Annotated in this window: 52 protein-coding genes, 1 tRNA gene, 1 other RNA gene, 1 pseudogene and 2 CRISPR repeat arrays (2 of these 57 only partly in view); of the genes and pseudogenes, 30 read left to right on the top strand and 25 right to left on the bottom strand. The window is 65.4% G+C overall.

Annotated features, from left to right (window positions below; translation table 11 throughout):
• The 3 genes from HH308_RS11760 to HH308_RS11750 form a co-directional block, all read right to left on the bottom strand.
• Positions 1-781: the 5' portion of a lipase family protein gene (locus HH308_RS11760; protein ID WP_170194392.1), read on the bottom strand. Its footprint begins 644 nt before the window's first position; 781 of the gene's 1,425 nt are visible here — the first part of the coding sequence; it begins with the start codon at positions 779-781; its stop codon lies beyond the left edge, outside the window.
• A gap of 121 nt (positions 782-902) precedes the next feature.
• Entirely contained in the window at positions 903-2,126 is a 1,224-nt protein-coding gene (locus tag HH308_RS11755; RefSeq protein WP_170194391.1) for an acyl-CoA dehydrogenase family protein, read from the bottom strand.
• A 30-nt stretch (positions 2,127-2,156) separates the two neighbouring features.
• Positions 2,157-3,527, bottom strand: coding sequence for an acyl-CoA dehydrogenase family protein (locus HH308_RS11750; protein ID WP_170194390.1), 1,371 nt, complete (start codon positions 3,525-3,527; stop codon positions 2,157-2,159).
• A 143-nt stretch (positions 3,528-3,670) separates the two neighbouring features.
• On the opposite strand from HH308_RS11750, the gene HH308_RS11745 reads away from it, so the two are divergent.
• Positions 3,671-4,138 (top strand): DUF2752 domain-containing protein, encoded by a 468-nt coding sequence (locus HH308_RS11745; protein WP_312870552.1) that lies wholly within the window; start codon positions 3,671-3,673, stop codon positions 4,136-4,138.
• Here HH308_RS11745 and HH308_RS11740 read toward each other — a convergent pair.
• Positions 4,131-4,847: a DUF6319 family protein gene (locus HH308_RS11740; protein ID WP_170194389.1), complete on the bottom strand. Its 717-nt coding sequence runs from the start codon at positions 4,845-4,847 to the stop codon at positions 4,131-4,133. The genes HH308_RS11745 and HH308_RS11740 overlap by 8 nt on opposite strands.
• 87 nt (positions 4,848-4,934) lie before the next feature.
• Complete coding sequence (locus HH308_RS11735; RefSeq protein ID WP_170194388.1) at positions 4,935-5,552, bottom strand: TM7S3/TM198-like domain-containing protein; 618 nt, start codon at positions 5,550-5,552, stop codon at positions 4,935-4,937.
• A 43-nt stretch (positions 5,553-5,595) separates the two neighbouring features.
• On the opposite strand from HH308_RS11735, the gene HH308_RS11730 reads away from it, so the two are divergent.
• Both HH308_RS11730 and HH308_RS11725 read left to right on the top strand, forming a co-directional pair.
• On the top strand, positions 5,596-6,255 hold the full coding sequence (locus tag HH308_RS11730; RefSeq protein WP_170194387.1) for an MBL fold metallo-hydrolase: 660 nt from the start codon (positions 5,596-5,598) through the stop codon (positions 6,253-6,255).
• Positions 6,256-6,332: 77 nt separating this feature from the next.
• Positions 6,333-7,373 carry a mechanosensitive ion channel family protein gene (locus HH308_RS11725; RefSeq protein WP_170194386.1) on the top strand — a complete coding sequence of 347 codons (1,041 nt, stop codon included), beginning with the start codon at positions 6,333-6,335 and terminating at the stop codon, positions 7,371-7,373.
• Position 7,374: 1 nt separating this feature from the next.
• Here the strand turns inward: HH308_RS11725 and hisN are convergent, their stop codons facing one another.
• Positions 7,375-8,178 (bottom strand): histidinol-phosphatase, encoded by an 804-nt coding sequence (gene hisN / locus HH308_RS11720; RefSeq protein WP_246284542.1) that lies wholly within the window; start codon positions 8,176-8,178, stop codon positions 7,375-7,377.
• A 19-nt stretch (positions 8,179-8,197) separates the two neighbouring features.
• Here hisN and HH308_RS11715 point away from each other — a divergent pair, with 19 nt between their 5' ends.
• The 10 genes from HH308_RS11715 (at position 8,198) to HH308_RS11670 (ending at position 15,751) form a co-directional block, all read left to right on the top strand.
• Positions 8,198-8,563: a hypothetical protein gene (locus HH308_RS11715; RefSeq protein WP_170194384.1), complete on the top strand. Its 366-nt coding sequence runs from the start codon at positions 8,198-8,200 to the stop codon at positions 8,561-8,563.
• A gap of 29 nt (positions 8,564-8,592) precedes the next feature.
• Positions 8,593-9,708 carry a peptide chain release factor 2 gene (gene prfB, locus HH308_RS11710; RefSeq protein ID WP_170194383.1) on the top strand — a complete coding sequence of 372 codons (1,116 nt, stop codon included), beginning with the start codon at positions 8,593-8,595 and terminating at the stop codon, positions 9,706-9,708.
• Positions 9,695-10,660 carry a mechanosensitive ion channel family protein gene (locus HH308_RS11705; RefSeq protein ID WP_170194382.1) on the top strand — a complete coding sequence of 322 codons (966 nt, stop codon included), beginning with the start codon at positions 9,695-9,697 and terminating at the stop codon, positions 10,658-10,660. The genes prfB and HH308_RS11705 overlap by 14 nt, the downstream gene beginning before the upstream one ends.
• Positions 10,661-10,675: 15 nt before the next feature.
• On the top strand, positions 10,676-11,158 hold the full coding sequence (locus HH308_RS11700; protein ID WP_170194381.1) for an Rv3103c transmembrane domain-containing protein: 483 nt from the start codon (positions 10,676-10,678) through the stop codon (positions 11,156-11,158).
• Between the two features lie 61 nt (positions 11,159-11,219).
• A complete protein-coding gene (ftsE, locus tag HH308_RS11695) occupies positions 11,220-11,906 on the top strand; it encodes a cell division ATP-binding protein FtsE (RefSeq protein WP_170194380.1) in 687 nt (228 codons plus the stop codon).
• Between the two features lie 128 nt (positions 11,907-12,034).
• Positions 12,035-12,928 (top strand): permease-like cell division protein FtsX, encoded by an 894-nt coding sequence (gene ftsX / locus HH308_RS11690; RefSeq protein WP_170194379.1) that lies wholly within the window; start codon positions 12,035-12,037, stop codon positions 12,926-12,928.
• A gap of 61 nt (positions 12,929-12,989) precedes the next feature.
• A complete protein-coding gene (gene smpB, locus HH308_RS11685; protein ID WP_170194378.1) occupies positions 12,990-13,463 on the top strand; it encodes an SsrA-binding protein SmpB in 474 nt (157 codons plus the stop codon).
• Positions 13,464-13,511: 48 nt separating this feature from the next.
• Positions 13,512-14,702: a glycoside hydrolase family 27 protein gene (locus HH308_RS11680; RefSeq protein WP_211188411.1), complete on the top strand. Its 1,191-nt coding sequence runs from the start codon at positions 13,512-13,514 to the stop codon at positions 14,700-14,702.
• An 84-nt stretch (positions 14,703-14,786) separates the two neighbouring features.
• Positions 14,787-15,159: a transfer-messenger RNA gene (gene ssrA / locus HH308_RS11675) on the top strand.
• 112 nt (positions 15,160-15,271) lie between these two features.
• Positions 15,272-15,751, top strand: a complete 480-nt coding sequence (locus tag HH308_RS11670) for a hypothetical protein (RefSeq protein WP_170194376.1) — start codon at positions 15,272-15,274, stop codon at positions 15,749-15,751.
• Positions 15,752-15,817: 66 nt separating this feature from the next.
• On the opposite strand, the gene HH308_RS11665 is transcribed toward HH308_RS11670, so the two are convergent.
• A complete protein-coding gene (locus HH308_RS11665) occupies positions 15,818-16,081 on the bottom strand; it encodes a DUF3761 domain-containing protein (protein WP_170194375.1) in 264 nt (87 codons plus the stop codon).
• Positions 16,082-16,824: 743 nt separating this feature from the next.
• The gene (locus HH308_RS11660; protein WP_170194374.1) at positions 16,825-17,244 is read right to left on the bottom strand and encodes a hypothetical protein; all 420 of its coding nucleotides are present in this window, start codon (positions 17,242-17,244) and stop codon (positions 16,825-16,827) included.
• Positions 17,245-17,514: 270 nt separating this feature from the next.
• Between HH308_RS11660 and HH308_RS11655 the strand changes: the two genes are divergently transcribed.
• Positions 17,515-18,072 (top strand): pyridoxamine 5'-phosphate oxidase family protein, encoded by a 558-nt coding sequence (locus HH308_RS11655; protein WP_170194373.1) that lies wholly within the window; start codon positions 17,515-17,517, stop codon positions 18,070-18,072.
• A gap of 92 nt (positions 18,073-18,164) precedes the next feature.
• Here HH308_RS11655 and HH308_RS11650 read toward each other — a convergent pair whose 3' ends face one another.
• Entirely contained in the window at positions 18,165-19,700 is a 1,536-nt protein-coding gene (locus HH308_RS11650) for an MFS transporter (protein ID WP_170194372.1), read from the bottom strand.
• Between the two features lie 98 nt (positions 19,701-19,798).
• Between HH308_RS11650 and HH308_RS11645 the strand changes: the two genes are divergently transcribed.
• On the top strand, positions 19,799-20,356 hold the full coding sequence (locus tag HH308_RS11645; RefSeq protein WP_170194371.1) for a TetR family transcriptional regulator: 558 nt from the start codon (positions 19,799-19,801) through the stop codon (positions 20,354-20,356).
• Between the two features lie 38 nt (positions 20,357-20,394).
• Here the strand turns inward: HH308_RS11645 and HH308_RS11640 are convergent, their stop codons facing one another.
• Positions 20,395-20,988, bottom strand: coding sequence for an alpha/beta hydrolase (locus HH308_RS11640; protein ID WP_170194370.1), 594 nt, complete (start codon positions 20,986-20,988; stop codon positions 20,395-20,397).
• A gap of 97 nt (positions 20,989-21,085) precedes the next feature.
• Between HH308_RS11640 and pgm the strand changes: the two genes are divergently transcribed.
• From pgm to HH308_RS11625, 3 genes are read left to right on the top strand one after another with little or no spacing between them, the layout of a single operon-like run.
• Positions 21,086-22,732, top strand: a complete 1,647-nt coding sequence (gene pgm, locus HH308_RS11635) for a phosphoglucomutase (alpha-D-glucose-1,6-bisphosphate-dependent) (RefSeq protein WP_170194369.1) — start codon at positions 21,086-21,088, stop codon at positions 22,730-22,732.
• A gap of 43 nt (positions 22,733-22,775) precedes the next feature.
• Complete coding sequence (locus HH308_RS11630; protein WP_376767215.1) at positions 22,776-23,285, top strand: MauE/DoxX family redox-associated membrane protein; 510 nt, start codon at positions 22,776-22,778, stop codon at positions 23,283-23,285.
• Positions 23,282-24,022: a DsbA family protein gene (locus HH308_RS11625; RefSeq protein ID WP_170194367.1), complete on the top strand. Its 741-nt coding sequence runs from the start codon at positions 23,282-23,284 to the stop codon at positions 24,020-24,022. The genes HH308_RS11630 and HH308_RS11625 overlap by 4 nt, the downstream gene beginning before the upstream one ends.
• Before the next feature lie 205 nt (positions 24,023-24,227).
• Here HH308_RS11625 and HH308_RS11620 read toward each other — a convergent pair whose 3' ends face one another.
• Positions 24,228-25,349, bottom strand: a complete 1,122-nt coding sequence (locus tag HH308_RS11620; protein ID WP_312870549.1) for a CapA family protein — start codon at positions 25,347-25,349, stop codon at positions 24,228-24,230.
• A 149-nt stretch (positions 25,350-25,498) separates the two neighbouring features.
• On the opposite strand from HH308_RS11620, the gene HH308_RS11615 reads away from it, so the two are divergent.
• A tRNA-Ala gene (locus HH308_RS11615) sits at positions 25,499-25,571 on the top strand.
• Between the two features lie 91 nt (positions 25,572-25,662).
• On the opposite strand, the gene HH308_RS29770 is transcribed toward HH308_RS11615, so the two are convergent.
• The 3 genes and pseudogenes from HH308_RS29770 to HH308_RS11600 form a co-directional block, all read right to left on the bottom strand.
• Positions 25,663-25,926 carry a site-specific integrase gene (locus HH308_RS29770; protein ID WP_246284539.1) on the bottom strand — a complete coding sequence of 88 codons (264 nt, stop codon included), beginning with the start codon at positions 25,924-25,926 and terminating at the stop codon, positions 25,663-25,665.
• Between the two features lie 167 nt (positions 25,927-26,093).
• Positions 26,094-26,420: pseudogene (locus tag HH308_RS30700) on the bottom strand (tyrosine-type recombinase/integrase); the annotation flags it as partial.
• 184 nt (positions 26,421-26,604) lie between these two features.
• Positions 26,605-27,582: a hypothetical protein gene (locus HH308_RS11600; RefSeq protein ID WP_170194363.1), complete on the bottom strand. Its 978-nt coding sequence runs from the start codon at positions 27,580-27,582 to the stop codon at positions 26,605-26,607.
• A gap of 1,791 nt (positions 27,583-29,373) precedes the next feature.
• On the opposite strand from HH308_RS11600, the gene HH308_RS11595 reads away from it, so the two are divergent.
• From HH308_RS11595 to HH308_RS11585, 3 genes are all read left to right on the top strand, one after another.
• Positions 29,374-29,595, top strand: coding sequence for a hypothetical protein (locus tag HH308_RS11595; RefSeq protein ID WP_211188409.1), 222 nt, complete (start codon positions 29,374-29,376; stop codon positions 29,593-29,595).
• A 114-nt stretch (positions 29,596-29,709) separates the two neighbouring features.
• Entirely contained in the window at positions 29,710-30,270 is a 561-nt protein-coding gene (locus HH308_RS30695) for an SIR2 family NAD-dependent protein deacylase (RefSeq protein ID WP_376767214.1), read from the top strand.
• Between the two features lie 504 nt (positions 30,271-30,774).
• Positions 30,775-31,506: a DUF6994 family protein gene (locus HH308_RS11585; RefSeq protein WP_170194360.1), complete on the top strand. Its 732-nt coding sequence runs from the start codon at positions 30,775-30,777 to the stop codon at positions 31,504-31,506.
• Between the two features lie 246 nt (positions 31,507-31,752).
• Here the strand turns inward: HH308_RS11585 and HH308_RS11580 are convergent, their stop codons facing one another.
• Both HH308_RS11580 and HH308_RS11575 read right to left on the bottom strand, forming a co-directional pair.
• On the bottom strand, positions 31,753-32,181 hold the full coding sequence (locus HH308_RS11580) for a type II toxin-antitoxin system VapC family toxin (protein ID WP_170194359.1): 429 nt from the start codon (positions 32,179-32,181) through the stop codon (positions 31,753-31,755).
• Positions 32,178-32,378 carry a hypothetical protein gene (locus tag HH308_RS11575; RefSeq protein WP_170194358.1) on the bottom strand — a complete coding sequence of 67 codons (201 nt, stop codon included), beginning with the start codon at positions 32,376-32,378 and terminating at the stop codon, positions 32,178-32,180. Before HH308_RS11575 ends, HH308_RS11580 begins: the two co-directional genes overlap by 4 nt.
• Positions 32,379-32,732: 354 nt before the next feature.
• Here HH308_RS11575 and HH308_RS11570 point away from each other — a divergent pair, with 354 nt between their 5' ends.
• A complete protein-coding gene (locus tag HH308_RS11570) occupies positions 32,733-33,362 on the top strand; it encodes a lipocalin family protein (protein WP_170194357.1) in 630 nt (209 codons plus the stop codon).
• Between the two features lie 183 nt (positions 33,363-33,545).
• Here the strand turns inward: HH308_RS11570 and cas3g are convergent, their stop codons facing one another.
• From cas3g to HH308_RS11550, 5 genes are all read right to left on the bottom strand, one after another.
• On the bottom strand, positions 33,546-37,271 hold the full coding sequence (gene cas3g, locus HH308_RS30690; protein ID WP_446684916.1) for a type I-G CRISPR-associated helicase/endonuclease Cas3g: 3,726 nt from the start codon (positions 37,269-37,271) through the stop codon (positions 33,546-33,548).
• On the bottom strand, positions 37,268-38,608 hold the full coding sequence (csb2, locus tag HH308_RS11565) for a type I-G CRISPR-associated protein Csb2 (protein WP_170194356.1): 1,341 nt from the start codon (positions 38,606-38,608) through the stop codon (positions 37,268-37,270). The genes cas3g and csb2 overlap by 4 nt, the downstream gene beginning before the upstream one ends.
• Positions 38,605-39,804 carry a type I-G CRISPR-associated RAMP protein Csb1/Cas7g gene (gene cas7g, locus HH308_RS11560; protein ID WP_170194355.1) on the bottom strand — a complete coding sequence of 400 codons (1,200 nt, stop codon included), beginning with the start codon at positions 39,802-39,804 and terminating at the stop codon, positions 38,605-38,607. Before cas7g ends, csb2 begins: the two co-directional genes overlap by 4 nt.
• Positions 39,805-39,905: 101 nt before the next feature.
• Positions 39,906-40,508 carry a type I-E CRISPR-associated protein Cas6/Cse3/CasE gene (locus HH308_RS11555; RefSeq protein ID WP_281362962.1) on the bottom strand — a complete coding sequence of 201 codons (603 nt, stop codon included), beginning with the start codon at positions 40,506-40,508 and terminating at the stop codon, positions 39,906-39,908.
• Positions 40,509-42,059: 1,551 nt separating this feature from the next.
• The gene (locus HH308_RS11550) at positions 42,060-42,551 is read right to left on the bottom strand and encodes an MmpS family transport accessory protein (RefSeq protein WP_170194353.1); all 492 of its coding nucleotides are present in this window, start codon (positions 42,549-42,551) and stop codon (positions 42,060-42,062) included.
• 413 nt (positions 42,552-42,964) lie between these two features.
• Positions 42,965-43,663: a CRISPR direct-repeat array (repeat unit 25 nt; unit sequence GGATCATCCCCGCTCGCGCGGGGCG).
• Positions 43,664-43,756: 93 nt separating this feature from the next.
• Positions 43,757-44,397: direct repeats of the CRISPR family, unit length 25 nt; unit sequence GGATCATCCCCGCTCGCGCGGGGCG.
• Positions 44,398-44,967: 570 nt separating this feature from the next.
• Here HH308_RS11550 and HH308_RS11545 point away from each other — a divergent pair.
• From HH308_RS11545 to HH308_RS11530, 4 genes are read left to right on the top strand one after another with little or no spacing between them, the layout of a single operon-like run.
• Positions 44,968-46,566, top strand: a complete 1,599-nt coding sequence (locus tag HH308_RS11545; protein WP_211188408.1) for a TIGR02677 family protein — start codon at positions 44,968-44,970, stop codon at positions 46,564-46,566.
• A complete protein-coding gene (locus HH308_RS11540; protein ID WP_211188407.1) occupies positions 46,563-47,798 on the top strand; it encodes a TIGR02678 family protein in 1,236 nt (411 codons plus the stop codon). The genes HH308_RS11545 and HH308_RS11540 overlap by 4 nt, the downstream gene beginning before the upstream one ends.
• Positions 47,795-51,898, top strand: coding sequence for a TIGR02680 family protein (locus HH308_RS11535; RefSeq protein ID WP_170194352.1), 4,104 nt, complete (start codon positions 47,795-47,797; stop codon positions 51,896-51,898). The genes HH308_RS11540 and HH308_RS11535 overlap by 4 nt, the downstream gene beginning before the upstream one ends.
• Before the next feature lie 8 nt (positions 51,899-51,906).
• On the top strand, positions 51,907-53,208 hold the full coding sequence (locus HH308_RS11530) for a TIGR02679 family protein (RefSeq protein ID WP_170194351.1): 1,302 nt from the start codon (positions 51,907-51,909) through the stop codon (positions 53,206-53,208).
• A 56-nt stretch (positions 53,209-53,264) separates the two neighbouring features.
• Here HH308_RS11530 and HH308_RS11525 read toward each other — a convergent pair whose 3' ends face one another.
• Genes HH308_RS11525 through HH308_RS11515 form a run of 3 tightly spaced genes read right to left on the bottom strand, consistent with a single transcriptional unit; the run spans position 53,265 to position 54,542 of the window.
• A complete protein-coding gene (locus HH308_RS11525) occupies positions 53,265-53,822 on the bottom strand; it encodes a hypothetical protein (RefSeq protein WP_170194350.1) in 558 nt (185 codons plus the stop codon).
• A 52-nt stretch (positions 53,823-53,874) separates the two neighbouring features.
• Positions 53,875-54,075 (bottom strand): hypothetical protein, encoded by a 201-nt coding sequence (locus HH308_RS11520; RefSeq protein ID WP_170194349.1) that lies wholly within the window; start codon positions 54,073-54,075, stop codon positions 53,875-53,877.
• 20 nt (positions 54,076-54,095) lie between these two features.
• Entirely contained in the window at positions 54,096-54,542 is a 447-nt protein-coding gene (locus HH308_RS11515; RefSeq protein WP_170194348.1) for a MarR family winged helix-turn-helix transcriptional regulator, read from the bottom strand.
• A 160-nt stretch (positions 54,543-54,702) separates the two neighbouring features.
• Here HH308_RS11515 and HH308_RS11510 point away from each other — a divergent pair, with 160 nt between their 5' ends.
• On the top strand, positions 54,703-55,110 hold the full coding sequence (locus tag HH308_RS11510) for a hypothetical protein (protein WP_170194347.1): 408 nt from the start codon (positions 54,703-54,705) through the stop codon (positions 55,108-55,110).
• 64 nt (positions 55,111-55,174) lie between these two features.
• Positions 55,175-55,525: a DUF6188 family protein gene (locus tag HH308_RS11505; protein ID WP_170194346.1), complete on the top strand. Its 351-nt coding sequence runs from the start codon at positions 55,175-55,177 to the stop codon at positions 55,523-55,525.
• A 36-nt stretch (positions 55,526-55,561) separates the two neighbouring features.
• On the opposite strand, the gene HH308_RS11500 is transcribed toward HH308_RS11505, so the two are convergent.
• The gene (locus HH308_RS11500) at positions 55,562-56,275 is read right to left on the bottom strand and encodes a TetR/AcrR family transcriptional regulator (protein ID WP_170194345.1); all 714 of its coding nucleotides are present in this window, start codon (positions 56,273-56,275) and stop codon (positions 55,562-55,564) included.
• Between the two features lie 120 nt (positions 56,276-56,395).
• Between HH308_RS11500 and HH308_RS11495 the strand changes: the two genes are divergently transcribed.
• Positions 56,396-57,370, top strand: partial view of an MFS transporter gene (locus HH308_RS11495; RefSeq protein WP_170194344.1) — the 5' portion only. The gene runs 477 nt beyond the window's last position; 975 of the gene's 1,452 nt are visible here — the first part of the coding sequence; it begins with the start codon at positions 56,396-56,398; the stop codon falls past the right edge of the window.

Raw genomic sequence — 57,370 nt, 5'->3', positions numbered from 1 at the left:
ACGCCCCCAAATCGCGCTCGGGAGCGCCGAACGCGGCGCCCTTGATATTGAGTTCCGGCGCATACGTGGGCTGCTCTTCGACGGCCCAGCTGCTCGCGATCGCGCCGCCCGAGTAGCCCCACAGCGCGGTCGGGGTCTTCTTGGGCAGCTGCGAGGGCATGAAGTTCTGCACCGCACGGATACCGTCGAGCACCGCATAGCCGGGCTGATGAGGGGTGAGGAAGGAGTTTCGGCTGCCGCCGTGGTCGGGCATCGCGACCGCCCAACCCTTGGTGAGGCCGGCCGCGGCCAGGAGCGTCTCGGCGCCGCCGTTGGTCAGCGTGATCGGCCCGGTGCGGGAATAGAGGTCGATCGGCAGCCCGTGGGTCAAGCTGTACGACGGCCCGCACACTCGCAGGATCGAGTCGGTCGCCGCCTGGAACGACAGCAGTTTGCGTTTGTACCGCGCGCCCTCGGGGATCATCAGCGTGGTCACGGTGACGTCAGGTTTGCCGTATTGATCGGCCGTCCGGTACAACAGCTGCCACGCCTGCACATGCACTGGAAACAGTTGCAGCGCACGGACATTCACCGGGCGGCTCTTCAGCACCTGACCGGCGGCGGCCGCGGCGAAGTTCGCCGGGGCGTCGTAGAAGGAGTCGCGTGGGGGTGCGGGCTCGGCTGATGCGACGCCGGTGGTGGCGGTGAGCGTGGCCGCTGCCACGGTGGTGGTGACCGCGACGGCGACGGTACCCCGCGTCAACCGGCTGAGGAAACGACTGACGCTGGACAGATGACCCATAGCGAGGAACATACGCGGTCGATTACCAGCATGTATGCGGTTTTTGATACTTGCCAGTCGGGTTTGTGCAGCACGACGGCCCCGCCGGTTCGACGCCGACGGGGCTCGTGGAGAGTGATGGCTACTTCAGTTCGGCGCTGCTCTTGTTCAGCACGCGACGTGCGATCACCAGGTTCTGGATCTGCTGGGTGCCTTCGAAGATGTCGAGGATCTTCGAGTCGCGGGCCCACTTCTCCAGCAGCAGGCGCTCGGAGTAACCGAGCGTGCCCGCCAGCTCGACGGTCTTGTTGGTGATGTCGGTGACGGTGCGACCGGCCTTGGCCTTCGACATCGACGCCTCGGCGGAGTTGGGCTGCTTGTTGTCGGCCATCCAGGCGGCCCGCATCGTATGCAGATACGACGCCTCCCAGTCGCTTTCGAGGCGGATGAACTCGGCGGCCGCGGCATGCTGATCGGCCGCCGGACGGTCGTAGTCGATCTCGACGCCCGCCTCTTCGAGGATGCGGCGCAACTCTTCGAGCGCGGCACGTCCGACGCCGACGGCCATGCCGGCGACCATGGGGCGGGTGTTGTCGAAGGTCTGCATGACCCCGCCGAACCCCTTCTTGGTGTCCACCTCGGGCGACCCGAGCAGGTTCTCCTTGGGGATGCGGCAGTCCTCGAAGCGCAGCACGGTGGTGTCCGAGACACGGATGCCGAGTTTGTGCTCGAGCCGGACGACGGTGACGCCCGGATGTTCCCGCGGTACGACGAAGCTCTTGATCGCGGCGCGACCGGCGCTCTTGTCGACGGTGGCCCATACGACGATGTGGGTGGCCCGTGAACCGGCGGTGACGAAGATCTTCTCGCCGTTGATGACGTAGTCGTCGCCGTCGAGGGTGGCGGTGGTCGACACGGCGGCCGAGTCGGAACCGAAGCTGGGCTCGGTGATGGCCATCGCGGCCCACACCTTGCCGAAACTCTTCAGCTGCTCGTCGGTGGCGACGGCGGCGATCGCCGCGTTGCCCAGGCCCTGGTAGGGGATGCAGAGCATGAGCCCGACGTCGCCCCACGACGTTTCCAGGGCGTTGAGCACCGACTGCATGTTGCCGCCGTTGACGACGGCGCCGTCGGGCTTGGCCGGCTTGTTCTTCGCGGCGGCACGCCCGCCGTCGGCGCCCGCACCGGCCGCGCCGGCGGCGGACAGGCCGTCGTACAGGCTGGCGAGGGTGTCGAGTTCGATCGGATAGTCGTGCTCACGCAGATCGTATTTGCGCGAGATGGGCCGGAAGATCTGCGCCGCGGCCTGGTGAGCCTGGTCGATGGTGGTGTCGAGTTTGCGGGGCAGTTCGAGATTGATTGCCATTGTTATTGTCTCCCAAGTACTTTCGCGTCCTTAGAGGACCACGATGCCTTCGCCGATGCCTGCGCCGCGCAGATCGCGGTACCAGCGCTCGACCGGGTGCTCCTTGGTGAAGCCGTGGCCGCCGAGCAACTGCACGCCGTCGAGGCCGATCTGCAGGCCCTTGTCGATGGTCAGCTTGCGGGCCAGCGCCGCTTCGCGCGCGAACGACAGTCCCTGCTCGGCGCGCGCCGCGCCGCGCAGCGTGACGAGCCGGATCGAGTCGACCTCGGTGGCGATGTTGGCGACCATGAAGGCGACGGCCTGGCGGTTGGAGATCGGCTCGCCGAATGCCTCCCGCTCGTTGACGTAGGGGATCACGTAGTCGAGGACTGCGCGGGCGGTGCCCATCGCAAGGGCCGACCAACCCAGGCGCGAGAGCCGCACGACGTCGCGGTAGGCGGCCGCAGCGGTATCACCCTCGGCGCCGCCGAGCAGAGCGCTCGTCGGCACTGCCACGTCCTGCAGCAGCAGGCGACCCATGCCCGCGGCGCGTACGCCCATGCCCGGATCGGCTTCGACGATCAGTCCGGTGGTGTCGGATTCGACGATGAACAGCGCGGGCCGACCGTCGAGCTGGGCGCCGACGATGAACAGCTCCGATGACCCGGCAGCGGGCACGAATGACTTCACACCGTTGAGGCGGTAGCCGCTCGGCACGCGAGTTGCCTTGGTGGACAGGTTGAATGCGTCGAACAGTGCCCGGGGTTCGGCGATGACGACGGCCGACTGCGGCACGTTCTCGCCGGCGAAGTCGGGAAGGTAGGTGCGCTGCTGCTCGTCGCTGCCGAAGTTGGTCAAAGTGGTGGCGACGCCGCTCGGGGCGAGTAGCGGCAGGGCGAGACCCATGTCGCCGTAGGCCATCGCCTCGGCGACGAGCGCGTTGGTCACGACGCCGCGTTCGCTGGCCGCGCCGTCGAACTCTTCGGGGACGTTGATCATGGTGATGCCGAGCTCGGCGGAGCGCTCCAGGATGTCGGCCGGGGCCTGGGCCGCCGTGTCGGCGTCGTAGGCGGCCGGACGCAGGATCTCGGTGCTGAACTCCTTGACGGTGTCAGCGATCATCTGCTGCTCGTCGTCGGGGGTCAGGTTGAAGTAGTCCTTGGGGGTGGTGGCCAGCCGCTTGGCCTTGCCGTCGCCGCCCTGGGCCGCTTTGAACGCGCGATTGGCCGCGCCGAGAGTCTGAAAACCGGTCTTGGTGCCTTCGTAGGCGATGCGGTTGATGGGCTCGCGCAGCTTGTACTTCTCGGCGAATTCGGAGCCGGTCACGCTGGTCAGGACGCGCATCGCGGTGCCGATCGCTGAGCGCTTGCGGGGATTGCGGCCGACTGCCGAGGTGTCCCGGGGCTCGGTGGAAGTTGTCATTGTCACCAACTGCTTCTCGTCGAGGTGGATGATGGTTGAGCTGGCCTTTCGGCCAGTCCCACGGAGTTCTTACTCCCTAGTAAGAACAGACCTTACTCCTCGGTAAGGAAGATGTCACGTGTGGTGCCCGATACATTTGTGTGGTGGACCCGCACGAGCTCGAAGTCATCGAATCCCCGCGCCGGCCGCTCATCGCGGCCCTGCCCGCGGCGGCGGTTGCGGCGGGCGGGGTAGCGGTGTACGGGATCGCGCTCGCGTGGTCGCCGGCCGCAGTGGTGTCCGGTCCGGGATTCTGCCCGTTTCGGGAGATGACCGGCTGGCCGTGCCCCGCGTGTGGCCTCACCCGCAGCTTCGTGATGCTTGCGCACGGAGATGTGGCGCGCGCGTTCTCGTTCAACCTGTTCGGGCCGGTGTTCTTCGTGGTGGGGTTGGCGGCGACGATAGTCGCGGGCTGGTCGCTCGTCGCTCGACGCCCCGCGGTGCTGGAGAAGTTCGGGTCGTGGCTGACCACGCCGGCCGCCATGGTGCTGTTGGCCGTCTGGATGGCCTACGGTGTTGCGCGGATCGTCGACGCGGCGCGCGGTACCGGGCTGTTCCCGTCGGTTACGTAGTCCCGAGATTCGCCAGAAGTGCTTGCGCCGCAGCGAGTTCGGCGCTCAGCTCGTCGACGCGGCGCTGCGCCTCTTCGCGGGCCGCATTGAGCACCGACGACGTGGCGGCCAGCGCGGCGTCGTCGGCGAGCCCGACCATCGCGGCGTCGACGGAATCCGGTGTGACACTGCGGGATCGGGTGGGTTTGCGGCCGCCGCGAGTGACTGACACCGACCATTTGTTGTCCGGCGTGCCGAAGATCGTGACGGTGACCGACGCCGGCGGCTTGGGTGAGCCGACCGCGCGGCGCGCGGGTTTTCCGGCGGCCGGCTTGACCGACTTGGGCGTTGCGGGCGCGACGTCGGCGGAAGTCGGTGGGGCCGCTGGGGATTGACGCGCTGCGGGGACGCTCGGCGCGGCGGGCTTGGCCGGTGACGACGCGGCCTGCCGAGTCTTGGCCGGTTTCTCTTGTGGTGCAATGTTTTTCGTCAACCGGAGTTCGTCGGCCCCGTAGGGCAGCGCGTCGTCGACGCCGCGCGGTTTGACGGTCACGGTACTGCCCGACACCGAGATGACCCGCGCGGACGCGCCCGCGGTGAGTCCGAGGCTCGGGACGCCCTCGCGCAGATAGACGGTCGCCGCCTTGCCGTCGGCGACGGTCGCGGCGAGGGCGGTGAGGTCGTCGGGGGTCAGGAACTCCGATGCGGATGCGGAGCGGCGCGGTGGCATGAGCAGGCCTTTCTCATCGAGCAGGTGATGAGATCAGTGTCGCACATGGTTACGACAGAATCGCACGGGTGTGCGAAGTGTCGGGGCTCACCACTGGTCGGCAAGCTCCTCGCGCCCGACGATCCGCGACTGCACGACGATGCCGGAGACCGCGAGGATCAGGTACAGGATGTACCACACGACGTTGTGGCTGATCGTGGAGGTGATCGAGGCGCGGCCGAAGTCGTCGAGCGAGATCACCGTCGTCACCAGCATCACCCCGCCGACGATGGCGGAGGCGCCGCCCAAGGCACTGAACACGACGAGCAGGATGGCCGGAAGATTCAGGGCGACGGCCGCGACGGCGAGCAGGATGCCCACCACGACGCCGATCACGACGATCACCCAATTCCAGGTGACGCCGATGCCGGCCATGATCGCCGAGCCCAGGATGAATCCGATCGAGGCCATCGTGAGCACCACGGCGACCGAGTAGTAGAGGTAGGCCAGCAGCGCGAAGACCACGCCGATGAGCACGCCGATGAACCATCCGAGGAAGGTCGACAGAAAGCCGTCGCCGGTCAGCGCGGAGATCAGACCGGCGCCCAGGTTGAAGCCGGCGAATGCGCCCCAGATGGTGATGACGATGCGCATCGCGACCACTCCGCGAAAGCAGAAGACGACGCCGACGAGAATCGCGAGGATGCCGATGAGGATGCTGTTCACGCGATAAGCGTAGCGACGTGACGGTTGGTGCGATGATGGATTCATGCGCTTGACTCACTTCGGACATTCCTGCCTGCTCGCCGAATTCGACGGCACCAGAATCCTTTTCGATCCAGGCACACTGTCGGTGGGGTTCGAGGGCCTCACCGACCTCGACGCCGTCCTGATCACCCACCAGCATCCCGATCACGCCGACGTCGCGCGGTTGCCCGCACTCGTCGCCGCCAATCCCGAGGCGCTGCGCTACGCCGATCCGCAGACCGCCGCGCAACTCAACGACGACGGTGCGGCGGGGGAGTGGACGGCCGCGCACGCGGGCGACACCTTCGACGTCGGGGCGGTGACCGTCCGGGTGACCGGCGGGCGGCATGCGGTGATTCATCCGGCGATCCCCGTCGTCGACAACGCCGCCTACATCGTCGACGCCGCGTCGCAGGTGGGCGCGCTGATGCATCCCGGTGACTCGTTCTACATCCCATTCGAGAAGATCGACGTGCTCGCGCTCCCGGCTGCGGCACCGTGGATGAAGCTCAGCGAGTCCGTCGACTATCTGCGCGGGGTCGCGCCGCGGGTAGCGGTGCCGATCCACCAGGGTGTGCTGTCCGCCGCCGGTATCGCGATCCATAACGCGCGACTGGACGAAATGAAGGACGCGGCAACCGAATTCGTGGTGCTGGACGACCGAGCGCCGACCGATCTGTGAGCACCGCGGTGGTGCCGAGGGATGACGAAACGAGCGATTGTCACTAGCCTGCAGTCGTGCCTTCCTTAGCTTTGCAAATGACAGACACGACACGCGACTGGCTCATCGACAAGCCCATCCACATCGCGATCTACGTCGCCCTGGCGCTCGTCGTCCGCTACGTGATGCACCTAGCGATCGACCGCGTCACCGGTCAGCGTCGACCCGCGGACGTCGTACGCAGACGGCTGTGGAAACGGCGTCGGTCCGCGCGGGCAACACCTCCGGTCGACGACGCGGCCGAGCTCGCCGTAGGCGAGCGGGGCGGTGTCGGATCGTGGCGTCTGGCCGGTGAATCGTTGCGTTCGGGCCTGCGCCATCGCACACCGGACCAGCTCAGGGATGCACGCAACCGTGATGCGCGGACCCGACGTCGCCGTCTGCAGCGTGCACACACCATCGGGTCGGTGCTGAAGTCGGCGGTCTCGTTCACGGTATTGATCTGGGTGATCCTGCAGAGCCTCGCCATCGTCGGGGTCAACGTGGCGCCGTTCATCGCCTCGGCGGGTATCGTCGGCGTCGCCCTCGGGTTCGGTGCGCAGAACCTCGTGCGCGACTTCCTGTCCGGGCTGTTCATGCTCTTCGAGGATCAGTACGGCGTCGGTGACGTGGTCGATCTCGGTGACGCGGTGGGCACCGTCGAGTCGGTCGGCCTGCGGGTGACAACCGTCCGGGACCAATGCGGAACCCTGTGGTACTGCCGGAACGGCGAGATCATGCGGGTCGGAAATTTCAGCCAGGACTATGCCGTGGCTTTCTTGCAACTTCCGATCTCCTACGGCTCCGACGTCGATCTCGCCTGCCGGGTCGCGCTCGATACCGCACAAGCCGTCGCCGACGAGGAGGATCGCCGCGACGACGTGCTGGCGCCGCCGGAAATGCTCGGCGTCGACGGACTGAAGCCCGACGCGATCACTCTCCGGCTGACGATCACCGTCCGCGCGGGCGCCCAGTGGTCGATGGAACGCGAACTGCGGCGTCGCATCCGGCAGGCGTTCGACGCCAACGGCATCTCGGCTCCCTATCCGAACGGGCTGCCGGTCAGTGCGCTTCAGTCCGCGGTGTCCGCCGCGGAGTGAGTCACGGTCGCAGAGCGTCGAGCACGCGCTCGTGCAGCAGGCCGTTCGACGCCACCGCGGAGCCGCCGTGCGGTCCGGCGGCGCCGTCGAGCGAGGTGAACGTCCCGCCCGCTTCGCGTACCAGAATGTCAAGCGCCGCAAGGTCCCACAGTGACACCTCGGGCTCGGCGGCGACATCGACCGACCCCTCCGCGACGAAGCAGTAGTTGAGGAAGTCGCCGTAGCCGCGTACCCGCCACACGGCGTCGGTCAGCTCGATGAACTTCTCGCGCACACCGCGTTCGGCCCACCCGGAGAGACTGGAGAAGGCGAGACTGGCGTCGTCGAGCGAACCGACGGCCGAGGTGGAAAGTCGTTGCGGCGCGGCGTCGTCGAAGCTTGCGAAGGCGCCGAGTCCGGCGGCCGCCCACCACCGGCGCTTGAGCGCGGGCGCCGACACGACGCCGACGACGGGCACGCCGTCGACGAGCAGGGCGATCAGCGTCGCCCACACCGGCACGCCGCGCACGAAGTTCTTGGTGCCGTCGATCGGATCGACGATCCATTGGCGTCCGGTGAACGACGCGGTGCCGCCGAACTCTTCGCCGAGCACCGCGTCGTCCGGCCGATGCTGTGAAAGCAGGTCCCGGACAAGGGTTTCCGCGGCGAGGTCGGCGTCGGAGACGGGCGTGAGGTCGGGTTTGGTGTCGACTTCGAGATCCATCGAGCCGAACCGGGTCAGGGTGAGCGCATCGGTGGAATCGGCGATCGAGAGCGCGACCGCGAGATCGTCGGCGATCGTCGAGGCCGGGGCGATGTCGGACATGACGACTAGGGTAGCGAGCATGTTGGTCCAGATCACGTTCGCCGTCATCATCGCGGCCGCCGCGGTAGCGCTCATCATCCAGTTGCAACGTGGGCGCCGACCGAAGGCGCTGTCCGCCCAGCAGTCCGCGCAGTTCGAAGAGGGCACTCTCACGGTGACCGGCGTGAGTGATCGGCCCGCGAAGGCGGATGCGAAAGGCGAGGTGTTCGCGACGATATCCGGGACGATCGTCGGGCCGGGCACCTCGCCGACCGACGTCTACACCACGGTGGTGCTGAACCTGGCCAACGATCGGTGGCCGCGCCCCGGCGACGACCTTCCGGTCCTCTACAAGCCCGGCAAGGTCGACACGAGTTGGCGACTGGGGACGCTGCCGCCGCCCTAGGCGACGGGTAGTCGGTATCCTGGTAAACCGTGCATCCCGACGTGACCGTTGATTTGGAATCCCTCGACGCCACCTTGTCCACCGTGGAGAAGGTTCTCGACCTCGAGGAGCTGCGTCGTCGGATCGACGAGCTGGAGATGCAGGCATCCGATCCCGACCTGTGGAACGACCAGGACCACGCGCAGAAGGTGACCAGCGAGTTGTCCTATGCGCAGGCCGAGTTGCGCAGGGTCACCGAGCTGCGGCAACGCCTCGACGATCTGCCTGTGCTCTACGAACTCGCCGAGGCCGAGGAAGGCGCCGACCGCACGGCCGCGCTCGCCGACGCCGACGGTGAACGTGTGACACTGCGCACCGACATCGAGGCGATGGAGGTGACGACCATGCTCGCCGGCGAGTACGACCCGCGTGACGCGCTGGTCAACATCCGCTCCGGCGCGGGCGGCGTCGACGCCGCGGACTGGGCGCAGATGCTGATGCGCATGTACATCCGCTGGGCCGAGCAGCACGGGTTCGGCGTCGAGGTCTACGACACCTCCTACGCCGAAGAAGCGGGCATCAAGAGCGCCACGTTCACCATCAAGGCGCCCTACATGTACGGAAAGCTGTCGGTCGAGCAGGGTACGCACCGGCTGGTGCGGATCAGTCCCTTCGACAACCAGGGACGACGACAGACGTCGTTCGCCGAGGTCGAGGTGCTGCCCGTCGTCGACACCACCGACCACATCGACGTCAACGAGAACGACCTGCGCGTCGACGTCTACCGGTCGTCGGGGCCCGGCGGCCAGTCGGTCAACACCACCGACTCCGCGGTCCGCCTCACCCACATCCCCACCGGCATCGTCGTGACCTGTCAGAACGAGAAGTCGCAGCTGCAGAACAAGGCCGCGGCGATGCGCGTGCTGCAGGCCAAACTGCTCGAACGCAAACGCCAGGAGGAGCGTGCCGAGATGGATGCGCTCAAGGGCGACGGCGGGTCGAGCTGGGGCAACCAGATGCGCTCGTATGTGCTGCACCCGTATCAGATGGTGAAGGATCTGCGCACCAACCTCGAAGACAACAATCCCAACAACGTGCTCGACGGCGCGCTCGACAAGTTCATCGATGCCGGCATTCGCTGGCGGATGGCCAATGCCGATGCGTAACGGTTCGCTGGCGGCAACCGGTGAACGGCTCGCGAGTTTCTCCGGCCCGGCGGGCACCGACCGACTGGTGCGCTGGCTGGCGACCAACGGCGTGCAGATCGTGCTGTGGGTGCTCGCGGCCGCGCTGATCATCCGTTTCGTCAACTGGGGTCTCGCCCGCTACGCGCAGCGGATCGACCGTGAGTTCGAGGGCAGCGACCTCATCGTCCGCACCGAGACCACCAAACATCGTCGTGCCCTCGTCGAGGTGGTCGGCTGGACTGTGATCGGCATCGTCGTGCTGGTCGCCGGACTGCAGGTGTTGATGGCGTTGGGCCTGCCGGTCACCAGCCTGGTCGGCCCCGGCGCCGTGCTCGGTGCCGCACTCGGTTTCGGCGCGCAACGCGTCGTGCAGGATCTGCTCGCCGGCTTCTTCATCGTCACCGAGAAGCAGTATGGCTACGGCGACGTCGTGGAGCTCACACTCACCGGCGGCAGCGACGCGACGGGAACCGTCGAGGACGTCAATCTGCGCGTCACGAAACTGCGCGCCAGCGACGGTGAAGTGGTGACGGTACCCAACGGGCAGATCGTGAAGTCGACCAACCTGTCCAAGGACTGGGCACGTGCCGTCGTCGACATCCCGATCCCCGCGGAAGCCGACATCGGCCAGGTCAACGAGATCCTCGGGCGCGTGGGTGCGGAGTTCTTCAGCGACCGCAACATGCATCGCCTGCTGCTCGACGCTCCGGCGCCGCTGGGCGTGACCGACCTCGAACTCGACTCGATGACCGTGCGAATGGTCGCGCGGACCCTGCCGGGCAAACAGTTCGAGATCAGTCGCGCGTTGCGTGCACGCATCATCCGTGCGCTGGCGCGGGCGGGCATCACCATCGCCCCCGGCCGCGACGTGCTGTCCGGGTCGACACCCCCGACCGGACTGGAACCGAGTGAGACCCGCGGCGATGCGTGAGCGAGAGGAGTACCGATGACCACCGACGACGATTCGACCGAACCGACCGACCCGCAGCCACAGCCGCAACCGGATCCTCACCCGCACCCCCGCTCGCGTGATTTCACGCACATCTACGGGACCCGCATCCGCACCTCGACCGCGGGAATGCTTGCGGCGTTCCTCGGTCTGCTGGTGCTGCTCGGCTACACGACCGACCATTACGCGCAGATCGACGCCGACAACGCCGCCCGCGAGCTCGCCCGTCGGCCGGCGTTGACGCAGACCACCGACGACTACACGCCGACGAGCACCACATCGTCATCGAGACGATCGTCGACGCCGCGCTCGTCGTCGACCGACGTCACCACGACGTCGGGAGACAGCGAGACGGAGTCGTCGTCGACGGAACCGTCGGCGTCGAACAACCAGCTCCCGCTGCCGAGCTGGCTGTTCCCCCAGGGCTCGACGCCGAGTACCCGCCAACAGACGACCGAGTCTCAGGTGCCACAGCGGTAACACGCCGGAGCGTGCCGCACCTGAGCGGAGTTCTCAGCCGTCGTCGCTACACTGGCATCTCGTGATCAAGCTGTCGGACGTCACCATGAAGTACAAGGCCTCGGCTCGCCCGGCCCTGTCGAACATGTCGCTGGAGTTGGATAAGGGCGAATTCGCCTTTCTCATCGGCCCGTCCGGGTCGGGCAAATCGACGTTCTTCCGGGTGCTGCTCAAAGAGGACAAACCGTCGTCGGGCGACGTGTACGTCGGGGACTTCCATGTCAACAAGCTCAAGGCCCGGATGGTGCCCAAGTTGCGCCAGTCGATCGGATGCGTGTTCCAGGACTTCCGTCTGCTGCAGCAGAAGTCGGTCGCCGACAACGTCGCCTTCGCGTTGGAAGTGATCGGCAAACCACCGAGCACCATCGCCAAAGCGGTACCCGAGGTGCTCGAATACGTGGGGCTCGAAGGCAAACTCGACCGGATGCCCTACGAGTTGTCCGGTGGCGAGATGCAGCGTGTCGCCATCGCGAGAGCCATCGTCAACCGCCCGCTGCTGCTGCTGGCCGACGAGCCGACCGGCAACCTCGACCCCGATACCAGCCAGGAGATCGTCGACGTGCTCGACCGCGTCAACCGGCGCGGCACCACCGTCGTCATGGCGACCCACGACCGCCAGATCGTCGACGCGATGCGACGCCGGGTCATCGAATTCGACGCGGGCCAACTGGTTCGCAACGACGTCCAGGGCATCTACGGCATCGGCTGAACGCCGAAATCGGCCCGAGCAGTCAGTCGCGTCCATCAAGGGCGACGGGACTTCGTCAGTCGCTTACATCACGGGCGACGGGACTACGTCAGTCGCGTCATCTACGCCGCAAGGAATCTGAGGAGAGCATGCGAGCGAATTTCATCATCAGTGAGGTCCTGAACGGGCTGCGCCGCAATGTCACCATGACGTTGGCGATGATCCTGACGACCGCCATCACACTGGGGATGTTCGGCGCCGGCCTGCTGGTGATCCAGATGGCCGACAAGAGTCAGAAGATCTTCCTCGACCGGGTCGAGATGCAGTTCTGGATCAACGACGACGTCGCCGACCGCGATCCCAACTGCACGCAGGATCCGTGCGCGACGCTGCGCAAGCAGCTCGAAGCCGAGCCCGGCGTCGCGAAGGTCACGTTCATCGATCGTGCCGCGGCGTACAAGATCGCCAAGGAGACCTTCAAGGACACCCCCGATATCGTCGACCAGAACACGCTGCCCGCGTCGTTGAAGGTGCGGATGAGCGATTCCGACCGGTTCGGGGCGGTGCTCGACAAGTATCAGAAGGCACCCGGCGTCGACGGCGTACTCGATCAGCGTGACCTCGTGAAGCGTATCTTCAGCGTGCTCGACGGTACCCGCAATGCCGCGTTCGTGATCGCCGTGATTCTCGCCATCTCGGCAATCATGCTGATCATCAACATGGTTCAGATCGCCGCGTACACCCGGCGCACCGAGGTGTCGATCATGCGGCTGGTCGGTGCGACGCGCTGGTACACGCAGTTGCCGTTCCTGCTGGAGGCGGTGCTCGCCGCCTTCATCGGCTCACTGCTGGCCATCGGCGGACTGTTCGCGGCGCGCATCCTGTTCTTCGAGAACGCGCTGCGTGATCTGTACGGCGTAAATATCCTTGCGCGCATCAGCAACACGGACGTATTGTTCGTGTCCCCATGGCTGGTGCTCGGCGGAATCCTGCTCTCGGGAGTGACGTCGTATGTCACCCTGCGCTGGTACGTTCGCGAGTGATCGAGCCTTCAAGACAGCACAACGGCTAGGACAGTGGTGAATTTCCGGTGGTGAACTTCCGGTGGTGAAGGAAAAGGGTCGCACGGTCATCGCGACCAACCGCAAGGCGCGGCACAACTACGCGATCGTCGATACCTACGAGGCGGGCATCGCGCTGCTCGGAACCGAGGTGAAGAGCCTGCGGGAGGGCAAGGCGTCGCTGGTCGACGCCTTCGCGACCGTCGACGACGGCGAGATCTGGCTGCGCGCACTGCACATCGCGGAGTACGGCAACGGGTCGTGGACCAACCACGCACCGCGGCGCAACCGCAAGCTGCTGATGCATCGCCGCGAGATCGACAATCTGATCGGCAAGATCCGCGACGGCAACCTGACCCTGGTGCCGTTGTCGATGTACTTCAACGACGGCAAGGTGAAGGTCGAGTTGGCGCTCGCCCGCGGCAAGCAGGCGCACGACAAACGACAGGACATCGCTCAGCGGACCGCTCGACGGGAAGTCGAACGGGAAATGGGCCGTCGCATCAAGGGCATGTAGGGGATTACTTTTCACGTGCGACGACGGGCCTTCCGCCGGATTCGAGCGTTGACAGCACTGCTGTCGGCGCTCGTCGTCGTCGCGTGTGTCGCGGAGCCGCCCGCGCGAGTGGGCGGCTCCGGCGTCGCACTGGCCGGTGTCGCGCCCACGCCGCCGCTGGGCTGGAACAGTTGGCAGCCGTACGGGTGCGGTGTCACCGAAGCGCAGGTGAAGGCGCAGGCCGATGCCCTCGTGTCGACCGGATTGCGCGACGCCGGCTACCGCTACGTCGTCGTCGACGATTGCTGGAATGCGTCGACGCGCACGAAAGACGGTGCGCTGCAATCAGATTCGACGAGATTCCCAGACGGAATGTCGTCATTGGGGGAGTACCTGCATCAGCGGGGACTCAAGTTCGGACTTTACGTCGGGGCGAGCGACAAGACGTGCACGCAGTATCAGGGACAGTATCCCGGCGCCACCGGCAGCCGCGGCGTCGAACAGCGTGACGCTGCGACGCTGGCGTGGTGGGGCGTCGACTACATCAAGGCCGACTGGTGTTCGAGCAATGGGGATCACGACGATCAGGTCGCGGCGTTCACCGCGTGGCGCGACGCGGTGCGCGCGACCGGGCGGCCGATGGTGTTGAGCATCAACCCGAACAGCGGGGTGTCCGGGATGCCGCCGGGCCAGCGATTCGACTGGGGCGGCGTCGCGACGATGACACGGATCACCAACGACATCGCGGCGTCGTTCGCCAGCGTGCTGGGCATCGCCGACGTCGTGGGTCTGGTCACGCCGCGGACGCGCGCGGATGCGTTCAACGACCCCGACATGCTCGTCGTCGGGCAGGGATTGAGCGCGGCGCAGGCCCGCACCCAGATGTCGCTGTGGGCGATGATGGCCGCACCGCTGATGATCGGGACGGATCTGACGAGGCTGTCCGACGCCGGGCTTGGGGTTGTCGGGAACCAGGCGATGCTGGCGATCGACCAGAATTCGCGCGTGGTGTCGGGGGCGCCGGTGGCGGGCGATCCGCAGGTGTGGTCGAGGGCGATCGGGCCGAAAGGGCTGGCGGTGTCGATGACGAACCGGACGTCGCGGAATGCGACCGTGACCGTGTCGCTGGCGTCGCTGGGATTGTCGGGCGACGGCGTGGTGGGCGTCGACGTGTGGACGTCGAAGCGGTATCAAGCGCACGACGGAGTGCTGTCGGTGCAGGTGGCGGCCGGCGACACGGCGCTGCTGGAAATCGTGTGAGGCCGGCGCGAGTAATTGGGATGAAGTTGTCGGGCGGTGTTGTTAGTATTGGAAGTCCGCCACGACCCGTGGCGGAACCATCTTGGGGCTGAACGGTTTCGACTGCGTGCGTCGAGGTGGGGGAAGCGTGTCGGTGCAGGCTAGAGACCACCGTATAAGCGTCGCAGCAACCAATTAAGCGCCGATAAGAATCAGCGCGACTACGCTCTCGCTGCCTAAGCAGCCAGGCTAGTCTGTCGGCCCGGACGTGCTCTCAGTCCGGTCCCCGGCATCATCTTAGAGAGCTCACCGTCCTCGCCGGTCGCGGGAGAGGACGGGACATCTCACAGGGACTGGGATCGTCATCTCGGCTTGTTCGCGTGACCGAGAGATCCGAGTAGAGGCGTAGCGAACTGCACACGGAGAAGCCCCATTGACACGACGAAGGACCCGGGTTCGATTCCCGGCAGCTCCACTCCAGTCCCTCACCTGTTTACACAGGTGGGGGACTTTTTTGGCTCGGGACAGTCGAAGTGGACACCGGCGTGCCGTGCACGACCTGGCGCGAGGCGCGATCTATTGTCACCGAGATGACCGTCATCGGTCCTGTCCGCGGCTGGACAAGTCGGTCATCGCCGACGGTGCGTGCCGTGCCGTCCTACCCTGACGGCATGGCTAGATGGTGGATGCGAGTAATCGTGGGCGTGATCGTCCTTGCGGGTGCGGGTGCGGGTGCCGCGATGCCGGCAGTGGCTGACGCTGCCTGGGATCCGATTGTCTTCGACTGCCTGGGGCACCCTGTGGTGCGGCCGTCCGAAATCGTGATGACCTGCGCGGATGCCAACGACGAGATTCTGAATATCCGTTGGCAATCGTGGGGTGCCGGCTCGGCTAATGGAACCGGGACGGAGCACGCCAATCAGTGCGTCCCGGATTGTGCCGATGGCAAATGGGCGGTGTTTCCGGTGCGGTTGGGCTTGTCTCAGCCGGTGAACGGAGCGTTCAGCCTGATGGCATTGACGCCCGTGGCGACGGGCAACACGCAATATCTTCAGTTGCGTACTTCGTAGGCGTGCTGAATACGGCACTCCCGGCAACCCTCGACGGTCCCCAGTGCCATCCCGACCGTCGCTACCTCACAGCCATTGCGCCACGCCACCGTGACCGGAGCAAGTGCCGGTGTGGTGCTTGCTGAAGCTGTAGTCACCGTCACGGCATTTCGCGGTAGCTCCCGCCGGCGCGGTGTTGCCGTCGTTCTCGGGGTCCGGGACGCACTGGCCGCTGGAATTCAGATACTCACCGGTTCCGCATCCGCCAGACGCGTGGGCTTGGGCGGGTGCGAGTAGTCCGCCCGCGATGGCAAGAGCCGCCGCGGCGGTCACGAGTGCGCGTCTGGTCATGTCATTGTCTCCTCATAGATCTGTTGAGCAACCTGAACCTAGGCGCGCGGCCGGCGTGTCGTAGCAGGAATCGCACAAACACGTGTTATGGTGTGCAGCCGTTGCGGACAAGCCGGGCAAATGCCCGCTGACCTGCGCAGACGCCACTCGTCCGGGATCGGAACGAGCGTGAGCTGGATGCGAGGCGACGACGTCGCTGAATGTTCCCCGCCGCGGCCGCGACTGATCGTTCCGCTATGACCGCTGGTTCTCCGCGGCAGGACTCTACTTGGCCGAACGCAGCATGCCGGCCGCCAAATCCGAGCGCGGCGATCATCACCAGCGCGCCGATTCCCGCGGTCGCGCCGACGCCGGAACGCGCCGTTGGCGCTCGCGATCAACGACGACGTGTGCTCGGCCGGCAAGCCGACGGCAGTCTCGTGCGCGCCGCCAAGGGTGTCGACCGCGCTCGCCTCGACGCCGGAACCCCACTGGACCTTCGACCGATAGATCGCGTTGAGCACGCTACCCAGCACCGCGGTGCCCAGCACCGCGCCGAACTCGTAGGCCGTTTCCGAAATCGCCGACGCCACACCGGATTTCTCGGCGGAGACGGCCGACACTCGATGCCCAAGACCAACGACCCATGGCGACAGGCATCATGGTCCAGTTCCTCTGATCGCCTGCGCGAGGTACGCGAGGTGGTCGTTGCGGCCAGTTGTTGACCTACCGTCGGACACTCGAGCACGTCAGCGTCGGGACACTCACCGCCAGCAGCCCTTCAGCGTTTGGAAGTCGCCGGAGAATGACATACCGGGACCCGAGCACACCGGGCCGTTCTTACCGTCGACGACGACTGTGGCATTCGGTCCGGCGATGGCGATCGCCAGACCCGGCCTGACTCCGTCCATCCGCACGTTGGCATTCGGGCCCAAGGCGATTGCGGCCGGTCCGGCGAAGTTGTTCGCATTCACCGTCGCCTGACCGCCGTCGGCGACGACCGCCAGGCTCAAGCCCTGAGGACCGGACTTGACCGCGCAATGAGTCGAACTGCTCGCCTGGCCGGGTAGGCCGGGGCATACCTGCGGTGCCGCGGCGGCTTCGCTGGCGCCGCCCAAGGCCAATCCAGCAGCTCCGGCGACCGCGACGATGAGACCGGCAGTGAATCGAGCTGTCCTATTCATGGGTCCTCCTTGGGGTCGTCGACGACGCCCGCCGCCGCCGATCACCAGTGATTCGGAGCCACACGGAAAATGGATAGGTGAGCGGTCCCACCTCGCCGTCCGCTTCCGACGCATCGGAGCCGCGGATCCCACTGTTCGGCGCGGGTATCTACTCGGCCTCGGGCGTGAGGCTCGCGACGGCGCGGGTAGGTTGCCGTTGCCCCGAGACCGTTCGGCAGAGCGGCAGTGATCCACAGCCGACGGGGTGCGGGTCGCGTGGATAATCCCGATATGACCGACGACACCGCCGCCCGCCTCCGAGACATCCCGGTGTTGACCGGTGCACCACCCGGGGATTCGATATCGGGATGGTCGACGGAGCCGGTCGAACAGTTTCTGCGGTGGCTCGACGTCGCGTTGGAGTCTGGCGTGGCGGAGCCGCACGCGGCGTCGTTTGCGACCGTCGACAGTGACGGTATGCCGGACGCGCGAGTGTTGATCCTCAAGGATGTGGACGGGCGCGGCTGGGCGTTCGCGGGCCCGGCGTCGGGTCGTCGGGGTGCGCAACTCGCCGTGAATCCAGCTGCCGCGCTGACGTTCTGGTGGCAACCGTTGGTCCGGTCGGTGCGGGTGCGGGGGCGCGTGGTGGAGGCGTCGATGCAGGAGAGCGAGGCTGACCTCGCCGCGCGGAGCGAGGCCGCTCGTGCGGAGGTAACCCCGGGTGACTGGCGGTTGTGGCGGGTCGTCGCAGATCGCGTCGAATTCTGGGAAGGCTCGACCGACCGCCGGCACATCCGCGTCGTGTACTCACGTGAAACGGATTCCGGGTGGTCGGTACGGCGGTACTGAAATGTTCCCCGTCCGGGTCCGTTTCCAGAAAACGCGGAGGATCCGAAGCCGCCCAGGGAACATTTCAGCGCTGCGTCAACCAACCGCGGACTCTACTTGGCCGAGCGCAGCATGCCGGCCGCCAATCCGAGCGCGGCGATCATCACCAGCGCGCCGATTCCCGCGGTCGCGCCGACGCCCGACGCGAATGCGTCGTTGGCGCTCGCGATCAACGACGACGCGTGCTCGGCCGGCAGGCCGGTGGCAGTCTCGTGGGCGCCGCCGAGGGTGTCGACCGCGCTCGCATCGACGCCGGAACCCGACTGGACCTTCGACCGGTAGATCGCGTTGAGCACGCTACCCAGCACCGCGGTGCCCAACACCGCGCCGAACTCGTAGGCCGTTTCCGAAATAGCCGACGCCGCACCGGATTTCTCGGCGGGTACGGCCGACACGATCAGATCGTTCGAGACCGTCTCGGTCGCGCCGATGCCGATCGCCATCACGGTGAACGCGCCGATCAGCACGGCGAGACTACCCGTTGCACCTGCGATCAACGCGTACCCGACCGCCGACAGCGCCAAGCCGAAGCACACCACCACGACCGGTCGCCAACGGTTCACCGCGGGCACCGACCCGAGGCCGGCCACGACCATCCCGATCAGTCCGGGGATCAGGACCAGGCCCGCGGTCATCGGGCTCAGGCCGTGCACCAGCTGCAGTTCCTGCGAGGCGAAGTACAGGAAGCCCACGAGCGCGAACACCGACAGCAGGTTCACCAGCACCGCGCCGCTGAACGCCCGTCGAGTGAACAACGACATGTCCAGCATCGGGGTCGGCAAGCTCAGCTGGCGTCGAACGAAGGCCACACCCATCGCCACGCCCAGCGCGACGATGGCCAGCGAAAGAACGGTGACACCGTCGGCAGCGATCTCCTTGATGCCCAACACCAACGATCCCATAGCGACGAAAACCATTGCGATGGACGGGAAATCGATCGGACCGGGGGTTTGGTTGCGGGACTCGGGCAGGAAGATCGGGCCGAGAACCAGCAGCGGAACCAGGACCGGTACGGCGAGCAGGAACACCGAGCCCCACCAGAAATGCTCCAGCAGGAAGCCGCCGACGATCGGGCCCAGCGCCGCACCGGCGGCGAATCCGGCCGCCCAGATCGCGATGGCGATACGTCGCTCATTGCGATCGGTGAAGATGTTGCGCACCAACGACAGCGTCGAGGGCATCAACATCGCGCCGAAGATGCCCATCGCGGCACGGGCGGCGATCAGCGCCGCGGCGGTCGGTGCGAAGGCCGCGACGACCGACACGACGGTGAATCCCGCACCGCCGATCAACAGCATCCGACGTCGACCGAAGCGGTCGGCGAACGACCCCATCGGCACCAGCAGGGCGGCGAGCACCAGCGGGTAGATGTCGATGATCCACAGCATCTGGGTGCCGCTGGGGGAGAGGGTCGTCGAGATCTGGGGAAGCGCGAAGCTCAAGACGGTGTTGTCGATCGAGACCAACAGCACGGGCAGCAGCAGGACGGCCATGGCCAGCCAGCGTCGACGCGACGACGTACCGCCAGCCGGTTCGGGCACACCGCCGTTCACTGCCCTCGCTGGGTTGTTCCGCGTTGCGGAAGTCATGGTCCACTCTCCTGTGTTGTATGTCTGACCAGCGTTACTATACCGTCTGGACGGTATGAGTTCCAAGCATGGTGACCAGACTTACTAGACTTCTGCGAGTGCCGCCCCCACCTGCCGCCCGCGCCAAGGTTCTGTACGCCTACGCCGAGATCCTCGCCGAGAGCGGGGAGCGTGCGGCCACCCTCGACGCCGTCGCCAAACGGGCCGGGGTGTCCAAGGGCGGGCTGCTCTATCACTTCGCGTCGAAGGCCGCGCTCGCCGACGGACTGGCTCAGCTGGCCGACGACCTATTCGCCGACGACGTCGTGGAAATGCGCAACGCCGACGCCGGGCCGATCGACTTCATGCTGCGCACGTCGCATCACCTCGACGAGCGGTTCGAGCTGATCTATCACGCGGTATCGCGGCTGGCGATGCGGGGACATCCCGCCGCACAGGCGGCCATCGAGTCCGCTTACGCGCAGTGGCATCAGGCGCTCATCGACGCCGGCGCCGACCGGGCCGCCGCCGCGACGATCCTCCTGATCGCCGACGGTCTGTCGGTCCGCAGTGCGACGTTCGGGTCCGACGCCATGGTGAACCTCGGCGGCGTCAGCATCGACGACGTGATCGGCGTCGCCCGCGACGTCGACCGACTTCGACGACGGGACGGCTGACGCCTCAATTCGCTGGGTGCCTCAATCACCTGAGTGCCTCAATTCACCTGGCGCAGAATCTCGTTCACGAACCGGATCGGCGCCGACTGCCACTGGTTGATGTGATCGAGCATCGCGTGCGCACCGCCGGGGACGTCGACGTAGGTGGCGTCGACGCCGCGAGCGGTCAACTCTTGCACGCCTTTTCGGGTCCGCGACGCGTAGGTGACCTTGTCGGCGCTGCCGTGCATCGCCAACACCTTTGCGCCGCCGTGGATCTCACGCCAATCGGCGAACTGCCACCACGGTGCCAGTGCCACGACGCCGACGATTCGACGATCTGCGGCCAGCTGTGCGGCGATCCGGCCGCCCATCGAATGCCCGACGACGACGATCGGCGCACCGGGATTGTCGGCGGCCAGGGCGTCGAGCGCGGCCCGCGCGTGCACCATCGGGCTGGCCTGGTCGCCGTTCCATCCGTAGACGCCGTATTCCACCTGCGTGACGTGGACCCGCGAGCCGAAGCGGGCCCGCAACGACCAGGTGAACGGGTACATCCGCAGCGCCGAGGGCTGCCATTTACTGAACGGACGGTGGCTGAAGTCGGTGCCGCCGGGCAGCACGAGAATCGACAGTGCGGGGCGGCGCGACATCGGCGGATTCAACTCCTTCGGCGAGTGCCTACTGACACTCGTTGCTGTTTGCTCAGCTGCCAGTACAACCCAGCTGACTCCTGGCACAATATCCGGCATGACTGCGCACCCACGAGCCGGTACTCCCGCGTTGCCCGAAGACCTGATCGACGTCGCCGCGGTGGAGCGAGCGTATTACGATCTGCAGCCTGACCCGTCAAACCCGTTGCAGCAGGTGCTTTTTGGAACGTCGGGCCATCGTGGTTCGAGTCTCGACACCGCATTCAACGAAGCGCACATCCTTGCCACGACGCAAGCCATCGTCGAATACCGGACCGGTGCGAACATCACCGGTCCGCTGTTCATCGGCTTCGACACGCACGCCCTGTCGATCCCGGCCTGGCGCAGTGCCATCGAGGTTCTCGTCGCCAACGGCGTGGAGGTGTTCACCGCGGACAACGACAAGTTCACCCCGACTCCCGCGGTGAGCCACGCGATTCTGCGGTTCAACCGCGACCATCCGGGGGTGCTGTCGGACGGCATCGTAGTGACGCCGTCGCACAATCCACCGCGCGACGGCGGATTCAAGTACAACCCGCCGTCGGGCGGACCGGCCGACACGTCGATCACGAGCGGCGTCGCGGCGCGCGCCAACGAGTTGCTCGCCAAGGGACTCGAGGGCGTCAAGCGGGTGCCCTTCGAGAAGGCGCGGCTCTCGCCGTTGGTGACCGAGTATCCGTTCACCTATGAGTACGTCGACCATCTCGGCGAGGTGGTCAACATGGCGGCCATCCGCGACGCCGGGGTACGCATCGGCGCCGACCCGCTCGGCGGCGCGGCCGTCGGGTACTGGGCGGAGATCGGATTCCGCTACAACCTGGAGAATCTCACCGTCGTCAATCCGACCGTCGACCCGCAGTTCGCGTTCATGACCCTCGACACCGACGGCAAGATCCGCATGGACTGCAGCTCGCCGAACGCGATGGCGTCGTTGATCGCAAATCGTGACCTGTACGACATCGCCACGGGCAACGACGCCGACTCCGACCGGCACGGCATCGTCACCCCCGACGCCGGGCTGATGAATCCCAACCACTACCTCGCGGTCGCCATCGAATACCTGTTCACCCACCGTGACGGCTGGGGCGCCGACGCCGCGGTCGGCAAGACGTTGGTGTCGTCGTCGTTGATCGACCGGGTGGTCGGCGGCATCGACCGCAAGCTGCTGGAAGTACCGGTCGGATTCAAGTGGTTCGTCGACGGGCTGCTCGACGGTTCGATCGCCTTCGGCGGCGAGGAGAGTGCCGGAGCGTCGTTCCTGAGCTTCGACGGCTCGCCGTGGTCGACCGACAAGGACGGCATCATCATGGCGTTGCTGGCGTCGGAGATCCAGGCGGTCACCGGTACCAGCCCCAGCCAGCGCTATGCGTCACTGGCCCAGCGCTACGGCGAGTCGGCGTATGCCCGCATCGACGCCCCGGCGTCGAGGGAACAGAAGGCGGTGCTGTCGAAGCTGTCGGCCGACCAGGTGTCGGCGACGGAACTGGCCGGCGAACCGATCACCGCGATCCTCACCGAAGCGCCCGGCAACGGCGCGCCGATCGGCGGGCTGAAGGTGACCACCGAGAACGCGTGGTTCGCGGCTCGGCCGTCGGGGACCGAAGACGTGTACAAGATCTACGCGGAGTCGTTCAAGGGTGCCGAGCATCTCAAGCAGGTACAGCAGCAGGCGCAGGAACTCGTCGACGGTGTGCTCGGGCCGTAGCGGCTCAGTGTCTTCTTAGGGGCCCGGCACTATTGTCGTTGTGGTGAATCGTTGGGTGCCCTGGGTGAGTCTGCTCGCGCGTGTGGGGCTCGCCGCTGTGCTGATCGTCGCGGGCGGACTCAAGGCGGCGGACCCGGATCAGTCCGAGATCGCGGTACGTGCGTACCACATTCTGCCGGACTCGTTGGCCTACCCGACGTCGTTGGTGTTGCCGATGTTCGAGATCGCGCTCGGCCTGCTGTTGTTGATCGGGCTGGCGGTACGGCCGACGGCGATCGTGTCCGCGGTGCTGTTCGTGGTGCTCATCGGTGTGATCGCGTCGGTGTGGGCGCGCGGCTACACGATTGACTGCGGATGCTTCGGCGGTGGCGGCGAAGACGCGTCGGTCACGTGGTGGCACTATCTGACCGAGATCCTGCGCGACGTCGGGTTCCTGGCGATTGCGTTGTGGCTCAGTGTATTTCCGCGATCCCGCTGGGCTCTTGGCCCCGGATCGCGACTGCGGTGGGATTCGCCCGACGCCGCAGCGACCGATGAGAAGGAACTGGTGTGAGCAAGCAATCTGGATCGATTCCCAAGGCCGGCAAGGGATATCAGCCGTCGTCGACGTCGAGCACGTTGACGTATGTGCTCGTCGGACTCGCCGTAGTCGTGATCGCCGGGCTGGTGATCGGCGGCGTGGTGTGGAACAGCCAGCGCAACAAGGGCGGCGTCGACGAGAAGGTACTCACCGAGAACGCGTCACTGATCGTCGGGGCCAACGACGCCGGGCACACCATCGACGTCTTCGAGGACTTCATGTGCCCCATCTGCGGATCGTTCGAGAAGCAGTCGGGGCAGGCGATCGTCCGGGCCGTCGACGACGGCAAGCTGCGGGTGCGCTTCCACATGCTCAACTTCCTGGACTCGCGGTCGCCGTCGGGTGACTATTCCTCGCGTGCCGCGGGCGCCGCCCAGTGCGTCGCGACCGGGGAGAAGCCTGAAGTGTTCCTGAAATTCCACAGTGCGCTGTTCGCGCAGCAGCCGCAGGAGGGCGGCACCAGCGACCACAGCAATGCCGACCTCGCGAAGATCGCCGCCGATCAGGGCGCGAGCGCCGCGACGCAGAAGTGCATCGCCGACGGCGCGAAGGTGTCGCAGGCCAAGCAGGCCGCCCAGGCGTCGGAGACGCAGCTGGCGAAGGCGACCGGTGGCCAGGTCGGCACGCCGACGGTGCTCAGTGCCGGCGCGCCGCTGGACGTGTCGGACCCCAACTGGCTCAGCACGCTGCTCAGCGCGAAGGCGGATTAGGGGTCTGGTGAGTCGACGAACCCAAGCCGACTCGAGGTGACAAACTCGGTCCCCGAGTGCCGAGGCGAGGAACGAGCTTCGGTGTAACGAGGGGTCTGGCGAGCCGAAGAACTCAGTCTGACCGAATCCCCCTGCGGCCCTACAACTTTCACCGTCAACCCCGAACCGGTCACCACGGCTCGAAAATCGAGCCGACGGCTCGTAATCACCTCACGGGCGTGAACTCCGTGCTCACCCGGCCGTGCAGCGACGGTGAGATCTCGTTGATGAATCCGAGCACCTGTGTGCGTTCGGCGCCGCGGTACGGCGTCGGGATGTAGTCGTTGAAGCTTTCGCTGCCCGAGACCCGCGTTGGGATGACGCGGAACTCGGTGTCGTCGACGTGGCCGTCGGTGACGCGTAGGCGGGTCTGCAAGATCATCGTGCGTTTGTCGGTCGGGTTGTTGTTGCCGCCGAAGGCGAAGTTGCCGAGCGAGTAGGCGATCAGCTTGCCGTGATAGGTCGCCATCGATTGCAGGACGTGCGGGTGGGTGCCGATCACGGCGTCGACTCCCTGGTCGATGCAGTAGTGCGCCAGCGCGGTCTGGACGTCGTAGGGGATGTGCTCGGTCTCGATGCCCCAGTGGAAGTAGGGGATGACCACTTGGGCGCCGCGGCGGCGCATCGTGGCGAAGTCGTCGCGGAGTCTGGCGCGGAACTGCGGAGTGTCGGTCCACGCCTGATAGCCGAGGAGTCCGACGTGCACGCCGGCGACGTCGCGCAGAACCTGATAGTCGTAGGTGGAACCTTCGCCGTCATAGCCGCTGCCGAAGTAGTCGACGCCTGCCGCCCGAAGGGCGCGCACCGTGTCGTCGAAGCCCTTCTGGCCGTAGTCGAAGGTGTGATTGTTCGCGATCGTCACGGCGTCGATGCCGCTTGCGGAGAGGGTTCGGGCTGCGGCCGGCTCACCGTAGAAGTGATAGGTAACGCCTTCGCCCTTGTAACGTTCGCGACGCTCGGTGGTCAGCGCGACCTCGAAGTTGGCGACGGTGAGGTCGTCGGCGTCGAAGTAGCTGCGTACATGGTCGTAGAAGTAGGTGGGGGAGTTGTGTGCTTCCTGCCACAGGATGGGCAGGGTGGCGCCGCCGAAGTTCTTGTCGGTGCCCAGGATGTTGTCGCCGACCCAGCTGATCGTGAGGGTGCGCGTCGTCGGAGTGTGGGGTGCCGGCTTCGACGCCGTCGTAGCGGAAACTGCCTGTCGTACAACGGCTTCTGGCGTGCTGGCACTCACGAGCAGAGCTGCCGCGACCGCGGCGACGGTGATCGGTCCGAGTTGTCGTAGTCGCACCGATCCATGCAAACGTGCTCAGCCGCCCTCGGATAGAGGTCAAACGGGTGAATTTCGCGTCTGTCCAGGCGATTTGGATGCGCTCGCGGCGATGGTGTAGTTTTTTCTCTTGCACCGAGAAGAACAACGCGGGGCACAGAATTGAACACGGGGCTATGGCGCAGCTGGTAGCGCACCACACTGGCAGTGTGGGGGTCAGGGGTTCGAGTCCCCTTAGCTCCACAGAATAGAGCCAGGTCAGAGGGAAAATCCTCGGGCCTGGCTTTTTCGTTGCCGAAGCCAGTGTCCTAAGAGTGCCCCAGCGGCTTACGTCCTACGCCGACGGCCCGAACAAGGCCGCGCCGGCCGACTTGAGTGAGTCGTCGTAGGTCCGGCCGTACACCGAGACCGTCATTCTAGGATCGTGCTCAGGCCAGGCGGCGACCACTGTCGGCGGGATACCGGCGTCCAACATCACCGACACCGACGTATGCCGCACGTTGCGGAGAGTGATGGCGGGGACTCCGGCGGACGCCGCCAGTCGTCGGAATCGATCCGCGTACGTCTGTGACAGCGTCGCGGTCCCGTCGGCCTCCACCGGGACGAGTCCCGTTTCGACGTACCTGCCACCCCAACTCCACCCGCTCGGCCGCCTGGGTGGTGCGCAGGGCTCGCAGCGCCTCGGTGATCTCGCCCGAGATCAGTAGGGTGCGGTACTCGCGTGCCGTCTTGGGTTCGGCGGTGTCGATGGATGTCGCGGTGACCTCGACGCGCCCCCTGGGTGACTGTGATCGTTCCCGCATCGAGGTCCACGTCTTTCCAGCGAAGCCCGAGCACTTCGGATCGGCGGAGTCCGCACAGCGTGAGGAGCCAGCACGCCGCCATCCGGTCCCCGGCCGCGTGCTTGCAGAACAGGTTGGCCTCATCCCGCGTCCACGCGTCGAGTTCTTCCGAGGTGCGGCGCTTGGTTTTGGCGGGTTCCGCGAACTCGGCCGGGTCCCGGGCGATGATCCCTTGTCGTTGTGCGTCTTTGGTCACCTGTGTCGTATCGTCGGACTCGCTCCAGCTCGCGCCACGCGGCCTCGGGATCATCGTGGCCGGTACGTCTGGCTAGTGATGGAGTAGTTGGACCGTCAGGCCACGAGCCAGCGATCGCCCCACGCGGTCACCGAGTTCTCGTCGTGGGGCCACGTAGCGCGCCGCACGAGATCGCGCCGGGGATCGCCTGCCCAAGTTGCGCCGCCGGGATCGCTAAGCCGGTGTGCGCTGACCAACACTAATCCTCGCGTTCGTACCACTCTCGTACGATTCCGTCGGGAAGCGGAGAAGCCAGCTCAACCACTGCTACCGCGCTTTTGAGTGCGCATTCATATTCCTCGTACGAAACGTCGTCTGTTGAGGATGCTGCTGCTAGGTGAACGACTCGATTCCTAATCTCTACGACGTCGGAGCGGAAGCTAGCCGGTAGGCTGCCGAATCCCGCCTGTTCTAGAATCTGGGCCGCCTGGCCGAGCGTCGGAGGTCGTTTAGTCAGGCGTTCCTTGATTCCTGTCGGAACCGTTAGGTCGAGTTGATGGTGGAGGAGAGTTCTTACCCCGATCTCAGCCGCGGATCCTAGGTCCACAATCGCTCGTCGCAATTGGCCCGCATCGGCTAGGGAGCGAGCATCCCTGACAAGAGTCCATGCGAGAGGCGGGCTCTTGTCGATGGCAACGAGGGCTAGAGCGGCGGCGAGGTTGTCCTTGTCTACAGCTCTTACTCGATTCCCCATGTCGATCGTGGTCACACTCGGCCAGGTGAGGGGCTTGTGTCCATCTTCATCATCGTTGACCGACCACACAGGGGTCTTCTCCCCGATCGTTTCGACAGTGGTGTGTCCGATCTTGCTCAAGATCTGCCCGGTCGCGATTTCGAGCCAGCTCGACGTCTTGGCCCACCATGCATCGAGCTGGAGGACGATCTCTCGCGCACGCTCTGTCGGATCGTCCGAGGCGACCTCAAAGGTGAATCCGATGGACTGCACCACTATTGAGGCTGCGCGGCCACCTTCTAGGCTGGTAACCATCCCCCAGTCGCCATTGGTCCACGGAACCGATCTGGCAGGTGCAAGTTCCCACGGGTTGGTAGCCGAGAGGCGAGGCAACTCGATTGTCACCGCGTGGCCTTCGATCAAGGTTTCGAGGGTCAAGTCAGCTATGGCGGCGTTCGTGACAAACGAGGACTCCAGCTCGTAATACCCCGCAATCTTCGTCATCGCGATACACCTGTGCCTTTCCCGTTGCTATTGCTCGACCCCAGTGTCCCAAGAGTGTCCCAAGGTGGGCAGAAACACGCCGGTATGGACTAGCCGCTCTCGACACAGAAACCTGCCACTAGCTGCACATATGAGACTCCGTAACTCCAAAGAGAAACGGCCTGGTCAGAGAGATTTCTGATCGGGCCGTTCTTCATTTGTAACCCTCGAGTGTGCCGAGAACGTGCTAGAAGGTCGCGCTGTGGCCGTGGGTCACGGCATTCGCGGCGGCGACAAGCCTACGGTCGAGCGTGCACGTACACCCGTGGCGTCATCTCCGGGGTGGGTGGGTCTGGACTAGTGGAGTGCGCGGCTAACGGTGTGGTGTTGCGGCCCTCTGGCCCGGCGCGGCCGATTGCACTCAGCCCCGTCACCAGTGTCGGGGAACATTCACCGCACTACCGCTGAGCAGGCAGTTTCCAATTAGGGTCAGGGCACTCTGCCGGCCGATCACACCCGCCACAACTTCGACACAGGGTACGCTTCAGCGCACGAAGTGGATGCAGCATCGATTCGTTGTTACCAGTGGGACAGATGATGTACACCGGGGAGTGAGTCGGGCGCACGATATCCGTGCCGCGGGTGAGTGGAGACGCCCGCGAACGGTTCACCTCGTCCACTCGCAGACACCTCGCCTTGACGGCGGGTGTGTGCGAGGAAACGAGATGGACGTGGCGGTCATCGACAACCACAACGCCCAAGCCTCGGCGACCGTACCCAACAACTTAGACGCGACACGCTACTACCGGTTCGTTGCGTCTGGTCATGGTCAGGAGCGACCCTGTAAGGCCATACCAGATGTTCTTAATCGCAAACCAAGATTTACGAACCATACGAGCTCCCTTCGAGTTGCCTTCGCTGCTGGCAAATTCGCGACTTCCTAGGCCGCTCACAAGCGTCTCCAGCGCTGGGACTACTACCGTGGAACCAAGAACACTGCACACCGATATAACCTGCAGCACCGAGTCAAACGGTGCACCAGACCAGGGCCACACGCAACGAACACACGTGTTTGGCGCCCCGGTGGTGTGCGGGCCGGGACCGCAACAGCATATCACCGGTGGAAAGTTTGCTCGGAGGGTCCCGGGGGAGCCGTCGAGACCACCGCTGGTCAGCGGGTGACTTCGCGAGCATCGGGTGAAGTGGTCCTCGGGGTTCGATAGTTGTTCTGTTAGGTCCACAGATGAGAAACGTGCTCCGATCTGGATTAGAGGGGCTTCCTTGTGCCCTAGGCGAACTCGGGCACAGCTTATCTGCCCTCACTGTGCCCATTCCAAACGGCCAGAAGGTCTGCGGGCTGATCCCACCGCGGCTCGTCTGCGGCGAATCCAGTCCGTGGTCTCCACCCAGATCGCCGCCGGTGGGGGCTGCCTCCTGTCGGAGGACTGGTACGGATCCACGCAGACCTCGGCGTGCCGTCCGTGTGGAGTGCGACCGCGCCCGCGGTGACTTCGACCGCACCGCGGTCCGCGCAAGTCTGGAAGGCCGTTTCGAGGTCGGCGTGAGCCGACCCGAGGGAATCGTCAAGCTCGACACCGCGGCGTAGTCCCACCCGCGCGACCGGCGGCCCCGGACCATCGCATGGAGATCCGGGGACGCTGGCGTCAGTTTGAAACTGCGGCGGATCGCCAAGGCGCATGCGACAATTCAGGACTCATCGGCTGCACGCCTGAATGAGAGGGCATCGTGACATATACACACTGGTACAGAGATCCGCTCAACGCAGAGTACCTACAGTCACTCCGGCGCAAGGTGGCCGACGGCAACCTCCTAATATTCGTCGGCTCCGGCCTTTCATATGGTACTGCTCGCAAGGGGCAGCGCCGCTACTTTGACATGGATAGCTCACCGGTGCCGGATCTCTGGCATAACGGTGATGACGACTACCAACCAATGCCCACCTGGCCGCAACTGATCGACCGCATGAGGAGCAAACTGTGGGTCCGCGCCGAGGAGTCCGAACAAGAATCGTGACAAGGTTCTTCCGAACCGAACCGGCAATTGACTGTGCCGAGGTGTTTCGGCGCACGGTGGGCGACGGCAATATCGTGAGTTCTTGCAGGAACAGTTCGATGACCGCCACCCATTATGTGCCCCGACGCCGTCGCACTCAGAGGTCGTGGACTTGGGCTGACTCGGCTATTTACAACCAACTACGACCGATTGATTGAGCGGACATACACCGAGAAGTCCCTTGACCTGACAGTCAGCGCTACCGAGGATGACTTTCGGCAGTCACTCGCAGCCAACCCGAGCAACCACCTCGTCAAGCTCCATGGAACGATCGAACGACCGACCACTGTCGTGCTGACTCGCACCGACTACAGTCGCGCCCGCACCGAGCGTCGAGTCATGTTCGACATGCTCAGGACGCAAATGCTGTCGTCAACGTTTCTGTTCCTCGGGTTCAGCCTCACCGATCCAAACTTCAACCTGCTCCTTGACGACGTGCGGGACACACTCGGCATGAATGCTCCGGTTAGTTACACGGTGCAGAGTCAGCGCGACCCCGTAAAGATGCGTTATTTGGAGTCGCTTGGTACTAACACGATCTCGATCGATGGGTGGAATGTCCTCCCGGACTTGGTTCGGGAGGACATTCCAAGATCGAGGTACCGGCGTAGGTGGTGTCTGAATGCGGTCCTTTGACTCCGAGTTAACAGACACCACCGAGACGCAATCACGTAGTCCTTTGTCAACCTGCACGAATCGGAGCACAGGAGACATCCGAGTACGCCCGACTTCGCACTGGCAGTCTGGGGTCAGGGGTTCGAGTCGACTTAGCTATGCTCGAATAGACAGGCAGGTCAGAAGATGTTTCTCATTGCCGGTCTCGTAGTCAACACCATGACATCGGTGGTTCGGGCACATCGTCCCACGCCACGGTCAGCATCCGGCCCTACTAAACCCGTCGATTGCCGGTGCCACCACGACAGATCGACTTGCGCCGACCTCGAGCCAGAATTCCACGACTTCACCCATGATCGAGTCGAGAGTCGCTACTGTGTGGCGACGTCTCAAGGAAATCACGCAAGATGGTTACACGAGTTGAAGCAGCCTGGGCGAACTTCGCAATACGAACTCGCCCAAACAGGTAGCAGGGCCGCGATATCCAAGGCTATCACCGAGACGGAGGCGATGATGTTCCGATTCGTGAGCCCCGACGCCTCGCGGAAGACCATTGACACGAACTTTGACTTCCGATCGGATGCACAGCACGGAAGCGATCCTGACAGGACAAGTCCGACGCTCCGGCGCTACCACGCGGCGCTATGGAGCCGTCCGTTGCCGAGGGGTGACATCTTCCTCCTCGACACCCGAACCCCCGGTCGGTACTTGAGCCATACGTCGAGGGTCGGCGACTTCGCTATGTCGAGCGACACTTGCGTCCCTGGGTATCTCGGATGGACGCGGATGGAGACTGCGGTGCGAGAGGTACCCGACTACAAGCTGCGATCATTCGAGCGGATGCGCTACACGATCGGCAGCATGATGATCTGGCCGAGCACCACGGTTAAGGGTGTCGGCACGATCAACGCCATGCGAGGTTTCAACAGTAGGATCGGTGACAGGCTCGACCTGACGCTGGAATGCGTGCGGAGGCACTACGAGGGGCAGTCGAGCCCACTGGCGCGGGTTATGGATGCGAACGCTGCATACTTCGGGTTGTTCGCCAACTTCGGAGGCTTCATCGAGTTTTTCGAACTCCAGGACCTTGCCGATCCAGCCACTGGTGACGTTCGTTTCATGCTGCCGTTCGGTGCTTTCGATCGTCCAGGACATCCGATAGGTGTACTCGAGTACAAGGCTTACTTGAAGGAGGCACGACGGTTCCTCAAGGCTCGCAACTCGCGGATCGCGGCGTTGGGCGTCGCGGCGCCATAAGCATTGACCGGCGATGGGAGTTGGACCGGTCGCGCCGCCACCAGAATCGATGACGGTCGAGTGGCAGGCTCGTTGCCTTCAATTGCCAAATCTTCTCGTAGTGGCAGAGGTCGATGCGGAAACGTTCGAACGAACATGGAAGAACTCAGAGCGTCTTGTGCGTCAGCGAGAGCCCTCGTGACGGAACTGGCCGCAACCGCATGGGACAAATTCGTGTCCGTCTCGGCCGCGTCATGTCAGGGCTGACTACGAAAGTTGATGTGGGAGCAGCGTCAGGTGCGCGACGTGTTCCGGGCGGACGACGGTGAAGTGTCTGCGATCGATGGTTGCAACTTCGCGGACATCAAGGCGTTCGGCGATAGCGATTATGGAGGCATCCGCGCCGCCCAGTGGTAGGTCGGCGTATCGGTTCACTAGTTCGGCCATGCGCTGGAGGTCGGCCTGGGTGATCTCGATGACCCGTCCGTAGAGTCCATCGGCCAGATCAAGTAGGAAGAGGTGTTCGGCGGTCGGGCCACCACGCAGGGCGATCATGTAGCAGATTTCAGACAGGAGCGGAGATGCGATCGCGAGGTCGGCCACCGTAGTACTGAGGAACCACTCGCGGCAAGCTTCGTGATTGACATCGCGGCGGTTGACCAGTGCAACCAGTACGCCGGTGTCGATCAGGATCAACGTCCGAAGCCCTCGGCCAGTAACTCGTCGACCTGTGCGGAGTCGTTCGGTTCGCCGTCGATCGCGCCCAACGAACGGGGACGTGGCGGAGCGGACCGTCCGTCGGTCAATGTGGACAGGGCGCTGGCTGCCCGATCGAGGTCCTGCGCGGGCACGCGATCAACCAGGGCGTGGAGTTCGTCGCGTGTGATCGTCATGGTGACTAGCATACGTCCGGAGCTCACGCGCGAGGCGCGACGGCTACGACCGAAGCATCCGATGACGCTAGACGAGGAGGCTCGATAGTTGCCCTGTTGGCTCACTCGACAGAACACAGGTCAGACACTATTTCTGACCGCCCGTCGTTCCCGGGCAACAGACTGACGCGGCGGCGAGTGGACACGGGACGTCGTCGCGGAGCATACGGGGGTGATTGAGTCGCGAGCTGACTCGAATTATTGACGGCGCTAACCAGAGCTGGCGCTTGCATAGACCAGTCAGCGACCTATCCGCTCGTGTCGTGGCTCCGAAGCACTATGCGGAGACTTGCAGACACGACCGGAAGGACACTCATGTTCTCGCGCACGACGATCCGCACCGTATTGGCAACCGTCGCCGCCGCAGTCGCATTGACCACCGCCGTCGGTGGTCCCGCTCAGGCAGCACCCGGCGGCGCGCTGACGCCGGTGCCATCGCTGGATACGGCACGTTACCTGGGAACTTGGTGGCAGCAGGCAGCGATACCCGGCTTCTACAGCATCCGCTGCGCGCGCGACACGCACGCCACGTACTCGCTGATCAGCGCGACCACCATCAAAGTCGACAACCGATGCATCTCGCCGACCGGGATGCCCGACGGTGTCGTCGGCCGCGCCGACCTGGCCGACAAGAAGACCGGAGCCCAATTCGTCGTCAGCTTTCCCGGAGTGCCGAACACCATCGATCCGCAGAATCACCCCAATTACATTGTCGCCTGGGTCGCCGACGACGAGCGTCCCGGCAGGGCCTATCAGTACGCGATCGTCGGCGACCCCACGCGCCTGTCCGGCTTCGCTCTGAGCCGGGATCGGGTGATCTCCACGGCCCAGCTTCTGCGGCTGCGCAGCGAGGTGGAGAAACTCGGCTTCAACCCGTGCCTATTCCTCGTATCCCCGACGACGGGCGGACGCAGCGACTACACACCGTTGTGCCTCGTGAGCTGACCGCAGCTCGACTACCCTTGGTGGCGGTCCACTCATTGCCGATCAGGCCGCCACTCTCGATGGGTTGGCACGGTGAAGTCGAGCAACGTCTGCTTCGGTCAAATGCCCGACGGTGCCACACTCCGCCTTGGCCGACACGAGACGTGTCCCTGTTGGTTGTTCCGCGGCATCGAGCCGTGAGATTCAGCTACGCAAGGTTGCCCGTCCATTCCAGACCGCCTCATAGGCGGTGAGGGGTTGTTTCTCGGCCGCGTAGATCCATTCGAGTCCTGCTGACGCCCACGGCCACCGACGCCGGCCGCTACCCAGATAGGTCAGGGCACGCAACTGGGGAAATGTGTGCTCGGCGATTGGCAGAGGCAGCGCGACGTCACCTGCCGTCACCACTCCAATGCCTCGCACGGGTCCCGCGCCAAGGCTCGCCATCCCATACAGCGCCAGCGGCGCCAGTGCGGACCGACTGAGACGGGTGACGGGATCGCCGAGACCGTTCACGCCCGGTGTCTCAGCCAAGTTTCGATCCATTCCGCCGTCGCACTTGGTGTGTGAGAACCCTGCCGAGGTCGTCGTAAGGGCCTCAAGTGCCTCGTCGGCGGAACGAGCAGACATCTTCCCTCGATCAACGCGCTCGAAGGCAATACCCAGGTACGTGGCGTTGTTGGCGAAGGGAGCGATGGCGAGCGGGATCTTCGACGACGCCTCAGCGGGTGCCAAGTCGTTGAGAAGTCCCGACAGCAACCATTCTTGTTGCTCCTCGGCGGACTCCAGCAAGCCGTGCAAGGCCGAGGCCGGTCCCACCTTCTGTCCTTTGATCTTGAGGCCCCCGCCGGCCAACACACCGTCGGTAAGTTCCCGGGCCGATCGCCACGATGCCGACTCGATGATCCGTCGGACCAGCTGCTCTGGTTGCTCGGAAGTCGTCAGTACCGGGACCAACGGTGTTTCGGTCGCGTCCGAGGATAACGGCTCCCAGCGCAGACGAGCTCCGGGATCGGTGCGTGCTGCCGCTGCGAGCAGCCCGACGGCCGCGAACCAGCCTGTCATCGGATGGGTATGCAATCCGGGAAATGAATGGGCAGTCCGCGAGACCGGCGACGGGTCAGTCGGCGATACGCGCGGAGCGACCTCAGGCAGCGCCTGCACATCGGAGCACTTCTGCGGATGGGCAGAGGCACGCCAGTCGGCCATTCTCACCAGCGACTCCAGATACGCCAGTCCCCAGACGCCGAAGCGAGCGTTGAGCTGGTCGAAGTCGTCCCCGTGGGCAACGGGCAGGGGATACCCGTCGTGGCCCGCGGCGTACGGAGTCGGCGGCGCCACCGGTCGGAACCATCCGTGATGCGAGCCGACGAGATGCCGAACCAACGCAGACGCCTGCGGGATCCGGCGTACCGATTCCATCTCGTGCCGCCAGCCGTTCGGCAGACCGACCTCCGCCCGCCGTCGTCGGTCCACCCAGGGGAGCTCGGCCGGTCTGCCCGATTTGGCCAGCAGGGTCGTCTGGTCACCGCCGAGGTAATCCTGGAACACTTCATACGATTTGCCGTCGTCGTGGTGTGCCCCGGCGTACGCGACCTCTCCGATCAATTCAGAGTTGAGCCCCGCCGCGGTTGCATCGGCGCTGGCCCAGGCGCCGACCTGCGCCTGGTGCTCGTCGAGTGGCACTCGGTCGCTGCTGTGGGTCAGTGTCACCTTGACGCGAACGATCACGGTGTCGGGGATGAGGCCCACGACGGTCGCCTTCGGCTGCGGCGTGGGGGCTTGTGCTCGTTCGGGGACCACATCATCGGTGGTAGGCGTCGAGATCAGTGATTCGACGTAGGCTTCTGAAGCCTTGATGACGGCGGCGTCGTCGATATCCTTCCACGGGACGCCTCTGGACAGCTCCTCGTGAGCGTCGTTGAAGGCCTCGACGAGTTTCTCAACTGCGCCAGAGGCATTCGTGTCGAGGTCTTCGCGGCGAAGGATCAGGTCCACGGGCCGGCCGCCGTAGAACAGCCGATCGAGATCTTCCTGCGCGGCTTCCCCGGAGATATCCAGCCCCTTCACCTCGGTATGCGAGCCCGTCCAGCCGAGCTCGGGCGCGTAACCCCCCAGCGTGGAGCTCATGACCACACGATCGGAACGGACAAGCTGGCGCTCCGAGGGGATCACCCACGTCCCGTCCGCAGGATCCCAGACCCGATACAGGTCAAGGCGCTTGACGTCTGGCGCGGGGCTCTGCGGTTCCGGTGCGGCCTCGATGTCGTGCAGGTTCTCTGTCGGCTTCTTGTCTGCGGCGAGAAAGGCCGCCCATGCGTTTCGCGGGATGGAGACGACTTCGGTGGGAGACACCCGCAGAGTGACATCGTGGACGTCGAAGACGTCTAAGTTGTCTCTCCAAGCGACTTCGACCTCGGCTGAGGCGTTCGTGTCGGGTCCCGAGATCAGGGCATCGACGGGAATGTCCGCTTCCGGCGTCGGTCTTGTCTGTGCGATGAGCGGCAGCATGGCGGAGGTCAGGGTGCCCACGCGGGGTTGCTCTGGTTCCAACTTGCTCTGGTCGACGCCCGCTAGTCCGGCCGGACTCAAGTTGACGACGCCCCCGTCGTTCGCGCCCATCAGACCCCGGAGTGAACGAGCACAGGCGTCCAGCTGCGCCGTGCCGTAGACACTCACCGACGCCTTGCGCGGTGAGGGCTCATCGCGGACGGCATCCCATCCCGCGACGACCACGGCAGGCCTACGTTCGAAGGTCTTGTCCGCGTTGAACTCTCCATACCTGTTGAACCTTCCGAGGCGCTGCAGCAGGGAGCTCCACGGACACAGTTCGGTGACGAGCGCGTCGAAGCTCGTATCGACGCCGACCTCCAGGGTCTGTGTCGCGACGATCACTCCCGGTTCTTCGAGGTCCTTCTTCTTCGGCTTGTCCCGCGGCCGGAAGCGGGAGGTCACCAGCCGCACCGGAATCGGTGACTTGGACGAATTGAGTTTGCCGACGAGCGCGCTATGGACTTCCTGCGCCATCCCCACGGTGTTGGCGAAGACCACGGTCCTGTTGGCACCGGATTCCACCATCCGGCGCGCCGCGTCTACCAGGGCTTTGGAGGTGGCCGAGTCGGTGCCGGCCGCCCAGTCCGCGGTGACGGGCCGTAATGCGCGGAGACGCTCCTTTGCTCCTTCTCGTTCACGGTCGATCTCCACCCAGATCGAATCGTCTCCCAACGCAGTGAGATAGGAGGGAACCGTGGCGCCGAGCAGCACGGTGGAAGAGCGGGGAAGCCCCAGCTCCTCCACGGCGCGGCCCTGCAGCCGTTCTGTGGCGAGGATGGTGTGGACGGCCTGCGTCGACAAGTGAGGTTCGTCGAATAGTACTAACCGATCGATTGCGCACAGAGCCGCGGCGACGGGCCGGTTCCCAGGAGACACTCCGTGGCCGCGCAGAAGCAGACGCGAGACGAACTGGTGACTGGTCATAGAGGCGATCGTGCATCCCGTGGCACGTTGCATCCACTGGCGATCATCCGGACGCTCGCCGTGGATGCCGACCACGTGGATGACCTCGGCCGAGCCCTCCGGCGTGAGCCTCGATAGAGCTGTCCGTATCGCGGCCGAGGGCCCCGACGTCGCTTGGTTGATCTGCTGTGCGAGCTTCGAGGAGTGATCGACGGCGCTGTCGATGATGGTGCGGCGATCCACCACGTGGAAGATGCGCTGTGGTGCCGTGCGGCGGTCGCCGTCATGCACTTGGCGGGCCAGTTCGTAGACGGCGATGTCGATGCAGGAGGTCTTGCCGAGACCAGTGGGGACGTCTACATGCCACGGCCATCGGCCGTGCTCTCGCAGATGGTCGGCGAGCCTTTGCTGCCATACGTACGGATCGTGGCCGTTGGCGGCCTTGAAGAACTCGGGGAACGAAGGAAAGGTCATGACTGTCCCCCTTGTGTCTTCGGTAGGAACGCTCCAAACCCGTGTTTGGTGCTGGCCCCCAACTGGAGGGGACCCGTGAGCGGCTGGGTGAATTCCAAAGTGACCCACCACAATCCGAACCCGTCGGTATAGGTGGAGTTGGCCCACCGGTGCTCGCGGCGGGTCCGTGCGTGCGTCGAGGCCTCGATGATTTCGACATCGAGACCGAAACGTTGTTCCGCTTCCCGCCTCAGCGCGTCCTCGAGGATCATCAGCTGCGGAAATCCGCGGAGGGGTGTTGTCGACGTCCAGCGTCGGGCCGGGCCGGTCCAGGTCTCGGGGAGCAGCGATGCCAATTGCCGCTGCTGTGCTTGGTCCCCGCTGAGTTTCTCATGGAGTTTCGGAAGCCACTGGGCAGGGGGTTCGGTCGTGTCGGCGTCGTCGCTGGGGTAGAAACCCAGGCCGACCAGTCGGCCGTCGGAGTTCTGGTGGAAACTGGCAGTCAGCGGGAGGGGCTTCCATCCTGAGGGCATGAGCTTGTGCTCGTGCAATCGGCCCAAGAGTCGCGGTGTCCGGTATTGGTCGGTCGAGACGCGCAGCGGGAGGACGATCAGTGCGGTCGCGGCGGGCTGGATGGCGAGTGGAGCGTCCGTGCTGTAGGTCAGCGGACGGACGTATCCGGTGGGAGGCAAGGAGGGGAGTGACGACACCACCGGGTCATCCGAGAACACCCGCAGGTAGTTCTCGTCCATCCACTCGAGAGTGTTGGGCTGCCACCCGCGGGAGTTGCCGTCGGGATCGTCGGACGGATACCACGCCACCAGGTCGTCGTCGGTCGTCTCCCTCGCCTGCTGCTGTACCTCAACCATGGCCGCGTCCTCGGATCGCCCGAAGTAGGGGATATGACGTGCTGCCGCATCCAGCGCAGACACCTCGTTCGGTGGCATGTCGACGTCGATCTCGAAGTCGAGGACGTGACCGGCCAGTGCGACGCCGTCGCGTCGCTTTGTAACCCGATTCGACGAATCCATGCCGAAGGGCGCCAGTGTCAGCAGTCGCGCAGGCTGTTCCTCGTACTTGGAGGAAAGCCTGAGCGGCAGGCCGGTGCGGTCGGTGTAGGTGTCGGGATGTTCGAGCCGGACGTGGCGCGGAGTTCTGATCGTCGGCGGTGATGCTTCGACCAGGCGGTTCAGGGCGCTGTGCGCGGTCGCCGACGAGGGGGAACCGTCCAGCGCATGGACCCCGCTCTTGAGAGCACCGAGTAGGCGGACCGGGTCCGGCGGCCACTGCACGCGTTCATCGCGCGCCAGGCCGTGGTACGTGGCCCGGAGCAGAGTGACCCGGACGACGATGCTCACTCGCCCTCCGTGCTCTGCTTGGCAGATTCCAGCCTGACCCGCTCCTCGATCAGATCGCGCTCGGCCTCGGAGAACCGCAGCTGGACGGGCTCGGCGAACGACAGGCCGAGGGCCTCGGCATCCCGGATAGCTTCTAGCAGCGCGTCCCTCAACTCATCGAATCCCGTTACGTCGAGCGGCTCGGGGTGCAGATCACCCCGACGTATCCAACCCCACCGGTCCGTGATCGGAACCAACGAACAGCTGCTGCGGAGGAAGCCGTCCTGGCCGGCGAGGTGATGTCCCGTCATGCCGAGCAGAGTGAGCACGGTCAGCGCAGCGTCCTTGACTTTCTGGTCTTGGAAGGTGAGGGAACGGAGCATCGTCAAAGAGAGACTTGCCTGCTGAAGGATCAGCTCACAGAGGTAGCCGGTAGTGACCGGCTGGCTGGGTACCTGGCCGAACCCGGCGCTCGACGGCTTATTGCCTGACCCGATGCTCAACTTCCCGTCGGTGCCGATCTTGACCTTGGACTTCTCGGAGGCGCCACCACCGGCGTCGAGCTTGGTGGTTCCGGTGATGACCGGCCGGACGCCGAAGCCGACGATCTCTGACGAATAGGCGCGCGGCAGCTTGTGGCGCGACGCCGTTCCCGACGACAACCAGTACCCGTAGAGGGCTGAGTTCGGGAAGTTGCTGTAGAGGCGCTCGCCCGTAGCGGCGCTGGTGGAGGTGATCAGACGCTTCACCGAATCTGGGACGTCTTGTTGCCACACTTGCTCGCCGTCCGCGGTCTCCGCGAACCGGATCCAGGCGTCGGCCTGACGGTGGGGTGCGGTCCAGGTGGAGATCGTGGTGTTGAGCGCGTCGGCCGTCTGGCGTTCCAATTCGCTCGCCGGCTCGCCGCTGTACGACCCGGTGATCGTGATGCCGGGCAACTCCAGCCCCAGCTGTTCTTGGATTTCCCATAGCGCGGACTCCGCGCGGCCACTCTGCGACGCCACGCTGTCGATGAGGACGCGCCGCGCCAAGACGGGGTCCTCGCCATCGCGGCGGATCTCGCGGTACCAGCCCCGCCCATCCTTGGAGGGGACGAACGCTTGCGCGGTCTCAGCGAACTGCGGCCCCTTGTTCCGGTCGCGCTCTGCCCCCGCATAAGTGGGGGGCGCCACGGCGACGTTGCGTCCCCCGAGAGGGATCAGTTCGGTCTCGATCACCAGCCCAGCGGTGTCTGAGTTGGTGACATGTCGATACACGGTCTTTTTCAGGTCAGATGGCATGGCAGGGTCCTTTCGACAGTGGCGAAATCGTGATGACTTCAGTGAAGTTCGACGGAATCAAGACGGAGCAGGCCGAGCCCGTAGTTTTTGCCCTTGCCGACGCCGTTGCCGATGGCTTCGGTGAGCAGGGCGGAGTCGTGGACTGTGGCGCGAGCCGTGAGTTCTGCTGCGGGGATACTTTGGCCGCGTCGGCCCAACCTGGCCGAGCTGATGCGGCCGACCGTGACGGCGGCTGGATCAGCAACAAGCCCGGCGCGTTGGAGGCGGCGAACGGCCCAGTCTGCGCGTTCGGCGTCGGGCACGATTACCAGCCGCGATCGGTACGCCTTGCCCGTCTGTGCCTTGACGGCCCGGTGCAACTCCGGAGGTACATGCGGCGATGGTGTCTTCTGGATATTGCAGAACAATCTCACCTGCACCTCCGATCCCACGGAAGGTGCAGAAACATCGCAGACGCTCCGGACGTCTCCGAGCAGGCTGGAACGTAGCGTCGGCACCCGTGACCGGACGGTCAGGAGCGCTGCCGCGGGATCCAAGTACCAGAGGATGCCGAGCTCGGATCGCGGCGACTCGTCACTGATGGCGCGCTGAAACGCAGACATGACGTGACTGTGGGCGCGTTCCCGGTTTTCCACGAGCATGTCGCGAACGTAGGGGCTGACGTTGGCGGTCAGCTGGTGTAGTGGTTGGTGAATTGAGTTCATTGCGACTACTAACAGCAGAATAGCTAGGAAAAAGTTGCTACTGACCCACCGCTACACGTCAGCGTTAAGTTGCGTGTGAAATGTCACTGAAGAAGCCCCAAGGAGCGGGCCTGTGAAAGTGGATTCCGCTTCAGTCCCGTTCACGCGGCGGGGTTTGAGAACCCGGCCTAGCTAGCGGACCGGGTGCGGATCCAGGCCATGTGATTGCTCGCAGCCCGCGGGCGAACCAGATGGTGGCCGACTCATTATCCGAGCCCTCGGACAGTGAGTGAGAGTGTCGACGAGTGGTGGGTAGACACTCACGTACGTGCGATCACGCCGTGGCGGTCCAGCAACACTGCCACTCACGCCGGGCGAGGACGTGGGGACACGGAGGCAATATTGTGGCCAGATGGCCGTAGGGCTCTAGGATCGCGCCTTCCGCTGCTCCGGACCGTCTCGACTCGACGGCCCGAGCCAGCTCTCCGTGCACACCGCCGATGTATTCGCTGATGCGAGCAGTGAACCGAAGGCCCCGACGTCGAATAGCTGCATCGCGGCTGGTAGCTGCGGCACTCACGTGTAGGACCATGACTGGTTCGTGCGGGCGCACGACCCGGAAGTCGTTGAAGACAAGAGGGCGTGGCATCATCCCCGCTCGCGCGGGGTTGAACTACTCATGTTGGCGATTCCTGGCCATACTCCTGGGATCATCCCTGCTCGCGCGGGGCGCGCACTCTCTATTAGTAGGAAGACTGACGCTACAGGGATCATCCCCGCTCGCGCGGGGCGGACCGGATGAGCCGTGCCCGGTTGCCGGCCGGCTTGGGATCAACCCCGCTCGCGCGGGGCGGACTCCGAGTGGGTCGTCGTCGACGACCGCAGCAATGGATCATCCCCGCTCGCGCGGGGCGGACACCCTCAAACCCGTTGCCTGTACACACAATTCGGGATCATCCCCGCTCGCGCGGGGCGGACGACGGCGCCGACTACACCACCGTCCAGGATGAAGGATCATCCCCGCTCGCGCGGGGCAGACCAAGAGGACTGCGACCCGTTCGTCATCGACGAGGGATCGTCCCCGCTCGCGCGGGGCAGGCGGCGGTGACGATCCGCAGGTGTGGACCGCGAAGGGATCATCCCCGCTCGCGCGGGGCAGGCACTTGCTGACCTGCGCCGCAGGGTGGCGATAGCAAGATTCTCATTCACTTTCGCCGCCTGACTCGATGCATCTTTACCCGTTGCTCTACCTGCTGCGAACTAGGTTCCGAGTCGTTGCGTTGTCGGTGGGACGGCGCATCAGCATAATGCCGTCGAAGTCGACGGGCTCCCACTCGTGACGATGCACTCGGAATGCACCCACAGCAAGTCGTGGGCACTGGCCGCGACTTGTCCGACACGCATGCAAGGGCTCAACTCGACCCGCTCTTCGGAAGTCACGGCGAGACCGCGGCGAGGCAAACCGGCAACGCCGGATCGCCGCGAGCGAACATGGCGGGTGTTGGCGCCTCAGTCGATCGATCCCGAGCAGGACGCGGACGCACCAGGTCCCTTCGCGGTATTGGTGAACTTGACCTTGCCGTTGACGACAACCTCGCACTTGATCGTTGACGACGCGTCGGCTTCGAAGTCGTTCGTTGCGGTGAGCGATGCGACTTTCACGAATCCGGTCAGCGTCACGTCCTTACTCCACGGGAGACTCGCTGCGGTGTCTTGGGATATGTTCGAGTCGGAGGCGGTGTAGGTGATCGAGGCCTTGCTGCCGTCGCCGGTTACCTGGTAAGTGATGGTGGTCGTCGACTTCGACTGCTTGTCGACGGAGTCGACAGCTGTTCCGACGATCGCCACGCATCCGCCGGCGAGGGCGAGGATCACGACAACCAGAGCGAGCAGGATCCACGGCCATTTCTTCCGCTTCTTCGGAGGCGCTGGGTACGGCTGCTGAGGGTACGGCTGGCCGGGTTGGCCTGGGTAGGGCTGCTGCGGGGGCTGTTGCGTCATTTCGGGTGTTTCTCCTGTCTGGGTGGTCTCTGGCGATCTTCTCGGACAATCTACGCAAAAGCGTGCGAGACCTCGCAATGTCATCTAAACGGACCATTCGTGCGAACTATGAGCCCAAGACCTTCCCGATTGTGCCGAGAGCCGCGCAGTCGGGTATGTACTCGACGCCCTGAAATTGGGTGTCTGTGTATTCAGAGGCCAATCCCCGACACGCGAGTGAACGCGCCGAATCAGCGCTGGCAGTGTGGGGCAGACGACGCACCTTAGACTCGACTACTGGCTGGGATCGTCCCCGATTGAGGGGACTGACACTTCTCGGATGACGACGACACCAGCTTGTTGAGGAGCGTCTGTTAACCGCTCGCGCGGGGCGCACGTTGGCGTTGGTCAATCCGAGCCTCCCTGCCAGGGATCGATCATCCCCGCTCGCGCCGGGGCGGACCCTTGGATACCGGCGTTTGCCAGCAGGAAGATCGGGATCATCCCCGCTCGCGCGGGGCGGACACGCCGGCCGACGTCAGCGCGCCGGTCTGTGCGGGATCATCCCCGCTCGCGCGGGGCGGACCCGTTGACCATCGCAACGCCCTGCCCCTGGGCGGGATCATCCCCGCTCGCGCGGGGCGGACCCGTTGACCATCGCAACGCCCTGCCCCTGGGCGGGATCATCCCCGCTCGCGCGGGGCGGACGAACCCCAAGCGCCACTCAAACCACGGAACGAAGGATCATCCCCGCTCGCGCGGGGCGGACACGTAGCCGGCGGTGCCGATCGACGGCAACGCGGGATCATCCCCGCTCGCGCGGGGCGGACAAGCACTCGGCGGTCAGTTCCCCCACCACCGTGGGATCATCCCCGCTCGCGCGGGGCGGACGAGGTTGACAAGCTCGTCGAGCAAGACCTCGTGGGATCATCCCCGCTCGGGCGGGGGCGGACATCCGCGCTTGGACGCAGACGACGTCACCGTAAGGATTATCCCCGCTCGCGCGGGGCGGACTCACCCGGGCGCTGTTGCAGCCAGAAGATGTTCGGATCATCCCCGCTCGCGCGGGGCGGACTAGCCTGAGTGATTGCTGGGTGAAGCCTTGCAGGGATCATCCCCGCTCGCGCGGGGCGGACCCCGGCTCGACAATCTGGTTGCGGCAGTCCATGGGATCCCCGCTCGCGCGCGGCGGACATCTTATTGCCGAACCCGACACGCGGGATCGACGGATCATCCCCGCTCGCGCGGGGCGGACTGCCACGGCGCCGCCGACGGCGCAACCGAACGCGGATCATCCCCGCTCGCGCGGGGCGCACCAAGTAGGGTTTGCGGGGTTGCTGACCCTCCTGGGATCATCCCCGCTCGCGCGGGGCGGACCTGCTGCTGCCGACGGTGACCATATAGACAGAGGGATCATCCCCGCTCGCGCGGGGCGCACTCTAGTTGCTGGCTGATGCCGCCATCAGACTCAGGATCATCCCCGCTCGCGCGGGGCGTCAACAACTGTCGTTGATGGGGTCGGCTTGGCGGGTGCTGGGATCATCCCCGCTCGCGCGGGGCGCACAAGGCGGCGAATCTCCGCGCCATATTTCCGTCGGGATCATCCCCGCTCGCGCGGGGCGCACAACTATGTCGCTGGTGAGGCCGCCCGCGACGCGGGATCATCCCCGCTCGCGCGGGGCGCACACACGGAACGGCCGCAGTAGCAGTGCTGCCATGGGATCATCCCCGCTCGCGCGGGGCGCACGGGCTGTAGCCGATCCGTGGCCCCCACGCGTCGGGATCATCCCCGCTCGCGCGGGGCGGAACGACTCTCAGCAGCCTATGACGCGAATGAACGCGGGATCATCCCCGCTCGCGCGGGGCGGACAATCTCGTTCCCATCCACGGCAGATAGTCGTTGGGATCATCCCGCTCGCGCGGGGCGGACGTCCACTCGGCTACCCCGTGCGCGATCACGCCGGGATCATCCCCGCTCGCGCGGGGCGGACACCCTCCGTGACGGCCTCGCCAACTTCAAGCGGGGATCATCCCCGCTCGCGCGGGGCGGACACTTGCTGACCTGCGGCGCAGCATGACGATAGCAGGATTTTCATTCACTTTCGCCGCCTGGCCCGACGCATCTTCGACCCATCGCTCCACCCGACCCGAACCCGGTTCCGAGTCGTCGCATTGCCTAAGAGACACCGCATCGGCATGATGCCGTCGAAGTCGACGAGCTCCCACTCGTGGTGATGCACACGGAACGCAACACGCTGCACGCCGTGCGTGCTGTGGACCATCCTTCGCCCCGTCATCCTTGACGAGTTCAACGACCTGCTGCGACAACAAACGGGCCGGCATATGACCGCCGCGCACACCAGGGCCCCACCTTGCTCACCACCCGCTGCCAGCAGCCCGACGAAAACCTGTCAGACCCCAATGACACGATGGACGCATGTCAGACGTGGTGGAGGCATCGGCAGAGGCGGCGGCGCCGATGGACGGGTACGGGCCGTTCGCGTACCTGAGTGCGCCGAATGCACCGCTGTACCGTCGCGTGATGCGTGCGCTGATGGCGGAGAAGGAGCGGTTCACCGTCCACGTGCGCCCTGATCAGGTGGTCGTCGCCGTCGAATCGGACGGTGGAGATCCGGTGTCGGACGAGGCGGTGGGCGACGCACTCGACCGCCTCGCGCGGCCCGAATGGGGCAACCTGCTCGCGTTCGCCGACTCAAGCCGCGTGACGGCGCTGTCGGACTTCTACCGGCGGCGGATGCTCTTTCAACTGTCTAGGCAGGGCGAAGCAGCCGAACGGGCCCTCGCCCAATACGACGCCGCGCTCGGATCCCGCGGCGCACTGCAATCGGTCGCGCTCGAGGACATCGTCGTCCTGCTGACCGCGCTGCGCGATCTGGTCGCCGATCCCGCCGCACGCGCCGACGTCGACGCCGCGTTGGCACACCAGACGCTTCGCGGCCTGCGTGACAGGTTCTCCGAACTCGCCGAGAACGCGGTCGCCTTCATGGGCTCGATTCAGCGCACGATCGACCTGCACGACGCCGACGTCGAAGCGTTCCTCGCCTACAAAGAGCAGCTCATCGAATATCTCGAACGATTCATCGGCGACCTCCTGACACGAGGCGCCACGATCAGCGTCCTCCTCGGCGAGATCCCCGACGACGCCGTCGCCTTCCTCCTCGACGTCGCCGCTGAACGTGAGGCGCTCGACGCTGCGCCCGGTGAAGCCGATGAGGCCTATGCGAGAGCTAGGACCACCTGGCTACGACAGTGGTCGGGCCTGACGGACTGGTTCATCAGCACGCGTGACCGGGAGAGCGAGGCCCGACTTCTGCGGTCGCGAGCGCGCGCTGCGATCCCGGCGCTGCTCGCCGTGGTACGCACACTGCATGAGAAGGCCGGCGGCCGCACCGACCGCACCCATGACTTCGTCACACTCGCGACGTGGTTCGCGGCACTGCCCGACGACGGCGACCGGCACCGACTGTGGCGGACGGCGTTCGGGCTCACCCCGGCCCGGCACCTGAGCGTGACGGCCCCGACCGAGGAAGCCTGGGACCTCGCCGAACTCGGCAGCACCACGCCGTGGGCCGACGCTCCTTCCGTAGAGATCAGCCCGCAACTGCGCCGCAGCGGGTCGTACGAGCGCCGCGGACGGAGCGTCCGCGTAACCGACCGTTCCGACGCGAAGGCGATGCTCTTGGCGCGCGCCAGGGAAGAAGCCGAGCAGACCGCCCAAGCCCGAATGCGGATCCTCACCAACGGTCCGCGCCCACTGTCGGCGTTCGGAACGCTCGACTCGACCGCCTTCCGACTGTTCCTCGCGCTGCTCGGCGACGCACTGTCGGCGATGGGGCCGACCGCTAGTCAATCGCAGGTCAGCACATCCGACGGCGAACTGATCGTGACGCTGTCCCGGATCGACGACGCGGGTCAGATGACGATCACGACCCCCGACGGTGTCCTCACCGGTACCGATCACCTCGTCGACATCACGCCGTCCGCGGGCTCGGTGCTGTGGGAAGCCGCCGGATGAGTCGAACCAGCGTCGCCGACGCCCTGGAGTCGCGAGACGCCGAAGCACGCGTCCGAGTGATCCGAGCGCTGCTCGCCAGGCAGGTCCTCAGTTCACAACGCGATGGCGAACTCTTCCGCCTGGCGCGACGCCATGCCGACACCCTGCGGGCGTGGTTCGAGGCCGAGACCGGATGGAGGCTGATCGTCGAAGCCGAGACCGTCCGACTCCTGACCTCGTATATTCCCACGGGCCCGACAGCGGAGGCGATCGCTCAACGCCACCCGGCCAGGGCCAGGAGGGGTGATCCGCCCTTCACCCGGCGCCGATACGTGTTGTTGTGCTTGGCGCTCGCCGTCCTCGAACGGTCCGATCCGCAGACATCGCTGGGACAGCTGGCCGACGACCTCGTGCTCGCCGCGCGGCAACCCGGCTTGGAGACGATCGAATTCACGCTCGGCACGCGTGCCGAGCGGTCGGACCTGGTGGCCGCGATTCGCATCCTCCTCGAATACGGTGTGCTCGACCGCGTCGCGGGCGACGAGGACGCCTACGTGGCGTCGGGTGGCGACGCGCTGTACGACGTCGACCGCCGGATGCTCGCCACGATGCTGTCAACGAAACATTCGCCGGGGATGGTGGCTGGATCGCTAGGGCCCTCACCATCGATCGGAGACATCGAGGCCGCATTACAGAAGCCGCCGCCCGCCTACACCGACGAGGAGTCGAACCGGCGGCTTCGCCATGCCGTCTCCCACCGATTGCTCTGTGATCCCGTCGTCTACTACGACGAACTGCCCGACGACGAACGCCTCTACCTCACCAACCAGCGCGTTCCGCTCACCAGCCGACTTGCCGCGGCCACCGGACTCGTCCCGGAACTACGTGCCGAAGGCGTCGCGATGGTCGATCCCGAGGACCAACTCACCGACGTCCGAATGCCTGATCAGGGCACCGATGGTCATGCGACGCTGCTCCTCGCCGAACACCTGGCCCTCGTCGGTGCGGCCACCATCGCCTCGCTGCGGTCGGTGATGCGACGTCTTGCGAAGGACAACGCATCGTTCTGGCGCAAGACCACTCGTGACACCGGCGCGGAGAACGACCTCGTCAACGATGCCCTCGAACGTCTGGTGGGCCTGGGCCTCGTCCGCGTGATCGGCGAAGGCTCCAATGGCGCCGTGGAACCGCTGCCCGCGCTTCGCCGGTTCGCCGTGACCGCGCCGACCATCCGGGACAGGAAGGTTCGATGACCGGCCAGGCGCACAGCACCCCTCAACCCGGTACTCTGCCGACTCCCGTCCTGAACCGGTGGCAGCCTCTGCGGCTCGGCCTCGTCGACCTCTTCTACTACGACGACGAGCAGTTCTGGTTCCATGACGGTCGCCTGCTGTTGCGCGGCAACAATGGAACCGGAAAGTCGAAAGTGTTGGCGCTGACTTTGCCCTTCCTGCTCGACGGGTCGCTGGTGTCACGTCGGGTGGAACCCGACGCCGATCCCAAGAAGAGGATGGACTGGAACCTCCTGCTCGGGGGTGCGCACCCGAACCCGGAGCGGACCGGTTACACGTGGGCCGAGTTCGGCCGGATCGACGAGGACGGCGTCGAACAGTTCGTCACCATCGGCATCGGGCTCAAGGCCGCGTCGGGGCGAGGGATCGTCAAGCATTGGTTCTTCGTCACGTCGCGGCGGATCGGTGATCTCAGTCTGGTGGACGAGAACCGGTCGGTGCTGTCGCTGGAACGGTTGCGCGACGAGCTGGTGTCTGGCGGGAGCGGACAGGTCTTCACGAAGCAGGAGTCGTATCGACGCGTCGTCGACGAGACAATGTTCAACCTCGGCCCCGACCGATACGCGGCGCTGATCGACCTGTTGATCCAGCTCCGCCAACCGCAATTGTCCAAGCGGCCCGACGAGAAGGCCCTGTCGGCGGCCTTGACCGAAGCGCTGGCACCGCCGGATCAGGCGCTGATCGCCGACGTCGCAGAGTCGTTCCGATCGTTGGACGAAGAACGTGCGGGCATCGCGACCGCCCGCCAGACGCTGAGCGCCGCCGAAGCATTCCTGCGGCACTACCGGGTGTACGCGTCAATCGCGTCCCGCCGCACGACGACCGCGGTGCGCGAGAAGAACTCGGAGTACGAGCGGGTCGGTCGAGACCTGATCGAGGCGGAGGCCCAACGTACCGAAGCGACCGCGACGTGCGCTCGCCTCGACTCGGCGCACACAGTAGCCGAGGACCGGCAGCGAGCGCTGCGCGGCCAGGAACAGGCACTGCGTACCAGCCCGGAGATGAAGGACGCCGAGAGCCTCGATCAGGCTTCCCGCGCCGCGGTCGATGCCGAGCAGCGGTCGGCCAAGGCGCTCGAGCAGGCCCAAGAGTCCGCAGGCCGAGCCGACCGATACCTCACACAGCAGGCGGAAGCCCAGCAACTGCATGAAGAGCGTGCCGACGCCGTCGACCGAGCCGAGCACGCGGCGCTCGCCTCAGCCAACGCCGCCGGCTTGGCGGTGGAACATCCGACCATCGCTCGCGACGAAAATGCGGCCGAGCGACAGCTGCGTCGTCGTCGCGAACAGGCGTCCCACGTGCGAGGGCTCCTTCGGGACGCCGACAGTGCCGCTACCGCCGTGGTACAACTGCGCACCGAACTCGACAGGGCTGAGGCCGACGCCGCTCGTCGCGCGGAAACGCTGCACGCCGAGCACGCAGCGGTCGAATCGGTGATCCACGGCTACCGGGATGCCCTGCGGGCCGTCGTCGCAGAACTGAAACTGATAAACATCGACTCCGACGTCGACGAGTTCGTCGAACATGGGCGGGCGTGGGCGGAGAGCCTCGACGGCGAGTCGCCCGCCCGAACCGAGTTGGATCGGGCGGCGAGCACCGCCACCGAGCGAGCCACCCGCGACCTCTCCGAGGCCGATGCCGACATCGCGCGGCTGACGGCGCTACACGCCGAGCTCGTGAAGCAGATCGAGCACCTCGAAGCCGGTCACGACGTGGAGCCCGCGGCGACGCCCGGTCGGGACCCGGCCGCACGAGTCGATCGGCCCGGTGCACCACTATGGCGCGTCGTCGACTTCGCCACCGACTTGGACGACGATGCGCGAGCGCGAACAGAAGCGGCGTTGACGTCTGCGGGACTGCTCGACGCGTGGATCTTTCCCGACGGAACCGTTGAGACCAGTGGTGATGTGGTCCTCGGTCCGGCTGGTCCGGTGGCGTCGCCGTCGGCCCGCACGTTGCTCGCGGCGGCCGCCGGCCCCGACGACGACGTCACCGAAGACGCGGTGTCGGCAGTTCTCGACCGGATCGGACGCGGCGTCGACGCCGGCGCGGCGATCTGGATCGACGACACGGGGCGCTGGGGCGCGGGGCCTGCCCGTGGACAGTGGAGTAAGCCGACGGCCGAATTCGTGGGAGCGGGAGCGCGCGAAGAACGACGCCGCTCCCAGGTAGCGGAACTTCAACGGCAGGTGCGGGACGTAGACCTCGAATCGGAGGCGGCGCGTGCTCGGGTCGCGCAGGCACGTCGAACGATCACCGACATCGCCGGCGAGCGCGACCGGTACCCGACGGCGATCGAACACGACGTGCGAGCGGCGCACGGCAGGGTCGCCGCAGCCACGCGGGAAGTCGAGGTGGCGCGGACACGTCTGACCGAGGTCCGCGAACAGTGGGTCAGCGCGTCCGCACTCGCGGAGGAGTCGCTGACTCTCTTGCGGGAGCAGGCAGACGAACTCTCCGTCCCGACGACAGCGAGTGAGATCGATGCCCTCGAGGCCGCGATCAACGCCTACGACATCCACCTGGTGAAGGTACGGTCGGCCGCGACGCTGGAGGCCGCGGCCCACGACGATCTGGTTCATGCTGCCGAGCGGGCGGTGGACGCGGCCGAGATCCGTGAACGCCACGACTTCGAATACCGGGTGGCGAACGGGCTCGCGGTTTCGCTCCGTGCCAAATACGACGAACTATTCGCAACGGTCGGTGCGTCGGTCGCAGAGCTGCAGGAACGGCTCAAGACTCTCGCGGAGCAACTGAGGGAGGTGGCTGACGACCTTGCAGAATTGATGCGAGAACAAATGGCCGCCGCAACGTCGTTGGGGACGTCGGAGCAACGAGTCATCGATCTGACGGAGCGACGTGAGCAAGCCGCGCAGGTGCGTGCCGCGGCGATCGAGGCTCTTCACCATTTCATCGAGACCGGCTTGCTGCGCGTGGCGCTGCCCGATCTCGACGTAGATTCCGACATCGGTGGCGGAACCGTCAGCGCCGCGGTCGGTCTCGCCCGTCGGGTCGACGCCGAGCTCAGCCGTTTCGACGACGGGGATGACGGCTGGGCCAAAGCACAGCAGCGAGTGTCTACGGCATGGACCGAGCTGACCACCCAGATGAGCAGGCACGGTCATATCGCGTCGATGGAACAGCGCGGTGAGGTGAATGTCGCCCGGGTGCGGTACCTGCAAGAAGACATCGACGTCGATCTCCTCGCGGTGCGGTTGTCCAGCGACGTCGCAGATCGCGAGCGACTGCTCAGCGCCCGGGAACGAGAGATCCTCGAGAACAGTCTCGTCAACGAGGCCGCCGCTCATCTGCACGAGCTGTTGCGTACCGCTCAAGAACAGATCGATACGATGAATCGTGAACTCGCACAACGCAAGACATCCACCGGGATGCAGCTTCGAGTGCTGTGGCGCGAACGCGGAGACGGGCCACCCGGGCTGATCGAAGCGCGCAAGATCCTGGATCGATCGGATGCGATGTGGACGGCCGATGACAGATCGGCGGTAGGCGACTTTCTGCAGGCGCAGATCGCGGAGGTGCGTGAGGCAGACCCGACCGGCGGATGGCAGGAACACCTCGCGCGGGCCCTCGACTACCGGCAATGGCACAGGTTCGCGATCGAGCGCAACCAGAACGGGAACTGGAAGTCGGCGTCGGGACCTGCGTCGGGCGGTGAGCGTGCTCTCGTCGTGTCGATTCCGCTGTTCGCGGCGGCGTCGGCGCATTACAACTCGGCGGGCCAGACCGCGCCTCGACTGATCCTCCTCGATGAAGCTTTCGCGGGTGTGGACGACGATTCGAGGGCGAAGTCACTCGGTCTGCTCGCGACCTTCGACCTCGACGTCGTCATGACCAGCGAACGCGAATGGGGGTGCTATCCGCAGGTGCCCGGACTGTCGATCGCACAGTTGTCGCGCGTGGAAGGCATCGACGCGGTCGGCGTGACACGCTGGCGCTGGGACGGTTCCCAGCGTCGTCGAATCGCCGAGGTCGACGACGCCGCGCGGGCCGGTCGCCGAGCGCAAGCCGCTTCGCCCGACGAGTCGACCCTGTTCGACTAGGAACGACCATGCAGCGGAACGAGACGTCGGGAATAGTCGGGCTCTTCGACAGACCGGAGATGGCGTGGTTCGTCGACCGGGTGCGCAAGCGCATTCTGACCGCACCGGACGAACCGTTGTCGGGCCTGGTACGTCTCGCCGACCCCACCGCCGAGCAGCGGACCGCGATGGCAGACCTGATCGGTCGACCACGCCGCGCCGGGGATTCGTTGGCCGTGCGCCTGCAAGACGTGGAGGCGGTTCTGCGTCGCGGACCCTGGCCCGCGGGACTTGCCGATCTGGTGACCACTGTGAGTGGACCAGTGGTCGATCGCCGCACACAACGAAAGCTCGACGATGCGAGGTGGGCCGCGGCGACACAAGCACTTGCGCCAGTCGTCGACCGGTTCCCGCATATCGCACAATGGTGGGAATCATGGTGTGCGGCAGGCAATTTGAAGCGGGCCGCGCAGTCCGAGGCGCGTCGTCGCGCAGTCGAGTCGACGCCCGCGGTCGGCGCGCAGCTGACCGAGTCGATTGCCGCGTTGTTCGACGAGCTGCCCGCCGAGGGAGTCCTGCTCAGTGTGCTTGCTCGGCGTGTGTTCGGCGATGCGCACGGCCTCGACTCGACGCGGCCGGTGGGGCGGCTCGCGATTGCCGTCGTGGCCTGCGCCTTCCGGGCAGCCGACGACGTGGGCGTACGTCAGACCTGGGCCAGTGCAGGCGTCATGCTGTCGGGTCTGGCGTCGACGGTCCTGTGCCTCGGTGTTACGGGCCGCAGCGTCGGCGGGTTCGGCACCGCGACGGCAACGGTCCTCGACGCGATGGGATCAGCGCGAATGCCGCTCGTCCTCACACTCGACCAGGTCCGCTCCGGCGGCGTTGCACCCCTCGGGTCGCGCGGTGTGGTTCACGTGTGTGAGAACCCCAGCGTCGTCGAGCTGGTATCGGAGGGGTGGCGCGGCGCGGACGCCTCGGATTGCCGCCCGGTGCTGGTGTGCACGTCGGGCCAGCCGAGCGCAGCGGTCATCGAAGTGCTGACGATTCTGACTCGCGAAGGTGCGCAATGCCGGTACCACGGCGACTTCGACTGGGCCGGATTGCGCATCGCCGCGTTCGTGAGGTCGAAGGTTCCCTGGACGCCGTGGCGGTACGGCGCGGAGGACTACCGCGCGGCCGTCAGCGGCGACGCCCCGTCACTGCGACTGTTCGGGGAGCCGGCGGGTGCAGTCTGGGACCCCGACCTCGCCACAGCGATGGCCGAACACGGACTCGCAGTGGAAGAGGAAGCTGTCGCGGCACTCCTCGCCGCCGATGTTCTAGGTGCGTGACACAACACGACGACGCTGCGCACCCCACGTCGGACCATTCGACACGTTCCCGACGGTCAGCGCCACCGCCAACCCGCAACCTCAATCGCGTCGCGCAACCCGCTCCACGAAACACGAACCGCCCCAAGTCGTTCCACCGTCGACAGCCGCATCGACTGCTGACCGGTCGCCACGACCGTCGATCCCGGTAGAACGTAGAAGTCCCACGCGGCGACATCGAGACCGTTGTACGGCTCGCCCTCCGGCGTCGTATGAACGGCGAACACATACACGTCGGCGATGTGTACGTCGGTCCACGTGTTCGACTGCGCGTGCCACGATTTCTTTCCCGCCTTCCCCGGTAATCCGGCGAAGGAAATGACGGGCGGTCCAACGCGGGCCCACGTCTGAGAGTGCCCGCTCGCCTTGACCTCGATGGTGGTGCCATCGGGCGCCTCGACGTCGTAGGCATCCCATTCGACGCGCAGGCCGGTTGCCTGGACGGCCTTCGCGACCAGGTATTCGGCGAGCAGTCCACGCGCCGCATTCTCTTGCAGATTCGACAGCGCGTATGCCCAGAATTCGCGAAGCGGACTGTCGATTACCGTGAAGCGTTCCTCGCCGGTGAATGGCATTCAGTCAACTTATTCCAGTGGACCGGGATAGCTGAGATCAGGGCGCCGCCCCTCACCCCAATCGCGGATGCCCGCGCCACGCCGGCATCGTCGCCATGTACGCCCGGGTCTGCTCTTCGATCACCGACTGCGACTCATTCGGGTGTCGACGCTGCTGCCAGCCGACCATCGCGGCGAACCGGGTGTCGAAATCTTGCAGATTTCCATCGGCGTCGGTGCAGTGCTCGCAGTAGCGCCCCGATTCGATCGGCATGCTGCAACTCTCGCAGTTATTCATGGGTGTTCCTTTCCTTGGGTTGGAAGTGATCCTTGGGTGGAGGTGATCAGTGCGGTCAGTCCGTCGAGCAGCCCGCGGCGGGTGACGTCGTCGAGTCGCTCCATGGCCGCGGCGACCAGCGCTCGGTCGAGGACGTCGGAGTCGTTGCGCAATCGGGCCAATCCAGCGTCGGTGAGCCAGACGAGTGTTCGACGCCGATCCGCGGGGTCGGCCTCCCGCTCGACCAACCCGTGCCCTTCCAATTGCGTGACGATGTCGCTGACGACGGACTGCGCGCGGTCGAGATGACGCGCGGCGTCGCCGACGGTGATCGGACCCGAACTGATCAGGTGAGTCAGTACTGCGCGAGACGCGTTGGTCAACTCGCTGCGCCGGCCGTCACGTCGGTGAAAAGCGAGGTACGCCTGCGGGAACAGGTCGCAGAAGGCGTCGGCGTCGGACATGGCTCCATCGTCTGACGGAGGCAATCCATCGTCAATCCCGATGGAAATTCGGGGGGCGCCGAGCTGCCGTCACGAACTCGTGAGGATGTACCAAAACGACCGTCGAAATCGACATCTCCAGTGATGGGATCACTCATCGATCGACTGAAGGAGTGCAGCCATGTCCGTCAACCGCACAATCATGCGTAGTGTGTCCGCGCTGCTGGTCACCGGCGCTGCCGCGGTCGGTCTGGTGACCGGTGTCGCCAGTGCGTCCGCCGCTCCGCCGATGCCGACGGGCTACTACCGCGGCGTCGTGACGACGATGCCCGCGGGCAACGCCGTGTGGTATGGCAAGTCCTTCGGTCGCGGCACCGTCATCAACAACACGGCAATCGGCTGGGCGTTTCCCGGCCGGGTCTATCCGGGGCGCTCAGTGCAAGACGGAACCCGCGTCATCGTCGTCGATTACAGCGGCACACCGGTCGGATTCGTCCGCGACGAGTTGCGGTCCGACGGTCACGGCGGCTATTGGGGTCGCTCGCTCAACGGTCAGTCCGAGTTGCTGCGCTTCCGACTGACCCGCTGACGGCACTCGCAGACGCATCTAATAATTGCGGAATTGAGCACGTGGTTTTCGAAGAAAGGGAAACATGAGGCCGCTGCCGATTGCCGGATCTCGAATCGCTGGTATTCGAGCGGACTACACCATCCATATCTATACCGACAGCGACTATGAGCTGGTGATCGAAGCGCCCATGTCGATGTGCGTCGGGGATGACATTACTGTTGTCGACCCGACGCAGGGCGAGCCCGATCAACAGGCTCTACGACAATTGATCGGACGGACTATCGACGTGGCGATGTATTCGGACCGGAACGGCCTTCTGCTCAGAACCGACGATCGGTGCGTGTACAGCGTTCCGCCGATCGAGGACTTCGAGTCGTGGCAATGCGTCGGCCCCGACTGCTACGCGATCGGGGTCCCGTCGAACACCTTGTGAGCGGCTCGCGCCAACGAACCCGTCGTCGCCTTGGCCCTACCGTCCCGCCTGCAACCGCAGCCCCGCGAGTAACAGATCCAGCCCGGCGCGGAATTGGTCAGCGTCGTCGTGGCCGTCGAATTCGTCGACGATGTAGTGGATGTAGGGGTGCTCGTCCGCGTCGAGTGCCCGCCACTGCGCGGCGTAGCGCGCCAGATATCCCTCGCGGCTGACAGAACCGTCGAGCACCTCCGCGGGGACTTGTTGTCCTAAGTCGGTCGCCGTGCCGATGACAAAGCCCAGAATCGCCGATACCGCGTGAAAAGTCTTGCGCGGGTTGAGGTTGAGCCGCATCACCTGCCGTCCGATGGCCTCGTACATGCGCAGACCGTTGGGTTGTACACCGGTGTCGCGCATCATGTAGCCGCCGAGCCACGGCCGGTCGACGACGGCGTCGAACAGCGCGACCGCGACGGCGCGGACGTCGGCGATCGGGTCGTCGGTGTCGGTGAACGTGTCCGTCTTCTCGACGACGTCGCCGAGGACGTGGTCGGTGGCGCGGTCGAGCAACTCGTCTTTGCTTGAGACGTACCAGTAGATGCTCGCGACGCCGCCGCCCAGCCGCGCGGCGAGGGACCGGAAGGTGAGCGCGGACTCGCCGGACTCGTCGAGAATCGCGACGGCCTCGCCGATCACGGTGTCCATCGAATGTGATGCTCGACGTCGGCCACCTGCGGGTTTGGTGCGTTCCTTGCTCGTGGGCCTAGTCATGAATACCTCCTCCCTTGCATCCTATCGAACGCTGTTCTAGAGTATGGAACATCGTTCGATAACCGAACACCGTTCGATCCGGATTTCGATCCGGACCAGATTCGCAAAGGAGGTGTCCCAATGGCTACCGCACTTGAGACCTCACCCGCTCGCACGTACCCATCGCTGCGCGCCGCATGGATTCCCCTGCTCGCCCTCTGTCTGGCCTTCTTCGTCGAGATGGTCGACAACACCCTGCTCACCATCGCGTTGCCGACGATCGGCCGCGACCTCGGCAGCGGCACCACCGCTCTGCAGTGGGTCACCGGCGCGTACTCCCTGACCTTCGGCGGACTGTTGCTCACCGCGGGGTCGATGGCCGACAGGCTCGGTCGACGCCGGGTACTCCTCGTCGGCCTCGCCGCATTCGGGCTGATCAGCCTGGGTGTCCTCGCCGTCACCTCGACCGGCGAACTGATCGCCCTGCGGGCCGCGCTCGGCATCGCCGCGGCTGCGATGGCCCCGATCACCAACTCGCTGGTCTTCCGGCTCTTCGACGACGAAGCACTGCAGATGCGTGCGATGACCCTGATGATCATCGTCGGCATGAGCGGATTCATCCTCGGCCCGGTGCTCGGCGGAACCGCTCTGGCGCACGTCGGCTGGCAGTGGTTGCTGCTGGTCAACGCCCCGATCGCGCTCATCGCCTTCCTCGGTGTCCGTCTCGGCGTCTCCGCCGACGACCCCGCGGGCCTGACGTCGGACCGTCTCGACCTTCCGGGTGCCGCGCTGAGCATCCTCACCATCGGCCTTGGCTGCTACACCCTGACCGCGGGTGTGGAGCACGGCTGGATGTCGACGTGGACCTGGGCGTCGGGCATCGGCGCCGTCGTCGCACTGGTCGCATTCATCTGGCACGAGCGACGCACCGCAGAGCCAATGCTCGACCTGCGACTGTTCACCAGTGGAACCGTCCGCGGTGCCGCAACCGCGCAGGTCGCAACGTCGATCGCGATGGCGGGCGTCATGTTCGGCATGATTCTGCACTTCCAGTACGCGTATGGATGGAGCCCGATGAAGGCCGGGCTGGCCAACCTGCCGCTCATTCTCACGATG

It is taken from the genome of Gordonia asplenii, from assembly GCF_012933505.1.
Taxonomy (GTDB): Bacteria; Actinomycetota; Actinomycetes; order Mycobacteriales; family Mycobacteriaceae; genus Gordonia; species Gordonia asplenii.
Note: the sequence above shows the minus strand (reverse complement) of the source record. Positions and strands in the feature narration are given on the sequence as shown.

Excerpts from the sequence above, each read along its gene's own strand:
- HH308_RS11755 (WP_170194391.1), bottom strand. The coding sequence starts at position 2,126 with ATGGCAATCAATCTCGAACTGCCCCGCAAACTCGACACCACCATCGAC.
- HH308_RS11750 (WP_170194390.1), bottom strand. The coding sequence starts at position 3,527 with ATGACAACTTCCACCGAGCCCCGGGACACCTCGGCAGTCGGCCGCAAT.
- HH308_RS11740 (WP_170194389.1), bottom strand. The coding sequence starts at position 4,847 with ATGCCACCGCGCCGCTCCGCATCCGCATCGGAGTTCCTGACCCCCGAC.
- HH308_RS11730 (WP_170194387.1), top strand. The coding sequence starts at position 5,596 with ATGCGCTTGACTCACTTCGGACATTCCTGCCTGCTCGCCGAATTCGAC.
- HH308_RS11725 (WP_170194386.1), top strand. The coding sequence starts at position 6,333 with ATGACAGACACGACACGCGACTGGCTCATCGACAAGCCCATCCACATC.
- hisN (WP_246284542.1), bottom strand. The coding sequence starts at position 8,178 with ATGTCCGACATCGCCCCGGCCTCGACGATCGCCGACGATCTCGCGGTC.
- HH308_RS11715 (WP_170194384.1), top strand. The coding sequence starts at position 8,198 with ATGTTGGTCCAGATCACGTTCGCCGTCATCATCGCGGCCGCCGCGGTA.
- HH308_RS11705 (WP_170194382.1), top strand. The coding sequence starts at position 9,695 with ATGCCGATGCGTAACGGTTCGCTGGCGGCAACCGGTGAACGGCTCGCG.
- HH308_RS11700 (WP_170194381.1), top strand. The coding sequence starts at position 10,676 with ATGACCACCGACGACGATTCGACCGAACCGACCGACCCGCAGCCACAG.
- ftsX (WP_170194379.1), top strand. The coding sequence starts at position 12,035 with ATGCGAGCGAATTTCATCATCAGTGAGGTCCTGAACGGGCTGCGCCGC.
- HH308_RS11670 (WP_170194376.1), top strand. The coding sequence starts at position 15,272 with ATGACCGTCATCGGTCCTGTCCGCGGCTGGACAAGTCGGTCATCGCCG.
- HH308_RS11665 (WP_170194375.1), bottom strand. The coding sequence starts at position 16,081 with ATGACCAGACGCGCACTCGTGACCGCCGCGGCGGCTCTTGCCATCGCG.
- HH308_RS11660 (WP_170194374.1), bottom strand. The coding sequence starts at position 17,244 with ATGAATAGGACAGCTCGATTCACTGCCGGTCTCATCGTCGCGGTCGCC.
- HH308_RS11655 (WP_170194373.1), top strand. The coding sequence starts at position 17,515 with ATGACCGACGACACCGCCGCCCGCCTCCGAGACATCCCGGTGTTGACC.
- HH308_RS11650 (WP_170194372.1), bottom strand. The coding sequence starts at position 19,700 with ATGACTTCCGCAACGCGGAACAACCCAGCGAGGGCAGTGAACGGCGGT.
- HH308_RS11640 (WP_170194370.1), bottom strand. The coding sequence starts at position 20,988 with ATGTCGCGCCGCCCCGCACTGTCGATTCTCGTGCTGCCCGGCGGCACC.
- pgm (WP_170194369.1), top strand. The coding sequence starts at position 21,086 with ATGACTGCGCACCCACGAGCCGGTACTCCCGCGTTGCCCGAAGACCTG.
- HH308_RS11600 (WP_170194363.1), bottom strand. The coding sequence starts at position 27,582 with ATGACGAAGATTGCGGGGTATTACGAGCTGGAGTCCTCGTTTGTCACG.
- HH308_RS30695 (WP_376767214.1), top strand. The coding sequence starts at position 29,710 with ATGTGCCCCGACGCCGTCGCACTCAGAGGTCGTGGACTTGGGCTGACT.
- HH308_RS11575 (WP_170194358.1), bottom strand. The coding sequence starts at position 32,378 with ATGACGATCACACGCGACGAACTCCACGCCCTGGTTGATCGCGTGCCC.
- HH308_RS11570 (WP_170194357.1), top strand. The coding sequence starts at position 32,733 with ATGTTCTCGCGCACGACGATCCGCACCGTATTGGCAACCGTCGCCGCC.
- cas3g (WP_446684916.1), bottom strand. The coding sequence starts at position 37,271 with ATGACCTTTCCTTCGTTCCCCGAGTTCTTCAAGGCCGCCAACGGCCAC.
- HH308_RS11555 (WP_281362962.1), bottom strand. The coding sequence starts at position 40,508 with ATGCTCGTGGAAAACCGGGAACGCGCCCACAGTCACGTCATGTCTGCG.
- HH308_RS11550 (WP_170194353.1), bottom strand. The coding sequence starts at position 42,551 with ATGACGCAACAGCCCCCGCAGCAGCCCTACCCAGGCCAACCCGGCCAG.
- HH308_RS11545 (WP_211188408.1), top strand. The coding sequence starts at position 44,968 with ATGTCAGACGTGGTGGAGGCATCGGCAGAGGCGGCGGCGCCGATGGAC.
- HH308_RS11540 (WP_211188407.1), top strand. The coding sequence starts at position 46,563 with ATGAGTCGAACCAGCGTCGCCGACGCCCTGGAGTCGCGAGACGCCGAA.
- HH308_RS11535 (WP_170194352.1), top strand. The coding sequence starts at position 47,795 with ATGACCGGCCAGGCGCACAGCACCCCTCAACCCGGTACTCTGCCGACT.
- HH308_RS11530 (WP_170194351.1), top strand. The coding sequence starts at position 51,907 with ATGCAGCGGAACGAGACGTCGGGAATAGTCGGGCTCTTCGACAGACCG.
- HH308_RS11525 (WP_170194350.1), bottom strand. The coding sequence starts at position 53,822 with ATGCCATTCACCGGCGAGGAACGCTTCACGGTAATCGACAGTCCGCTT.
- HH308_RS11520 (WP_170194349.1), bottom strand. The coding sequence starts at position 54,075 with ATGCCGATCGAATCGGGGCGCTACTGCGAGCACTGCACCGACGCCGAT.
- HH308_RS11515 (WP_170194348.1), bottom strand. The coding sequence starts at position 54,542 with ATGTCCGACGCCGACGCCTTCTGCGACCTGTTCCCGCAGGCGTACCTC.
- HH308_RS11510 (WP_170194347.1), top strand. The coding sequence starts at position 54,703 with ATGTCCGTCAACCGCACAATCATGCGTAGTGTGTCCGCGCTGCTGGTC.
- HH308_RS11505 (WP_170194346.1), top strand. The coding sequence starts at position 55,175 with ATGAGGCCGCTGCCGATTGCCGGATCTCGAATCGCTGGTATTCGAGCG.
- HH308_RS11500 (WP_170194345.1), bottom strand. The coding sequence starts at position 56,275 with ATGACTAGGCCCACGAGCAAGGAACGCACCAAACCCGCAGGTGGCCGA.